This is a genomic window from Streptomyces sp. NBC_01689 (genome assembly GCF_036250675.1).
Lineage (GTDB): Bacteria > Actinomycetota > Actinomycetes > Streptomycetales > Streptomycetaceae > Streptomyces.
The window spans coordinates 8034906-8092576 of the sequence record NZ_CP109592.1 but is presented as its reverse complement, the minus strand read 5'-3'; the positions used below and the strand labels follow the sequence as shown (position 1 = coordinate 8092576).

At 72.4% G+C, this 57671-nt stretch carries 46 protein-coding genes (1 of these 46 only partly in view); 26 read left to right on the top strand and 20 right to left on the bottom strand.

Annotated features, from left to right (window positions below; translation table 11 throughout):
* Positions 1–79: 79 nt before the first annotated feature.
* Positions 80–2590, bottom strand: coding sequence for a SpoIIE family protein phosphatase (locus OG776_RS34740; protein WP_148014532.1), 2511 nt, complete (start codon positions 2588–2590; stop codon positions 80–82).
* 760 nt (positions 2591–3350) lie between these two features.
* Here OG776_RS34740 and OG776_RS34735 point away from each other — a divergent pair.
* The 10 genes from OG776_RS34735 (at position 3351) to OG776_RS34690 (ending at position 12614) form a co-directional block, all read left to right on the top strand.
* Positions 3351–4139, top strand: a complete 789-nt coding sequence (locus tag OG776_RS34735; protein WP_329323089.1) for a hypothetical protein — start codon at positions 3351–3353, stop codon at positions 4137–4139.
* A gap of 327 nt (positions 4140–4466) precedes the next feature.
* A complete protein-coding gene (locus tag OG776_RS34730; RefSeq protein ID WP_148014456.1) occupies positions 4467–4838 on the top strand; it encodes a PRC-barrel domain containing protein in 372 nt (123 codons plus the stop codon).
* A 242-nt stretch (positions 4839–5080) separates the two neighbouring features.
* Complete coding sequence (locus OG776_RS34725) at positions 5081–5491, top strand: ATP-binding protein (protein WP_187286070.1); 411 nt, start codon at positions 5081–5083, stop codon at positions 5489–5491.
* Between the two features lie 223 nt (positions 5492–5714).
* Positions 5715–6569 (top strand): STAS domain-containing protein, encoded by an 855-nt coding sequence (locus OG776_RS34720; protein ID WP_148014458.1) that lies wholly within the window; start codon positions 5715–5717, stop codon positions 6567–6569.
* Positions 6566–6997 (top strand): STAS domain-containing protein, encoded by a 432-nt coding sequence (locus OG776_RS34715; RefSeq protein WP_148014459.1) that lies wholly within the window; start codon positions 6566–6568, stop codon positions 6995–6997. Before OG776_RS34720 ends, OG776_RS34715 begins: the two co-directional genes overlap by 4 nt.
* Positions 6994–7410: an anti-sigma regulatory factor gene (locus tag OG776_RS34710; RefSeq protein ID WP_148014460.1), complete on the top strand. Its 417-nt coding sequence runs from the start codon at positions 6994–6996 to the stop codon at positions 7408–7410. The genes OG776_RS34715 and OG776_RS34710 overlap by 4 nt, the downstream gene beginning before the upstream one ends.
* A 100-nt stretch (positions 7411–7510) precedes the next feature.
* Positions 7511–8770 carry an ATP-binding protein gene (locus tag OG776_RS34705; protein ID WP_329323088.1) on the top strand — a complete coding sequence of 420 codons (1260 nt, stop codon included), beginning with the start codon at positions 7511–7513 and terminating at the stop codon, positions 8768–8770.
* Between the two features lie 5 nt (positions 8771–8775).
* Positions 8776–10134, top strand: coding sequence for a PP2C family protein-serine/threonine phosphatase (locus tag OG776_RS34700; protein WP_329323087.1), 1359 nt, complete (start codon positions 8776–8778; stop codon positions 10132–10134).
* 250 nt (positions 10135–10384) lie between these two features.
* A complete protein-coding gene (locus tag OG776_RS34695) occupies positions 10385–10894 on the top strand; it encodes an SRPBCC family protein (protein ID WP_329323086.1) in 510 nt (169 codons plus the stop codon).
* Positions 10895–11063: 169 nt separating this feature from the next.
* Positions 11064–12614 carry a metallophosphoesterase family protein gene (locus OG776_RS34690; RefSeq protein WP_148014462.1) on the top strand — a complete coding sequence of 517 codons (1551 nt, stop codon included), beginning with the start codon at positions 11064–11066 and terminating at the stop codon, positions 12612–12614.
* A gap of 137 nt (positions 12615–12751) precedes the next feature.
* On the opposite strand, the gene OG776_RS34685 is transcribed toward OG776_RS34690, so the two are convergent.
* Positions 12752–16501, bottom strand: coding sequence for a S8 family serine peptidase (locus tag OG776_RS34685; RefSeq protein WP_261995052.1), 3750 nt, complete (start codon positions 16499–16501; stop codon positions 12752–12754).
* Positions 16502–16747: 246 nt separating this feature from the next.
* Here OG776_RS34685 and OG776_RS34680 point away from each other — a divergent pair, with 246 nt between their 5' ends.
* Entirely contained in the window at positions 16748–17716 is a 969-nt protein-coding gene (locus OG776_RS34680) for a helix-turn-helix domain-containing protein (RefSeq protein ID WP_148014463.1), read from the top strand.
* 205 nt (positions 17717–17921) lie between these two features.
* Here OG776_RS34680 and OG776_RS34675 read toward each other — a convergent pair whose 3' ends face one another.
* The 4 genes from OG776_RS34675 to OG776_RS42495 form a co-directional block, all read right to left on the bottom strand.
* Positions 17922–19892, bottom strand: a complete 1971-nt coding sequence (locus tag OG776_RS34675) for a discoidin domain-containing protein (RefSeq protein ID WP_148014464.1) — start codon at positions 19890–19892, stop codon at positions 17922–17924.
* A gap of 84 nt (positions 19893–19976) precedes the next feature.
* Positions 19977–23540, bottom strand: a complete 3564-nt coding sequence (locus OG776_RS34670) for a choice-of-anchor D domain-containing protein (RefSeq protein WP_329323085.1) — start codon at positions 23538–23540, stop codon at positions 19977–19979.
* Positions 23541–23985: 445 nt separating this feature from the next.
* Entirely contained in the window at positions 23986–26955 is a 2970-nt protein-coding gene (locus OG776_RS34665; protein ID WP_329323084.1) for a discoidin domain-containing protein, read from the bottom strand.
* A gap of 337 nt (positions 26956–27292) precedes the next feature.
* Positions 27293–27505: an AMP-binding protein gene (locus tag OG776_RS42495; protein WP_443077300.1), complete on the bottom strand. Its 213-nt coding sequence runs from the start codon at positions 27503–27505 to the stop codon at positions 27293–27295.
* 379 nt (positions 27506–27884) lie between these two features.
* On the opposite strand from OG776_RS42495, the gene OG776_RS34660 reads away from it, so the two are divergent.
* From OG776_RS34660 to OG776_RS34615, 10 genes are all read left to right on the top strand, one after another.
* Entirely contained in the window at positions 27885–28601 is a 717-nt protein-coding gene (locus tag OG776_RS34660) for an FMN-binding negative transcriptional regulator (protein ID WP_148014775.1), read from the top strand.
* A 285-nt stretch (positions 28602–28886) separates the two neighbouring features.
* Positions 28887–30647: a protein kinase domain-containing protein gene (locus OG776_RS34655; RefSeq protein ID WP_329323083.1), complete on the top strand. Its 1761-nt coding sequence runs from the start codon at positions 28887–28889 to the stop codon at positions 30645–30647.
* Positions 30648–31112: 465 nt separating this feature from the next.
* Positions 31113–31301, top strand: coding sequence for a bleomycin resistance protein (locus OG776_RS34650; RefSeq protein ID WP_329323082.1), 189 nt, complete (start codon positions 31113–31115; stop codon positions 31299–31301).
* Positions 31302–31579: 278 nt separating this feature from the next.
* Complete coding sequence (locus OG776_RS34645) at positions 31580–33916, top strand: SpoIIE family protein phosphatase (RefSeq protein ID WP_329323081.1); 2337 nt, start codon at positions 31580–31582, stop codon at positions 33914–33916.
* A 154-nt stretch (positions 33917–34070) separates the two neighbouring features.
* Positions 34071–35426, top strand: a complete 1356-nt coding sequence (locus tag OG776_RS34640; protein WP_148015057.1) for a mycothione reductase — start codon at positions 34071–34073, stop codon at positions 35424–35426.
* A gap of 265 nt (positions 35427–35691) precedes the next feature.
* Positions 35692–36744: a D-cysteine desulfhydrase family protein gene (locus OG776_RS34635; protein WP_329323080.1), complete on the top strand. Its 1053-nt coding sequence runs from the start codon at positions 35692–35694 to the stop codon at positions 36742–36744.
* 237 nt (positions 36745–36981) lie between these two features.
* Positions 36982–37998, top strand: coding sequence for an alcohol dehydrogenase (locus tag OG776_RS34630; RefSeq protein ID WP_148014943.1), 1017 nt, complete (start codon positions 36982–36984; stop codon positions 37996–37998).
* Between the two features lie 411 nt (positions 37999–38409).
* Complete coding sequence (locus OG776_RS34625; RefSeq protein ID WP_148014942.1) at positions 38410–38853, top strand: VOC family protein; 444 nt, start codon at positions 38410–38412, stop codon at positions 38851–38853.
* 344 nt (positions 38854–39197) lie between these two features.
* Positions 39198–40328: an acyltransferase family protein gene (locus tag OG776_RS34620; RefSeq protein ID WP_148014941.1), complete on the top strand. Its 1131-nt coding sequence runs from the start codon at positions 39198–39200 to the stop codon at positions 40326–40328.
* A 375-nt stretch (positions 40329–40703) separates the two neighbouring features.
* A complete protein-coding gene (locus OG776_RS34615) occupies positions 40704–41735 on the top strand; it encodes a nitronate monooxygenase (protein WP_329323079.1) in 1032 nt (343 codons plus the stop codon).
* 72 nt (positions 41736–41807) lie between these two features.
* Here OG776_RS34615 and OG776_RS34610 read toward each other — a convergent pair whose 3' ends face one another.
* On the bottom strand, positions 41808–42380 hold the full coding sequence (locus tag OG776_RS34610; protein ID WP_187286138.1) for a TetR/AcrR family transcriptional regulator: 573 nt from the start codon (positions 42378–42380) through the stop codon (positions 41808–41810).
* Positions 42381–42768: 388 nt separating this feature from the next.
* Between OG776_RS34610 and OG776_RS34605 the strand changes: the two genes are divergently transcribed.
* Both OG776_RS34605 and OG776_RS34600 read left to right on the top strand, forming a co-directional pair.
* Entirely contained in the window at positions 42769–43710 is a 942-nt protein-coding gene (locus OG776_RS34605) for a Bax inhibitor-1/YccA family protein (protein WP_329323078.1), read from the top strand.
* A gap of 238 nt (positions 43711–43948) precedes the next feature.
* Entirely contained in the window at positions 43949–44512 is a 564-nt protein-coding gene (locus OG776_RS34600; RefSeq protein WP_329323077.1) for a hypothetical protein, read from the top strand.
* Positions 44513–44708: 196 nt separating this feature from the next.
* Here the strand turns inward: OG776_RS34600 and OG776_RS34595 are convergent, their stop codons facing one another.
* Positions 44709–45095: an HGxxPAAW family protein gene (locus tag OG776_RS34595; protein ID WP_329323076.1), complete on the bottom strand. Its 387-nt coding sequence runs from the start codon at positions 45093–45095 to the stop codon at positions 44709–44711.
* 104 nt (positions 45096–45199) lie between these two features.
* Between OG776_RS34595 and OG776_RS34590 the strand changes: the two genes are divergently transcribed.
* On the top strand, positions 45200–45691 hold the full coding sequence (locus OG776_RS34590) for a MarR family transcriptional regulator (RefSeq protein ID WP_148014945.1): 492 nt from the start codon (positions 45200–45202) through the stop codon (positions 45689–45691).
* A 201-nt stretch (positions 45692–45892) separates the two neighbouring features.
* Here OG776_RS34590 and OG776_RS34585 read toward each other — a convergent pair whose 3' ends face one another.
* From OG776_RS34585 to OG776_RS34570, 4 genes are all read right to left on the bottom strand, one after another.
* The gene (locus OG776_RS34585) at positions 45893–46333 is read right to left on the bottom strand and encodes an OsmC family protein (RefSeq protein ID WP_148014647.1); all 441 of its coding nucleotides are present in this window, start codon (positions 46331–46333) and stop codon (positions 45893–45895) included.
* Positions 46334–46364: 31 nt separating this feature from the next.
* Positions 46365–46805 (bottom strand): DUF7144 family membrane protein, encoded by a 441-nt coding sequence (locus OG776_RS34580; protein ID WP_148014648.1) that lies wholly within the window; start codon positions 46803–46805, stop codon positions 46365–46367.
* Between the two features lie 64 nt (positions 46806–46869).
* A complete protein-coding gene (locus tag OG776_RS34575; protein WP_148014649.1) occupies positions 46870–47307 on the bottom strand; it encodes an SHOCT domain-containing protein in 438 nt (145 codons plus the stop codon).
* 194 nt (positions 47308–47501) lie between these two features.
* Positions 47502–48164 (bottom strand): HdeD family acid-resistance protein, encoded by a 663-nt coding sequence (locus OG776_RS34570; protein WP_148014650.1) that lies wholly within the window; start codon positions 48162–48164, stop codon positions 47502–47504.
* A 318-nt stretch (positions 48165–48482) separates the two neighbouring features.
* Between OG776_RS34570 and OG776_RS34565 the strand changes: the two genes are divergently transcribed.
* Entirely contained in the window at positions 48483–49103 is a 621-nt protein-coding gene (locus OG776_RS34565) for a potassium channel family protein (RefSeq protein ID WP_329323075.1), read from the top strand.
* 14 nt (positions 49104–49117) lie between these two features.
* On the opposite strand, the gene OG776_RS34560 is transcribed toward OG776_RS34565, so the two are convergent.
* Both OG776_RS34560 and OG776_RS34555 read right to left on the bottom strand, forming a co-directional pair.
* Positions 49118–49315 (bottom strand): hypothetical protein, encoded by a 198-nt coding sequence (locus OG776_RS34560; protein ID WP_148014652.1) that lies wholly within the window; start codon positions 49313–49315, stop codon positions 49118–49120.
* Positions 49316–49436: 121 nt separating this feature from the next.
* Positions 49437–52175: a LuxR C-terminal-related transcriptional regulator gene (locus OG776_RS34555; RefSeq protein ID WP_148008051.1), complete on the bottom strand. Its 2739-nt coding sequence runs from the start codon at positions 52173–52175 to the stop codon at positions 49437–49439.
* A gap of 225 nt (positions 52176–52400) precedes the next feature.
* On the opposite strand from OG776_RS34555, the gene OG776_RS34550 reads away from it, so the two are divergent.
* Positions 52401–52754 (top strand): DUF779 domain-containing protein, encoded by a 354-nt coding sequence (locus tag OG776_RS34550; protein ID WP_148008050.1) that lies wholly within the window; start codon positions 52401–52403, stop codon positions 52752–52754.
* Positions 52755–52844: 90 nt separating this feature from the next.
* Here OG776_RS34550 and OG776_RS34545 read toward each other — a convergent pair whose 3' ends face one another.
* The 6 genes from OG776_RS34545 to OG776_RS34520 all read right to left on the bottom strand — a co-directional run.
* Positions 52845–53039 carry a hypothetical protein gene (locus OG776_RS34545; RefSeq protein ID WP_148008049.1) on the bottom strand — a complete coding sequence of 65 codons (195 nt, stop codon included), beginning with the start codon at positions 53037–53039 and terminating at the stop codon, positions 52845–52847.
* Positions 53040–53142: 103 nt separating this feature from the next.
* Positions 53143–54030 carry a phosphatidylinositol-specific phospholipase C/glycerophosphodiester phosphodiesterase family protein gene (locus tag OG776_RS34540; RefSeq protein ID WP_148008048.1) on the bottom strand — a complete coding sequence of 296 codons (888 nt, stop codon included), beginning with the start codon at positions 54028–54030 and terminating at the stop codon, positions 53143–53145.
* A gap of 175 nt (positions 54031–54205) precedes the next feature.
* Positions 54206–55309 carry an acyl-CoA dehydrogenase family protein gene (locus tag OG776_RS34535; RefSeq protein ID WP_148008047.1) on the bottom strand — a complete coding sequence of 368 codons (1104 nt, stop codon included), beginning with the start codon at positions 55307–55309 and terminating at the stop codon, positions 54206–54208.
* The gene (locus OG776_RS34530; protein WP_148008046.1) at positions 55306–56514 is read right to left on the bottom strand and encodes an acyl-CoA dehydrogenase family protein; all 1209 of its coding nucleotides are present in this window, start codon (positions 56512–56514) and stop codon (positions 55306–55308) included. The genes OG776_RS34535 and OG776_RS34530 overlap by 4 nt, the downstream gene beginning before the upstream one ends.
* The gene (locus OG776_RS34525; protein ID WP_329323074.1) at positions 56511–57488 is read right to left on the bottom strand and encodes an NADPH:quinone oxidoreductase family protein; all 978 of its coding nucleotides are present in this window, start codon (positions 57486–57488) and stop codon (positions 56511–56513) included. The genes OG776_RS34530 and OG776_RS34525 overlap by 4 nt, the downstream gene beginning before the upstream one ends.
* A 142-nt stretch (positions 57489–57630) precedes the next feature.
* Positions 57631–57671, bottom strand: the end of a protein-coding gene (locus OG776_RS34520; RefSeq protein WP_148008044.1) for a helix-turn-helix domain-containing protein. It continues 532 nt past the right edge of the window; only the last 41 of its 573 coding nucleotides appear in the window; its start codon lies beyond the right edge, outside the window; its stop codon occupies positions 57631–57633.

The window sequence follows — 57671 nt, the reverse complement described above, 5'->3', positions numbered from 1 at the left end:
TGTCAGTCACCTCGAGGGTGACGGGTCCGGCGTCGTGTCCTGGCGGCCTCCAGGCCTCGGGCTGGGTGTACAGGTCGTGTCAAGCACCGGCGGGCAGGCGCTGATCAGCCCAGATGATCTTGCCGTCAGGGATGCGCCGGGTCCCCCATCGGCGCGACAGCTGGGTGACGAGGAAGAGGCCGCGGCCGTGTTCGTCGGTGGAACGGGGGTGCCGTACCAGTGGGTGACTGTGGCCGGCGTCGGAGACCTCGCAGGTCAGCATCGAGTGCCGGAGGAGACGTAGGCCGACCGTCCGGTCGCTCCTGCAGTCGCTGTGGCACCCGCCGTTGCCGTTGCCGTTGCCGTGGATGATGGCGTTGGTGAGCAGTTCGCTGACGATCAGTTCTGTCGACTCGGCCAGGTGGTCCAGTCCCCACTGGGTCAGCTGCCGGGCGGCGAGCGTTCGGGCGCTGCTGACGACGGCGGGGTCGCTGGGGAACCGCCACGAGGCGACCTGGTCCGCGCTCAGCGAGCGGGTCCGCGCGAGAAGCAGCGTGACATCGTCGCCCGGCGGCTCGACCCGCAGCGTGTCCACCGTCGAGGAGCACAGGGCGTCCAGTGTGAGGCCGGGGCGCGCGAGGGCCGTGCCCAGGCGGTTCATGCCGGCGCTGATGTCCTGGTGGCGGCCTTCGACCAGACCGTCGGTGTAGAAGGCGAGCACGCTTCCTTCGGCCAGTTCCAGGGTGGCGGACTCGAAGGGGGCCAGTCCGAGGCCGAGCGGCGCTCCGGCGGGCAGGTCGGGGAAGGTGACGTGGCCACGCGGGTCGATGACCGCGGGCGGGGGGTGACCGGCCCGCGCCATGGTGCAGATGCGGGTGACCGGGTCATAGACGGCATACAGGCACGTGGCCGCCATCATGGTGGTGCCCGGGCGCCGGGGGTCTTCCGCCTCGGTGAAGCGGATGACCTGTTCGTCGAGGCGGGACAGTACCTCGTCGGGGGGCATGTCCGTGTCCGCGAGGGTGTGCAGGGCGGTGCGGAGCTGGCCCATCTTCGCCGCCGCGTTGATGCCGTGTCCGACCACGTCGCCGACGACCAGGGCGACGCGCGCGCCGGAGAGGGGGATCACGTCGAACCAGTCGCCCCCGATGCCGTGGTGGCTGTCGGCCGGCAGGTAGCGCCAGGCCACGTCGGCGGCGATGCCGCCCGTGGGGTGGTGAGGGTGCAGCAGGCGTTGCAGGGCGAGAGCCGCGGAGCGCTCGCGCGCGTACTGGCGCGCGTTGTCCAGGGCCAGCGCCGCCCAGCTGACGAGCTCCTCGGCCAGCAGCAGGTCGTCCTCCTCGAACGGCCTGGGGTCCTCCGTCCGCACGAAGACCGCCACGCCCAGCACCGCGCCCCGGGCGTGGATCGGGACGACCATCAACGAATGCATGGCGTGCTCGCGGATCTTCTGCGCCCGCGCCGGGTCGAGTTGGTCGAGCCGGCCGCCCGGAGAGTTGTCCAGTACCGGCTCGAAGTGGGATCTCCCGGAGCGCAGGACACCGGTGAAGGGGGAGGTGGGCGGGACGAAGACCGGTTCTCCGCGTGCGAACAGGGATTCCGGTGTTCCCGGGTGGATCGAGGCCAGGCCCGCACGGCGGAAGGCGGGGATGCGCCCGTCCCGTGGGCCGAGATGGGCCAGGGGTTCCTCGCCGAGCGGGACGGACTCCGCCAGGTCGACGGTGGTGTAGTCCGCGAGGAACGGCACGGCGAGAGCGGCCAGTTCCTGGGCGGTCCGCATGACGTCCAGAGTCGTGCCGATGCGCCTGCTGGCCTCACCGAGGACGGCCAGACGCTCTCGCGCCCGTCGGCCGTCCGTGACGTCCACGCTCACGACGCACACACCCAGCACGCGTCCCCGCGCGTCGTCGAGGCGGAAGTAGGACGCCGTGAGGGTGCGCCCGCCGCGCTCCTTCGCCGGCAGGAAGGCCTGGTAGTCCACGTTGATCGCCGGGTCGCCGCTCGCCAGCACCTGGTGCATCACCGCCTCCAGCGTCTCGGCCTCGCTCCCGGGAGCCGCCTCCGTCAGCCTGCGGCCCAGCCGCCTGCGGAGCGGGATGCCGTCCTTGGAGCCCTGGGTGTCGTTCACCTGGATGCAGCGCAGGTGGGTGTCCCGTACGACGACACCGATCGGGGGGCAGCTCCGCAGCGGCAGCGTGGCGAGGAGCGGCTCCGCCACCGTGGCCTCGGTCGGCCATGCGGGAAGCAACGTCCTGTCGGTCGCGCAGACCACCCACCAGTCCTGGCCGTCCTGTCCGGACAGGGACGACACGCACAGGCGCACATCGATGCCGCGGCCGTCGCGGTGACGCACCCGCGCGAGGTCGGACCAGGCGCACCGGCGGGTCTCCCCCAGCGCGGTCCGTGAAGCCTTCGCCCGGTCGTCGGCTGCCGCCAGCAGGACACCGGCCGGGCGCCCGACCATCTCCGCGGCCGAGTAGCCCACCAGTCGCTGAGCGGTCTGCGACCATCCGACCACGGTCCCCTGGGAGTCGAGGAGCGCTATCGCCGGGCAGACTGTGTCGAGAGCCGTCCGAGGCTCGGAGACCGCTGTCTCAGCGGAACTGCCCATGGTTCTTCCCTTCTGAATCCCCTCCCTGCGATGGGGTCCCCCACTTCTCTGCCGTCCGGTGACCCCCCTCCTGGCTCTCACCCGCGGCTCACGCGTCGACCGTCGGCCGCCGACCACGGAGTAGGTGGCGCGGCCGGGCCCGAGGGACATCTCCGGATCGCGGCGACCGGACCGGTCCGCGGACCGGTCGTCGGCCCCGTGGACGCGGTACGACCGAACAGGCGGGCGGGATTCCTCGAGCCCCCGGCGCGGGGCCCCGGGAGAGCGACCACCTGCGCGACGGGCGTCCGATACGGCACCGTGCGCCCGGAGAACGCCGCGGGCTTCCCCGTGCTTCGTTCGTATTCATGCGGGCAACGCTACGGATCAGGTGGTACCGGCGCGTGGTCCATTTCCGCGATGGATTCCCAGGCCAATTCCGCGCACGCGTCCGGGTCGGTGAGGACGCGCTCCGGACGGGCCTATGGGCTGTCCTGTGATGTCCTCGGCCCAGGCGAAGGGATTCTTCAGGAAGCATGGCTGACCCTCGCACCCCACCCGTCCGAGGCGGCCACGCTCCGACCCGGCCGTACAGGCGACAGGCGGCACACGGACCCGCACCGTTCACCCCGCCGCTCCACCAGGGGGTTAATCGTGGCATATGCCAAGTGCGTCATGCCAGGCTGTCGCTACGGAGAGTGCTTACGTGGCGTGCGCCAAGCGGGGCCGGGCTCACGCGCCCGTCCCCGCGCCTTGATCAACCACGAAAAAGGAGCAACGCGTGAACGCTCTCTCCGGCGTGAAGCGGACCTTGGCGCTCGCGGTCACGACGCTGGCCGCGATCGCGGTCTCGACCGTTCCCGGATCGGCGGCCCCCGCGCCCGGCGTAACCCAGGGCGGCCCTGACCACTGGGGCGTGATCACCCGCAATACGATCGGCTCTCCGGTCGCCGCGCTGCGGAACGGCCCGTTCGGCTCGTTCGGTGTCACGGGCCGCGCCGCGAGGCCGCCCTACGGAACGGGGAGCCTCGGTATCGAGGTGGCGGACAACTCCACCTCCCTGACCCCGCCCAGTGAGAAGGTCGACTTCGGCAACGAGGTCGACTTCTATGGCGACCCGGTCCTGGGGCTGACCAGGGTCGGGTTCCATGTTTTCCAGACCGGCGAGAACACCACGCACGGCGGTCCCGGGAACATGCCCAACATCAGGTTCGAGATCAACCCGCGCCTGACCGCGGCGCCTGGCACCACCTACTCCTCGATGGTGTGGGCTCCGCCGGCCTCCCCGGTGACCGACCGCTGGAGTCCCTACCTGGACGCCACCACCAGCGGCACATGGTTCCTCACGGGCAACGCGGGGACCGTCACCGGATGCAACCAGAGCACCCCGTGCACCTTCCCGCAGCTGAAGACCGCTCTCAACGACGGCGGCCAGGCTCCGACCATCTACACCGCGGCCGTGGGCAAGGGCCGCGACAACCTGTGGGCCGGCGCCGTCGACGGCCTGCGGATCAACCGGAACATCTACGACTTCGAGGCCGGCGGAGTCAGGACCCTGCGCGCCAACTGAGGGCTTCAGCACGGACACGGTGACTGCCCCACCCTCCGCCGAGCAAGGATGAAGCCGCTGCCCGGCACCCTCGGAACCAGGTGACGGGCGGGCTCCGTGGAGGGATACCCGGGGGGTGGCGCCGACGGTTTCCGCCGCACCACCCCCGGACCCGACGGAGCCGACCACGGCCGCTCATCAAGGAGCCGCGATCAACCGCCGCCCGGAGCAGCGCAGTTTGGAGCCCCGGCGAAGGGGCATCCGCGACAAGTGCCGTAAAGGGCGACGTGGATCGCTCCCCGACTCCCTCGACCCTTTGCGTACGTCGACGAAGGGAAAGAACTCGTCATGAGCTCAACTGTCTGGGAATACCCGGCGGATTCCGGATACACAGCCGGTACGAGCCTGGCCGGCTTCAAGGTCGAAGCGACCGACGGAAGCGTCGGCAAGGTCGAGAAGCATTTCGAAGGCGCCGAGGGCGCCGAAGGAACGGAAGCGGCGTACCTCGTCGTGAACACGAGTTCATGGCTCTTCGGGAAACTGTGCCTGCTCCCCGCCGGAGCCATCCGCCGTCTGGACATGGACGAGCAGCGGATCCACGTCGACCTCACCCTTGAACAGGTCGGGCACGCCCCCGGATTCAACGAGGACAAGCACCTCCACGACGCGGAGTACCACCGGATCGTGGGCGACTACTACGACCGCCGGCTACGGGGCTGACGCCGACCGCGCCGTAGCCGCCCCCCTTCGGGGCCGGCGTCGGTGCGGTCGAGGTCCGGGGCAGTACCTCTGTTCGGGGCGGGCAAGGAATCCGCTCTCTGTAACTCTCCCTCTTGTTCCGCCTGTTGAAGTCGTCCGCGGGGGTACCCGAGGTGCCCAGGCGATACGGTGCGTGCAGCACGCAGGGACGGATGCGGGGCGGCCGACGGTGCCGTGGCCATGCGCGCCAGGGCGGAGAACCGATGGAACTGCACCTCGACGAGGCCTACGACGGCCATCCGTCCTGCATCAGAACCGCCCGCCTCACGGTGAAGGCCTTCCTCACCCGTGTGGGGACCGAGCACGCGGCCCGGGTTCCGGCCGACACCGTCAGCCGGGCGCAACTCGTCGTCAGCGAGCTCGTCACCAACGCGGTGCGGTACGCCGACGGCTCCTGCGGACTGAACCTGGCCTACCGCGGACACGGTGTCGACATCACGGTGTGGGACAAGTCCCCCGAGAGCGTCACGGTCCAGGAATGGGATCCGGCCCGGCCGGGCGGCTTCGGGCTGGAGATCGTGCGCACGCTCTGCGGCCCCCTCACCGTCACGCCGACCCCTCAGGGCAAACAGGTCCACGTCCGCATGCCCCTGTCGCTGCCTTCGGGCGCGTAGTCCGCCGCCGGACCCTGCCGGGGCGCCAGCCCGGCACGCGTCCCGGGCGACACGACGTCGCTCCGGCCTCCACGGTCGAACGACTGTGCAGTCACCACGCTTCTCCGACCGGCTGGGGGCTTCGATCTCCACCTGGACCTGGCCGCTCCCCGGGATCGGATGACCCGGATGGCCTAGTGTCTGCGCTAAGGCCATGTGGCCTCCTAGATCGAGGAAGTGCGTCGTGGCTGGTAAGGATGTAGCAAGCCGTCTGGTGGGGCTGCTGACAGTCCGTGGCGAGGACCTCGCCGCGGACTGGGCGGACAACGTGACCGGCTCCCTCGGGGGGCGGGTGAGCCGCGCGGAGGTCGAACGGGAGCTGCAGGAGCTGTACGGCGCGCTGGTGGCCGCCCTCGGCCACGGGGAACTCGACGCCCGCGGGGAGGCGTTCGGCGAGGTCCGGGCGCTGCTCACCGAGTTGTCGCGCAACCGGGCCCGGCAGGGGTTCACCCCTTCGGAGACGGCCATCGGCGTCCTGGCCCTCAAGCAGGTACTGGAGCCGTCCCTCACCGACGAGGGCGGCGACGTGCAGGCCTATCTCGGCTTCGCCGCCCTGCTCGACGCCCTGGGCCTGTTCACCATCGAGGTCTACTCCCGTACCCGTGAGGAGCTGATCGGTGCCCAGGCCGAGCAGCTGCTCGAACTGTCCACGCCGGTGGTCAAGTTGTGGGACGGGGTGATCGGTGTCCCCCTGGTGGGGACGCTGGACTCCTCCCGCACGCTGGTGGTGATGGAGAAGATGCTGCAGGCCCTCATCGACACCGGGTCCGAGCAGGCGATCATCGACATCACCGGGGTGCCCGCGGTGGACACCGAGGTCGCCCAGCACCTCCTGAAGACCGTGGTCGCGGCCCGGCTGATGGGCGCCGAGTGCACCATCTCCGGCATCCGCCCGCAGATCGCGCAGACCATCGTCGCGCTGGGCATCGACTTCGGTGACATCGTGACGAAGGCCACCCTCGCCGACGCGCTGCGCCACGCCCTGCGCCGCTCCGGCGTCACCTTCTCGCGCCCCGCCGCGCAGGTGACGGCCCGGTGAGTGAGCGGGTACCGGTCCTGCAGATCGGGCAGGTACTGCTGGTCTCGATCCAGACCGATCTGGACGACCACGCGGTGATGAACCTTCAGGACGACCTGGCCGCCAAGGTGGTGGACTCCGGGGCGCACGGGGTGGTCATCGACATCACCGCGGTGGAGATCGTGGACTCCTTCGTGGGCCGGATGCTGTCCACGATCGCCTCGATCTCGCGGATGCTGGACGCGCAGACCGTGGTGGTGGGCATGCGCCCGGCCGTCGCGATCACCCTGGTCGAACTGGGCCTGTCGCTCGGCGGGGTCGCCACCGCGCTGACCCTGGACAAGGGCCTGCGGGTTCTGGAGCGTTCGCACGCACGGGTGCGGGGCGAGCAGGACGGCGCGGCCGACCCGGCGCCGGACGCGGCGCCCACCTTCGCGGCTGGACTGTGAACGCGCCGGCGGGCGGCGCCGCGGAGGTGCTGGCGATCACGGCGAACGACGGCGTGGTGCTGGCCCGGCAGAAGGCGCGCGCGCTCGCTCAGCAGTGCCGGCTCTCTCTGGTGGAGCAGACCAAGCTGGTCACCGCGGCCAGTGAACTGGCCCGCAACACCCTGATCTACGGCGGTGGCGGCACCATGACCGCGGCCCTCGTCGAGGAGCGGGGCCGGCGCGGCGTACGGCTGGTCTTCACCGACCAGGGGCCCGGGATCGCCGACGTGGACCTGGCCATGACCGACGGCTGGACCTCGGGCAGCGGCATGGGCCTCGGCCTGTCCGGCTCCCGACGCCTGGTCGACGACTTCGCCCTGGACACCGCGCCGGGTGCCGGCACCACCGTCACCGTCACCAAGTGGGCCCGATGAACGAGACCGTGACAACGCCGGCGAACCACGCGCACGCAGCCCTCGGCACCGCACCGGGCGCGGACGGCGCCGCCACCGAGCAGGTCCGGTGAACGGGACCATGACGCCGCTGGTGAACTGCGAGGACGTGGCCTGGTTCCGTGACGAGCCGCAGGCCGCCCGCGGCGCCGCCGCCGCGCTGGGCCGGCGTATCGGGCTGGACGAACACCGCACCGCGGAACTGGTGCTGGCGGTGACGGAACTGGCCACCAACATGGCCAAGCACTCCCAGGACGGGTCCCTCGTCCTGCGCGTGCTGCGCACCCCGCAGGTCGCGGGGGTCGAGGTGGTGGTCGTGGACCAGGGGCCCGGGATGGCCGACGTGGCCACGGCGCTGCGCGACGGTACGTCGAGCACCGGCACCCTCGGGATCGGGCTGGGCGCGGTCCAGCGCCTGGCCGACACCTTCGACATCCACTCCCGACCCGGCCTCGGGACGGTGCAGTTGGCCCGTTTCTGGCCCCGGCCTCTCCCCTTCCCTCCGGATGCCGAGCCCGCGATCGGCGGGATCACCCGGCCCATCAGTGGCGAGACCGCCTGCGGCGACGCCTGGGCCACCCGCACCGACGACGGGACGCACACCGCCCGGGCCCCGTCGCCTCCGGCGGGCGAGCGCGGCACCTCCACGGCGCCCCCCGTGCTGGACTGGTCGGCCGTGACCCGACCCCACCTCCCGGGCCGTACGGCGCCGGCCGCCGACCGGACCGCTTCCGCCGCGCGCACTCCGTCTGACCGCACCGCTTCCGCCGCGCGCACTCCGTCGGACCGCTCCGGGTCCGCCGGCCGCTCCGCGCTGGTGCGTTCGGCCGTGCCCGGGCCGGGACGGGCCGTGCTGGTGATGTCGTGCGACGGGCTGGGCCACGGCCCGATGGCCGCCCTGGCCGGACAGGCCGCCGCACAGGCGCTGCGCACCAGCACCGCACGCACCCCGGAGGAGATCATGCAGCACGTCCACCGCGCGCTGCGGGGCACCCGCGGGGCAGCGGTGGCCATCGCGCGGATCGAGGCGGACGGACGCGTGCTGTTCTGCGGCGTCGGGAACGTCACCGCCGCCGTCGTCACCGCGGGCGCCCGGGCGAACCTGCTCTCCCACCCCGGCATCGTGGGCCATCAGATGCGCCAACTGCGCACCTACGAGCAGCACATGCCCGCGCACGCCGCTCTCGTCCTGCACTCCGACGGTCTCAGTGACCGCTGGACGCCGGGTGACCTGTCCGGCCTGCTCCCGCACCGGCCCGCCGTGATCGCGGCCGGACTGCTGCGCCTGGCCGGAACCCGGCGGGACGACGCCAGTGTGGTGGTCGCCAGGGGCCCGCGGTGAAACCGGTGGCCCCCCGGGATCACGACCGGGCCCCGCTGCTGAGCATGGCGATCGCGGCCGAGCGGGACGTGTTCTCCCTGCGCCGCCACGCCAAGACCATCGCCGACGCCGTCGGCCTGGACGCGCGCGACCAGGTCCGGCTGGCCACCGCGCTGAGCGAACTGGGCCGCGACCTGCTGCGGCCGGCCCCGATGACCGCGACGTTCACGCTCGAACAGCGGCTCACCGTCCTGTACGTGACCCTGCGCTGGACCGACGGCCGCACTCCGAACGGCGAGTCCCTGGCCGCGGTCACCCGCCTGCTCCCCCAGACCCTGTTCCAGCCCCCCGGGCTGCCCGGCCAACGGCCGGCCACACCCGCCGCGGCGCGGGACGGGTGGATCCAGATCAGCTGCCCTCTCCCCGTCCACGCCGCCCCCGCCGCGGACCTGGACCGGGTACGTACGCTGCTGGCCGCCGACAGCCCCGCCACCGCGATCGACGACCTCCGGGCCCAGACCCGCGACCTCATGGCGGCACTGCAGGAAGCACACGCCCAGCGCGACGAACTGGAACGCCTCAACGAGGAGCTCACGGAGACGAACGCCGGCGTGATGGCCATGTACGCGGAGCTGACGGTCGAGCACAAGGACGTCGTGGAGCGCTTCGGCGAAGAGCACCAGCTCGCCCTCACCCTCCAGCGCACCTTCCTGCCCGCCTCCCTCCCGGACGCCCCCGGGCTGGAACTGGCCGTGCGCTACCTCCCCGCGACGTCCGAGACGGAGATCGGCGGCGACTTCTACGAAGCCGTCCACACACCGCGCGGCCTCCTCCTCGCGGTCGGTGACGTCGTAGGGCACTCGCTGCAGGCCGCCACCGTCATGGGCGAGCTGCGCCACGCCCTGCGCGCCTACGCCGCCCAGAGCCATCCCCCGCACGTCCTCCTGCGGCACCTCAACCATCTTCTGCGCCTGCACCACCGGGGCTGGACGGCCACCGTGTGCCTCGTCGTCGTCGAACCCGGCAACGGCCGCGTCCACATCGCCAACGCCGGTCATCTGCCGCCCCTGCTCGTCAGCTCCGACGGCACCAGCCGCTACCTCGACGAACACGGTCCGCTCCTGGGCCTGGAGCTGCGCCACCCCCCGGCCACCACCGTCACCATCAGGCCCGGCGACCGCCTGCTGATGATCACCGACGGGCTCATCGAAACCCGCGACCAGGATCTCTGCCAGCGACTCGAAGCCCTCCGCGCGGCAGCGACCGCCGCCTCCGCCGAGCCCGAAGCCCTCTGCGACGCGCTTCTGCGGGCCTTCGCGACCGAGCCCGAGGACGACATCATCGTCTTCGCCGCACGGCTCACCCCGGCAGACCCTTCCGCCTGAGCGGCTTCCACACCCTGCCGAGGTGGCGCCGGGTCCTCGAACTCCGGTGACGAGCAGGCGGGTGCGGTGCCGGGCAAGTGCCCCACCCACCTCGCACCGTTGTACCCAAACCGCGGCGCCCGTGACCCGCGCCCTCCGTGCGATCCCGGTTCCGGAGCGGTGCCCCGGAGCCCTGGTCTTCTGCTCGTCCCGGCCGCCTGCCATGATTGCTACTCGACAGTAGCTTGAGGTTCCGGTGAGAGGCAGTCCAGTGACCCGAGTGTTCACCGTGAGCGGCAGCATCGTCATCGGCGTCCCGCCGATGACCGTCTACGAAGCCGTGAGCCGTCCTTCCGACATGGGCCGCTGGAGCCCGGAGAACCTCGGCACGACGGCCGACTCGTCCGGCGAGGACGTCGCACCGGGGACCACCTTCGTCGGACGCAACCGGCGCGGACGGTTCCGGTGGGTCACGCGCTGCACGGTCACGGCGGCCGATCCGGGGCGTCGCTTCGCCTTCCGTGTCCACGCCATCGGGCGTACCCGTCCGCGCCTGCGTGGTCCCATCGCCACCTGGGAGTACCGCTTCGAGCCGGCCGGTGAGGGCACGCGGGTCACGGAGACCTGGACCGACGACCGGCGTGCATGGCCGGCGTGCATGGCCGGCGCCTTCGACCGGCTCGTCACGCCGGGCAGGACGTTCGCCGACTTCCAGACCGCGAACATCGACAGGACCCTGCGCAATCTCCGACGGGAGCTGGAACAGGACCGCGTCGTGTGAACGGCGCCCGCGTCAGGAGACTTGAGCGTCCCGGGGCGGGAACCACGCGCCGGGTGGCCGACGCCTCACCGGTCCCCCGGGCGGCACCGGTGAGGCGTCGGCCGGCCACGGACGCCCCGGGCACGCCCCCGCCTCCGGTGCCCGCGAAGATCGTTGTTACCGTTCGCCGATGTCCGACTCTTCACGCGACACCGCCCGGGGCGCCGGCTGGGGCAGCCCGGAACCCGGTGACTACAAAGGCCTGATGCCCGCCCGCGTCGAGAAGCTCTCGTGGCTCGACCCCAGGACGATGTGGCCCGCGCGCAACGGCGTGCTGGCCTCATGGTTCGGGGACCCCACGGGCCGTACCCGTGCCCGGTGGGTGGAGCAGCGCAGGAACGCGGGCGCGCCCGCCGACGCGGTGGTGCGGCGCGACGAGCCCGACCGTTTCTCCTTCATGGTCATCGGGGACACCGGCGAGGGCGACGAGCCCCAATACGCTGTGGTGCCGGGCTTCCTGAAAGTCAGTCAGGGTTCGAGCTTCGCGGTCCTCGCGAGTGATGTGATCTATCCGGTCGGCGATCTCGACGACTACGGGACGAAGTTCCACCGGCCGTACCGCGACTACCCGGCCCCCGTCTACGCCGTACCCGGCAACCACGACTGGTACGAGGATCTCCACGGGTTCATGCGGGTCTTCTGTGACGCGCCGGCCCTCGCGCCGGAAGACGGTACGCGGCGAACGGCACGGGAGCGGCTGCGTTCGCTGCTGTGGCACAGGCCGGACAAGGGTGACGAGCAACGGCTCGCAGAGGCACGGCAGTTGCGGTCCGACCCGGCCCAACAAGCGGTCCAGCCGGGCCCGTACTGGGCCATCGACGCCGGTCCGGTGCGGATCATAGGCATCGACACCGGCCTCCTGGGGACGATCGACGCCGAGCAGGGGCGCTGGCTGCGGGAGGTGTCCGCGGGTGACACCCCGAAGATCCTGATCACCGGATCCCCCCTGTACGTGGACGGGGAGCACCACCCGTGCGCGATCGAGGGCGGGGGCACCGTCGACGACATCGTGCGCGACCCCGCGCATCACTACGTCGCGGCGATCGGGGGCGACATCCACAACTACCAGCGCTATCCCGTCCGGGTCGGCGACCGCACCGTGCAGTACGTGGTCGCGGGCGGCGGCGGGGCGTTCATGCACGCCACGCACACGATCCCGCGCGTCTCCGTCGCCGGGGTCACCGAGGCCGACTTCCGGTGCTACCCGCTCCGCGGCGACTCGCTGGCCTTCTACAGCGGGCTCTACGGGCGCCGGCTGCGGATGCGCCGGCTGTTCACCCTCACCGAGGAGCAGTCCATGGCCGTCATGGCGGAGCGGCTCGGAATCCCGCCGATCCGATCCGCGGGGGCGCCGGTCCAGGTCACCCGGCGGCATCGGCTGGTCGCGGCGCTGCTGGGCGCGGGCCGGCGGCCCGGCCGCGCCGCGCGGCTGCGTCTGCCGGTGCGCAAGGCGTACACCCAGGTCCTCTCGCCGGGCTCGGCGACCTACAGTCCGCCGTTCTTCAAGTCGTTCCTGCGTCTGGACGTCACCCCGTCCTCGGTCCGGCTGCGCTGCTTCGCCGCCACCGGCAACCGGGAGCAGGAGATCGACCCGCCGGTCGAGGACGAGGTGGTCATCCCGCTGCCGGGCGTGTCCGTGGAGCGGCCGGACCGTGCGTCGGTGCGGGGCGCGTCGTCCTGAGGCCTTCCGTCGGGTGCCGGCGCCGATCGGGGTGCCGTCGGCTCCGGCGCCGCCCGGCGGGCCGCGGATCGCGGACGTGAAGAACGGTCCGTCCGGGGTCGCACGACCCCGGACGGACCGCTGCCGACCGCTGTGGGTCAGCGCAGGCCGAACGCCCGGATCACCGTCTGGTGCACCGCGTTGCCGGCCGAGTCCTCCGCGCTCGCCCTGAGTGACACGTAGGACGCCTTCTTCGGCGCGTCCAGGCGGTACCGCCCGTCGTGATCACGCGTGGCCCGGTGCCACGTCGTGCCGCCGTCGTAGGACGTCTCCAGGGTGACCGCGCCGATCCTGCCGGCACCGACGGCCCCCGGCAGCTGAGCCGCGGTGACGGACAGCGTGTCGTGCCGCCCCGCCCGCCCGGCCGAGTCGGTGGTGACCTCGTAGTCGAGCTGCAGCAGCGGCAGCACCGCGTCGGAGCCGTCCGCCGCCGCCTTCGAGGTGAAGTCCCACTCGGTGCGTGTGCTGGGGGAGTACGGGGTGAACGTCACGTCGCGCTTGCTGGTGACGACCAGCCGGTACGGGAGCCTGCCCGCGCCGGGCGCGTCGCCCGAGACGTTGGTGAAGGTTCCCGTGCCCAGCACGGTGGTGCCCTGATAGAGGGTCTGCCGCTGCTCGGCCACGCCGTCCATCTGACTCATGCCGACGTGGTCGTGGCTGCCCCAGGCCGGAGCGTCGATGTACAAGTGGTCGCCCTTGCGTGTGGGCATGCTGTAGACGTCGTTCAGGTAGGGCCGTTCGATCGGCTTGAACCACTCCTCGGACTGCGTGCTGCCCGCCCGGTAGGAGGTCTTGGGCCCGGCTTCGAAGACCAGTCCGTCCGCGTACGCGCTCTGGCTCCAGCTGTTGAGCGCCCCGGTGGAGACCCAGTCGGTGCGCTTGCCCCGCACGGGTTCCGGCATCATGCCGCCGATGGCCCAGTCGTTGTAGACGGGCCAGTCGTACCGGAACTCGCCGCCCGTGCTTCCCGGGGCGGGGCTGTCGAAGGTCTCGTCGACCCGGGCGAGGTTCTTGGAACTGCCCGCCACCACCAGGCGGCCGGGGATCTCGTTGTGCCAGGTCTGGTCGAGGTCGTAGACGTACGGGCTCACGGGCGCGGAGCCGACCGTGACCGACGCGCCCCGGGCCTGGGCCTGCCGGACGAGCTTCTCGCCCTCGTCGGTGCTGAGCAGGCCCACGTCGAGCCGGACGGGCGTCGAGCTGAACGGCGCGTTGTAGCCGCGGAAGCCGCGGCCGTCCGTGTTGTTCACCACCAGCATGAGCTTCGCGCCCGCGGCCACCGCGGCGTTCGCCTGGGCCATGTCGGACACGTCGTCGTTGCGGCGTACCACCACGGCCTTGCCGCGCACGTCGAGGTGGGCGTAGTCGGCGCTCGCGCCCTGACCGGCGAAGGCCAGCGGGAGCTTGACGGTGCCCTCGGGCAGGGGGGTGACGCCGTCCTGGCGCAGCACGTCGGTGAAGTCGGTGGTCTTGGTGGACACCGACAGCGCGGGCTGCTCCTTGCGCCAGCGGGCCGCCAGGTAGAAGTCGCCGTGGGTCACCTTGTGGGTGGTCGGCTGGGCCCAGAGGCTGTCGTAGTTGGTCTGGGTCTCCATGTAGTCGCGCCAGATCTGGCCGCCCATCAGGCGGGTGTAGTCCAGACGCTGGTAGGTCGTCTCGGTCTGCTGGGGGGTCGTCATGTCGACGCGGCCGATCTTGGACGCGTCGAGCGTGACGGTGGTGTCGCGGTCCATGCGGACGTCGGGGTCGCCGAGCAGCGCCATGCCCCAGGAGTGGGGTCCGTGGACGCCCTGCACCGTCTTGAAGGAGAGCACCGAGTACACGTCGTCGGGCAGGTACATCTCCCCCGTGCCGGAGCCGTCGATCTCGACGAACATCGGGGAGTCGTCACCGGACCTGAGCAGTTCGACCACGCCGGACATGGGCTTGCCCTGGGCGTCCTTGAACACCATGGTCAGCTTGTGCTGGACGTCGCCGAGGGAGACCGCGGTGTGCGCCGCGACCGCCCCGGCCGCGGTCTTCGCGACGACCTGGCCGCTGTACCGGCCGCCGGTGGTGACGCCCGAGCCGTCGATCGTCACCGTGACAGCGGCGGTACCGTGTGCCGGCACGGTCACCTGGGGGGCGGAGAGCCGGAACAGGCCGGCCGGGGCGTGCGCCGCCTCGACGCTCAGTGCGAGGGTGACGGGCTTGTCCGTGGTGTTGGTGTACGTCACCGGGCGCTTCACCCCGCCGGCGGGATTCTGCTGAACCTGCGCGGCGTACGCGGTCGCCGTGGCGAACACGCCCGCGTGCGCGGCCGCGGCGACGTCGAGGCGGCCGCTGCCCGCCTGGAAGGCGTCGTACTGCGGGGTCTGCCGGGAGCTGCTGGTCAGCAGGTCCTTCAGCTGGCCTCCGGTGAGGTCCGGATGCGCGGCGGCCAACAGGGCGGCGGCACCGGCCACATGGGGCGTGGCCATGGAGGTGCCGCTCATGGTCTGGTAGGCGCCCTCGCCATTGCCGTCGAACTGGGAGTTGGCGGCGAGGATGTCGACGCCGGGGGCGGTGATCTCCGGCTTCAGCGCGCCGTCCACGCGGGGGCCCTGGCTGGAGAAGTCGGCCACGGAGTCGCCGGAGTCGACGGCGCCCACGGTGAGCGCGTCGGTCGCCGCGCCCGGTGCGCTGATGGTGTCGGGTGCGCCCGCGTTGCCCGCGGCGACCACGAACAGTGCGCCGGTCTCGGCGCTGAGCGTGTCGACGGCCTGGCTGAGGGGGTCGGTCCCGTCGGACGCGATGCCGTCGCCGAGGCTCATGTTGACGACCTTGGCGTGCTGGTCGACGGCGGCCCATTCCATGCCGGCCAGGACCCAGGAGGTCTGCCCGGAACCGGAGTCGTCCAGCACCTTGCCGATGTCGAGGCGGGCGCCGGGCGCGACGCCCTTCTCCTTGCCGCCGGAGGCCGCTCCGGTACCGGCGATGATGGACGCGACATGCGTACCGTGACCGAAGTGGTCGTCCGTGTTCTGGTCCGGTACGAAGCTCCGCCGGTCCGCGACGCGGTCCGCGAGGTCGGGGTGCCCCGCGTCGACGCCGGTGTCGAGGACGGCCACGTCGACGCCCTGCCCGGTGTCGCCGCCCGCCCAGACCTGGGGGGCACCGATCTGCGCCGTGCTGTCGGCGAGGTCGGCGTGGACGAGGCCGTCCAGCCAGATGTGCGCGATCCCGCCGGTGAAGGCCGGTGCGGCGGCCTGCTTGCGGGCTCCGGCGGTCGCCGCCGTCCCGGCCACGGACTTCCAGAAGTCCGCGGCGTGCGCGCGGTCGGCGGTGAGGGCGGCGCCGTTGATGCCGTCGAGGGTACGGACCCGGGTCGCCCCGCCGGGCGGCGCGGCGGCCTTGCCGCGCGCCTCGGCGGAGTGCGTGTAGGAGACGATGAGCGGCAGCCGGTCACGGTGCGCGTCGTCGTACCCGTCGGCGATCATGCGCGTGACGTTGAACAGCTGCCGGTCCAGGGTGCCCTCGGCCACGAAGGGCAGCACGGACTCGGGGAACACGTAGAGGTCGTCACCCGACGTCAGGATGTGGGTCTGCGCGGGACGGCCGTCGGCACCGCGGACGCTGACGATGCCTCCGGTCCTGCCGTCCGTGCCGGGGCTCCGGCGGGTCGTGACCACGTCACCGGTGATCAGTGTGACGGAGTGGTCGCCGGCGGGCACCCGGTCGGCCGCGGCCGCGCCGGACGGGGAGGCGGCGACGTCGGAACGGGCTGCTGAGGAGGCGAAGGCCATCGTGTCGTAGGGGCCGGCCAGCGCGAGTACCAGAGCACCGGCGGCAGCCGGCACGCTCCAGCGTCTGCGGTGGTGTGCTTTCACAGGGTCTCTCCCGGCTGTGCTGTCGGGCAGAGCACTCTCGTCCTCTGCCGTCCAAGTGGCGCCGCCTGACCGGTCGTCGGCATCGACGTTGCCCGGAGCCCTTCCACAGGTGGCGTGAACGTTCAGAGTGAAAGCTTGTGAACGAGGAATGTCTAGATCAAACTCGTGGCGTACATCGCCACTTGGCGATTCGCGTCACGACCGTCCCGACTGCCGGCCGGGCGGTGACCGCTGGGAGGACGTCCGGTGCTGAGCACCCTGGGAATCAGCGAGTTCGACGAACAGGTCTACCGCGTCTGTCTGACCAGGTCCGACCGGACGGCTGCCGAGATCGCCGAGAGCCTGGGCTCCACGGTCGGCCGGGTCAGGCGCTCGGTCTCCCGGCTGCTGGAGCTGGGCATGCTGAGACGGGAAGGGCACGGCCAGTACCGGCCGGTCAGCCCGCACACCGCCCTGCGGGCACTCCTCGCCAGACGCCGTGCCGAGACCGAGGCGGCGTTCACCTCGGTGTGGGGCACCGTCGACGATCTGGCGGACGAGTACCGCGCGCGTCGGCTGCGGGAGGATCCGACCGGACTGGTGGAGGTGATCACCGGCGAGGCGGAGATCACGCAGCGCGTCGCCGAACTGATGCAGTCCGTCCGCACCCACTTCTGGGTGCTGGACCGGCCTCCCTATCTCGGGCCCTACAGCACCGAGTTGGAGGAGGAACTGACGATGGACCTGCTGGGCCGCGGCGTCGACATACGGTCGGTCTACACCCCGGAGGCACTGGCGCAGCCGGAGCGTTTCGAGCTGATCACCCACCTCGCCGGGATCGGCGAGCAGGCCCGCATCCTGCCCGCCCTGCCGTTCAGACTGCGCATCATGGACCGGCGCGTGGCACTGGTCGCGCTGGTCCCCGGCCGCTACGACAGGATCGCCGTGGTCCACCAGTCGGGCCTGCTCGACGCACTTCTGGAGTTGTTCGACTCCTACTGGCAGCGCGCGCAGTCGCTCGGTACGACCGCTCCGGCGACGCCCGACGGGCCGAGCGCGCAGGACCTCCTGCTGCTGAAGATGATGCAGGCGGGCTACAAGGACCATGCGATCGCCCGGCAGTTGGGGACGAGCGCACGCACCGTGACCCGCCGCATCGCGACGATCGCGTCCGGACTCGGCCTCGAGACCCGCTTCCAGGTGGGGGCCGAGGCGGCCAAGAGGGGCTGGATCTAAGGGCTGTCCCGTGATCCCCGGTGGATCAGCGCGCGGCGTCGGATGCGGTGCGTCGCAAGGCGGAGGGTCGTCCTCGTACCGGGGGTGTTCGGGCGATCCGACAACGAGGCGAGGTGCCGTAGCTGTCGTCGTGCGCCCGCGGGATTACGGGACAGCCCTCAGGTCGACGGCCTCCTCCGGCGCCAGGCATCCGCGACGGATCCGGTCACGCTCCGAACACCTGGAACTCCGAGACCTGGCCGGCCGGCCAGCCGGTGTTGGCGGTGAAGGTGAGGCGTACGTAGCGGGCGGTGACGGTGGAGGGGAGCGTGAGGGTGGCGGTGTTGCCGGTCGCCGGGTCGAAGGTGTGTCCGGCCGGGGCGAGCAACGTGGTGAGGGTGCCGTCGGTGCCGCCCTGCACGGAGACGGTCTGGGTCCGGGTGCCCCAGGCGGTCGACGGGGGGAGCCGGAGGACGATCCGTCTCACGCCGGTGGCGGCGCCCAGGTCGACCTGGACCCACTGGGGGAAGGCGTTGTTGGCGGACTCCCAGTAGGTGTCGGCGTCGCCGTCGGTGGTGTTGCCCGAGGCGTACACCTGGGTGTGGCTGCTCTCCGTGGTGGGGCGGTGGAGGGCCAGATCGGTGGTGCCGGACGGGGCGTCGGTGGTCACGGTGACCTGGTTGGAGGGCTGGGACACGTTTCCCGCCGCGTCGAGGGCGACGACGTCGAAGGTGTACGCGGTGCTCGCGGCGAGCCCGGTCACCGTGAACGTGGTGGCGGCGGTGGTGCCGACCTGCGTGCTGGTCTGGCCGGACGCCCGCAGGACGCGGTAGCCGGTGACGCCGACGTTGTCGGCCGCGGCGTTCCAGGTCAGCGAGACGGTGCTGCCGGTGTGCCCGCTGACGGTCAGCGCGCCCGGCGCGGCGGGCGGTGTGGTGTCGCCGCCGGTGGGGAGGACCGGCCGGGTGGGACGGGTGGCGGTCAGCGCCAGTTGGCCCTTGAGCATGCGGCCGCCGTCGCCGGTCAGGCGGAGGTAGTAGTCGGCGGAGCAGGCGGTGCCGTCCTCGTCGAGGGCGAGGAACCCGGAGTCGGTGGGTACCCAGGCCTGGGTCTCGGCGGTCTTGGCGATCTGGTTGCCCTCGTTGTACTCGTCGAACATCGAGATGTAGATGCCCTGCACTCCGGCGCGCACCACGTTGTAGAACTGCCGCCACATGAAGTCGCCGTGCACCCGCTGCCGGGCGGAGACGTCCCCGGGCAGCACGCAGGGCTGGTAGTCGACGCCGTGGGCGTCGCAGTCGGCCTGGTCGCCGAGGGTGTAGGTGGTGTACGCGTTGTCGGCCTCGGAGATGGTCCCGATGGCGCCGACCATCCACGGCGAGATCATGTGGAAGGCGTGGTACACGTCGAGGTATCCCGGCCGTGAGCCCCCGGTGCCCGTCCGCCATTCGCGCGGGACGCCGCCGATGACGTAACAGCCCTGGCTCTTGAACCAGTTGACGACGTCGAGGCAGGCGTCGGCGGTGAAGGGGTGGTTGGGGTCGTTGAAGCCGAAGCCCCAGACGCACACGACCGGCCGGCCGTTCTGCCGCGCGTAGGCCGCGCTCGCGGTGTGCGCGGACATCTTGTTCGTCCAGTCCGTCTTGATCTCCGACTGCATGTTCGTCCAGTTGGAGACGTCGTACATGAGGTAGAACTTCCGCCCGTACGCCTCGGCGGCGCTGCGTACTTTGACCGCCATGGCGTCGCGGGTGGGACCCTCGCCGCCGGTGGGGTTGAAGCGCTGCAGGGCGGCGGTGTCGATGTCGTTCTGCTGCATCCACAGGAAGTGGGTGTTCACCGTCTGCTGGTCGTACGAGGAGAACAGCCTCGCGGACTGGCCGTTGCCGAGGGCCGCGTACGAGGTCTGGTAGGTGCTGGTGTAGTCCCGGGTGTCGGGCCAGCACTTGATGGCGGTGTTGGTCCGGGACGGCGAGCGTCCCCAGTCCTGGCTCCAGTGCCACCAGCCGTTGATGGGCGCGCCGTCGCCGGCGCAGGCGAACCAGCCCTGGTAGCCGACGGTGACCTTGCCGACCACGTCGCCCGGCGCACTGGCCGCGGACGCGATGGGGGCGAGCACCGTTCCGGTGGCTCCCACGGCTCCCACCGCGGTGGATGCGACCGCGGCCCTCAAGAACACTCTGCGTGTGACGCCCATCTGGACTCCTCTGGTCCGCGTGGCCTTCGGTGGTCGGTGCCGCCGGACGCGGGTGCGTCCGGCGGCACCGTGAGGTCTGGATCGTCAGGTGTTCCAGACCTGGACCTCGGAGAGCTGGCCCGCGGGCCAGCCGTTGTTCGCCGTGATGTTCACTCGCACGTAGCGCTGGGTGGTCGCCGTGAAGGTGATGGTGACCGTGTTGTCGGTGGCGGGATCGAAGGTGTAGGCGGCGGACGACTTGATGGTCGAGAAGGAGGAGCCGTCGGTGCTGCCCGACAGGGACAGCGTCTGGTTGCGGGCGCCCCAGCCCGCCGGGAGCTGGAGGACGACGCGGCTCACGCTCTGCGCGGACCCGAGGTCGGCCTGGACCCACTGGGGGAAGGCGTTGTTGGCGCTCTCCCAGTAGGTGCCCTGGTTGCCGTCCGTCACGTTCGACGACTGGTAGACGTCGGTGTGGCTGGACTCCGTGGTGGCCGCGCCGGCCGCCAGGTTCCGGCTGGTCGTACCGGCGCCGGTGCCGGTCAGCGCGACGGTGGTCGTGCCGTTCGACGCGTTGCTGGCGATGCTGAGATCACCGGTGCGGGTGCCGGAGGCGGTGGGCCGGAAGGTGACGTTCACGGTGCAGGAGGCGTTCGCCGCGATCGACGTCCCGCAGGTGTTGGTCTGCGAGAAGTCGCCCGTGACGGTGATGCCGGAGACGGTCGCGGCCGCGGTTCCGGTGTTGGTGACCGTGACCGTCTTCGCGCTGCTGGAGGTGTTGAGCGCCTGGGTGGCGTACGTCAGTGACGTCGGGCTGGCCGACAGGGTCGCCGGTGAGGAGCCGCCGCCGCTGGGGAACACTTCGAGGTCGGACAACTGGGCCGCGTTCCAGCCCGTGTTGGCGGTGATGTTCACCCGGACGTAGCGTGCGGTGGCGGCGCCGAACGTGATGGTCGCCGTGTTGCCGTTGGCATTCGGGTCGAAGGTGTATCCGGCCGACGCCTTGATGGTGGAGAAGCTGGAGCCGTCCGTGGAGCCCTGCACCGACAGGGTCTGGGTTCGGGACGACCACGCGGTGGACGGCGGGAGCTTGAGCACGACCTTGCCGACGCTGTAGTTCTGGCCGAGGTCGACCTGGGCCCACTGCGGGAACGAACCGTTCGTGCCCTCCCAGTACGTGGAGGCGTCCGGGTCGGTCAGGTTCGAGGCGACGTAGGGGCTGCTGCTGGAACTGGCCGTCGCGGGGCGTCCGGCCGCGATGTTCGTGGTGCTGTCGATGCCGCTGCCGGTCAGGGAGACGACGGTCGGGCTGTTGTTGGCGTTGCTGGTGACGGTCAGGCTGCCGTTGCGGGTGCCGCCGGTGGTGGGCTTGAACCCGACGCTCACCGTGCAGGAGGCGCCTACCGCGAGCGTGGCGCAGTTGTTGGTCTGGCTGAAGTCGCCGGAGGCCGAGACGCCCGAGACGGTCGCCGACGTGGTGCCCGAGTTCGTGACCTTCACGGTCTGGGCGGTGGCGGACGAGCCGACCACCGTGCCCTCGAAGGAGAGGCTGGCGGGGTCGGTGTTCAGGACCGGGCCGGGCGCGGTACCGGTTCCGGAGAGGCTGACGGTGCTGGTGGTCCCGCCCGCGTCGACGGTCAGGGTTCCGGTGCGGCTGCCGGTCGCCGTCGGCGCGAACTTCACGCTGACGGTGCACGAGCCGTTGGCGGCGATCGAGGATCCGCAGGTGCTGGTCTGGGAGTAGTCGCCGGAGGCGGTGATCGAGGAGACGGCCGCGGCGCTGTTGGTCGGGTTGGAGACGGTCACGGTCTGGGCGGCGCTCGTCGAACCGGTCGCGACCGAGCCGAAGTTGAGTGCGCCGGGGGTGGCCGTGACGCCCTCGGACGGGTACGGCGGGTAGTTCGGGGCCGGCCAGCCGCCGCAGTACGGGGTGCCGCTGATGCCGGAGTTGCCGCCGCCGTCGGTGACGACGAAGTTGCCGCCGTTGCAGCTGTACACCGGGGAGGAGTAACCGACGCCGGTCGCCGTGACGTTGGTGAACTTGGCCGCGCCACCGGTCTGTTCCTGCAGGGCGAAGGTTCCGGTGCCGGCGATGGTCACGTTGTTGAGGCTGACCCCGCTGATGGTGCCCTCGACCCACTGAACGGCTTCGTACGGGCTCTGCTGGATCAGCGCGTTGGTCACGTTGACCGGACCGGTGATCGCGCCCTGGCTGCCGTCGAACCACAGCGCGCCCACGCCGAACTGCCAGTTCGGGTCGAGGCTGCCGGCCCGGATCATGGTGTTGTCGGAGATGGTGGTCAGGCCGACCGGCGTCGAGGTGAAGCGCTGCCCCACGTGGATGCCGCCGCCCTGGGCGAGGCCGGTGTCCACCACCCGGTTGCCGCTGACGGTGTTGTCGTGGCCGCCGTAGATCGCGATGGCGTTGGCGAGGATCTGCAGGGACACCGTGTTGTCCGAGATCGTGTCGTTGGCGTCGGCGCCGATACCGGAGTCCGCCCAGGTGGCGATGCCGTCGTCACCGGTGTTGCGGATGTCGCTGTTGGTCACCTTCGAGTGGGTGACGGCGCCGTGGAAGTTGATGCCGTCCGCGGTGGTGTCCCGGATGCGCATGCCGGTGAACGTCAGCCCGTCCATCGGCCCGTCCATCCAGGCGCCGACCTTCATGTGGTCGATCCACACGCTGGAGACGGTCGAGTTGCTCATCGCGCCGCCGATGCCGTTGACCTGGGCGCTGTCGTCGCGTTCCTGCACATTGCCGAAGATCGCGAAGTTCTGCAGGCGCACGCCGGTGGACGCCGAGGGCGCGGAGTTGCCGTAGAAACCGGGGGCCGTGCCGGTGACGGTCGAGTACCACATGCCGGCGCCGGCGATCGTGACGTTGTTGACGCTGATGTGACCGGGGATGTTGTACGTGCCCGGCGGGATCCACACGGTGCCGCCCGGTCCGGCGGCGCTGATCGCGGCGTTGAAGGCACTGGTCGCGTCGCTCACGCCGGTGGCGTCGGCGCCCTTGCTGGTCACCGACACCGCCCCGGACGGTGCGGTCAGGGCCGCGCCGACCTGCTCGAAGTCGGCGAAGTCGATCGTGTACGAGGAGGCGGTGTCCCCCGAGTCGACCTGCAGCTTGAAGGTCGTTCCCGCCGGATAGGTGGTGGAGAACAGGCGGTGGGCCTCGTCGTAGAAGTGGTGCGGGTTGTTGCCCGGCGAGTTGGTGAAGGGGTAGCTGCCGTAGTACCAGCTGTAGGCGTTGGTCAGGGTGAAGTCGGGCTGCTTGACGCCGTTGACGTACAGCGACAGCGCGGCGGTGTAGACCGACCCGTTCGAGGTGTCGGGGATGCTGTAGCGGAAGTTGATCGAGTTGGTGGCCACCGGCGTGGTGAACGTGACGTACTTGCCGGTGCCCTGGAGCGTCGTCGCCTTCCGGTACGACGCCTCGTCGGCGAGCTGGCCCTGGGTGTAACTCGGGCCGATGGACGTTCCGTTGGTGGCGGAGTTCTCCGCCTGCACCTCGACGTACGGCAGGCTCGCGCCGCTGCCGCCGGTGGCGGCGGCGGCCGCCGCCCAGGCGGGCTGGACGGCCAGAGCCACGACGCCGACGGCGGCCACCATCGCGGTGCTGACCATCCAGACGAGGACTCGTCTCAGATCTCGGATGGAATGGAACACGGGACCACTCCTTTGATAACGCAATGCCGGAAATGTTCCATTGGCGCCGCCGGGAGGGAGGGGCGGGAGGACGAGAAGGCGCGCGAGCGGTCGACACGGAGCGGGGCTCCCCGCCGGGCCCGCGGACGGACCGTGATCGGCGGAAGCGGCTCAAGGGGGGACGGGGGCGGGGGGAGAACAGAGAGGTCGGGACGACGCAAGGGGGACCGTAATATCGGCGACATCAACACGCAATAACTGAACAGGACTTTGCAATATAAAAAATGCATCCCGCAAGATCTAATGTGCGATCCGGAGGCTGCCGTGTGGGCCCGGCCGACCAGGGGCGGCGGGACGAGGGAACGGGGGTCCGCCGCTCCGGCTTCCGGCACCGCGGGCACGCCGAGGGTGCCGCCGGACACGCGGTCCGGCGGCACCCTCGGAGCATGGCTTCCGGGTGGAGCGGTCAGGAGCTCCAGACCTGGAACTCGGACACCTGGCCCGCGGGCCAGCCGGTGTTGGCGGTGACGGTGACGCGGAAGTAGCGCTCGGTGGTGGCGGGGAAGGTGAGCGTGACGGTGTTGCCGGTGCTCGGATCGAAGGTGTGGGCGGCCGAGGGCTTCAGGGTGGTGAAGGTGGTGCCGTCGTCACTGCCGCCGAGGCTCAGGACCTGAGTGCGGGCGCCCCAGCCGACGGGCAGCCGCAGGACCACGCGGGAGGCGCTCCGGGCCGAGCCCAGGTCGACCTGGACCCACTGCGGGAACGCGTTGTTGGCGCTCTCCCAGTAGGTGGACCCGTCGCCGTCGGTGACGTTGGCGGAGCGGTAGACGTCGGTGTGGCTGGACTCGCCGGTCGGCCTGCCCGCGGCGAGATCGGCGGGGACGGTGCCGGTGCCGACACCCGACAGGGCCACCGTGGCGGGGCCGCCCGACTGGTCCCCGGTCACGACGAGGGTGCCGGTGCGGGTGCCGGAGGCGGTGGGCCGGAAGGTGACGGAGACCGTGCAGCTCGACCCGGCCGCCAGGGAGGCGCCGCAGGTGTTGCTCTGGGCGAAGTCACCACCGGCGGTGACCCCGGTGATCGAGGCGGTGGCGGTGCCCGAGTTGGTGACCGTGACGGTCCGCGGGGCGCTGGTCGTGTCCACCGCCTGGTCGGCGAAGGACAGTGATCCGGGTGACGTGGTCAGTACGGCCGACGGCGAACCGCTGCCCGTGGCGAGGTCGAGGTGGTTGATGTTCCAGCCGCCGCTGTCCTGATGGAGGGTCAGCGTCTGCCGGCCCGCGGGCAGGACCACGTGCGTGGTCGCCGTGGCCCAGCTCTGCCAGTCACCGGTCGCGGGCAGGTCGACGGCACCGGTCAGGTCGGTGCCGGAGGCGTCCGACAGGTGCAGTGCCCCCGTCACCGCGGACGGGGCGGCGACCCGGAGGCCGAGGGTGTAGGTGCCGGCCCTGGCGACGTCCACGGTGTAGCGGAACCACTGCCCGCCGCTGGTCCAGCCGAGGTTGTACCCGCCGCCGGTGTCCGACGCGTTGTCCAGGTCCACTCCGTCGGCGCGGTAGGAGTTGGCGTTGCCGTTGACGGAGGTGACGTTGTAGGCCACGCCCTGGCCGCCGGTGTCGTAGTCCTCCGCCTGGACCGTGCCGGGCACGGGGGCCGGGGTTCCGCCGTAGGGGCCCTCGGGAGCGGGCGGCGGCCAGTGGTTGTCGCTCAACGTCGCCGCGAATCCCGTGGAGTTGTCGACGAAGGCCGAGGCGCCGGTGCCGAGCCCGGTGACCGTGTTGCCGGTGATCGTCGCGGAGCCGGTGGGCGCGGGGTAGAACGGCGGCGAGATCGCGATGCCGTTGCGACCGGGGTCGCCGACGGTGTTGTCCTTGAGCAGGGTGCGGGTCGAGGTGGAGAAACCGATCCCGTCGTAGAGGGACCCGGTGACGGTGTTGCCGGTCACCGTCACGTCGTCGACGATCCCCGTGTTCTGACCGTCACCGCCGTTGCCTATGTGCAGGGCGGGCTGGCCCTGGCCGTAGGCGTTGCCACCGGAGCGGACCACGGTGTTGCCCGTCACCGTCGCGGACAGCAGATCGCTGCCGTTGACCCCGAAGCGGCCGGCTCCCAGGCCGATGTAACGGGCCGTGTCGCTCACGTAGTTCCCGCTGACCAGGTGGCCGCTGCCCCCGTAGACCGCGACCCCCTTTCCGCCCCACGGCGCGATCGAGGTGTTGCCGGTGACGGTGACATGGCTCATCGGGTGGTAGTACGTCTTCGAGCCGTCTCCGTCGGTGTTGTAGTCCACCGAGTTGACGGCGATCGCGTCGTCGCCGGTACCGCGGACGAAGTTGCCGGTGACCGTCAGGTCGTTCCCGGTGTCCGCGCCCAGCGACACGTTGTTGACGTTGATCCCGTCCGCCCAGATCGACGTCAGCCTGCTGCCGCGCACCGTCCCGCCGGTCCCGGAGGCCCAGAACCCCGACATGGTGTGCTGGGTCCAGATGCCCTCGGCCAGCCAGTCGGTGCCGGTGGTGTCCATCGCCCCGCCGTCCCCGCCGATCGTGCTCCGGCTGACGGCGTTGGCGTCGATGTGGAAGTCGCGCACGGTGCAGGAGGTCAGGTCGAACAGGGCCGCCAGCGGAGTGCTGTTGGGGACCGGCACATCACGGTAGACCGTGCTGTACCAGAGGCCCGCGCCCGCGATGGTGATCCCCCGCGCGTTCAGCCCCGCGGTGCCCTTCACATAGAAGGTGCCCCGGGGGATCCACAGGGTCCTTCCCTGCTGCTGGGCCTGGTCGATGCAGTTCTGGATGGCCGCCCGGCTGTCCACCGACTGGCCCGCGGCCGCGCCATTGGTCGGCCGGTCGTCCGCCACCGCACCGCAGCTCGTGATCGAGAGCGAGTTCGCCGGCTGCGCCAGCGGAGCGGGCGGGTTCTCCACGTCCACGGAGTCCACGTCGTAGAAGGACGCGGTGTTGTCGGAGTCCTTCTGCAGCGAGAACGTGGCGCCCGCGGGGATCGGGGACCCGGCGACGAAGGTGTGCGCCTCGTCCCAGAAGACCCTCGGATCGCCGTCGGCCGGGTTCTGGTTGTCGCTCGTGTTGTAGTTCCCGTTGCCTTCGTACACCCAGCTCTGCCGCGAGTTGAGGTTCAGCGCCTGCCGGAACACCCCGTCGACATAGAGGTCGAGCGTGCCGGTGACACCGCCGCCGGACGCCGAATCCGGGATGCTCGCACGGACGTTGAGGAAGGAGATCGGCTGCCCGGTGGTGTTCGTCCACCGCACCGCCTGGCCCGTGCCGTCCAGATGCACATAGGAGTGGCCCGACGCCTCCAGGGCCGCGCTCGAGTACGGCGTCGTCGGCGCCGAGGTCAGCGACCGGACCGCCGCTCCCCCGCTCCGCGTTCCCGCCTCGGCCTCGTAGACCGAGAACGGCGTCGTCGCACCCACGGCCGCGCCCGCAGCCGGTGTCCGCGTCCCGGACCGGGACCGGGGGCGGGACGGGGGCTGTCGGGGAGCGTGGGCCGTCGGGGCCGCCCGGTGCGCCCCGGACGACGGCGCCGACTGCGCGGCGGCCGGTAAGACGGACACGCACAGCGCGCCGACCACGGTGGCCACGGCCACCGCGAGTCGGCGCCCGGGGCGGCGGAGGCCGCGCCGGTGTCTGGGGATCGTCGGCATTGCTGCTCCTTCGGTGGGGGGAGACCGGCGCCCCGACCGTACAGAGACCTCCTCCAGCCCGCTAGATTCCGACGAAGTAAAGAATGATTCATGCAAGCTGTCGCAACTATCTTGCCATATCACGCAAAAAGACGGCCGTACGCTGCGTCCACCCCTGACTCCCGCATCGCCCAGTCGACATGCGCGTCAGACTGCGGCGCTCGATCCGCACGCCCTTGGGCCGGCCGGTGGAGCCCGAGGCGTGGATCACGTACACCAGATCGTCCGGGGACGGCCGCCGGCACGTCGGCGGCGGCGTTCCCCCGTGGGCCCGGGCCATGGAGGCGGACCGCCCGGGGACAACACGCGGGTGCACCTGCTGGACGCGGGCCGTCGCGTCGTGGCACCGGGGGATGCGGCGGAAACACATCTGGGCGGCGCACAGTTGCCCCGTGGCCACCTGTGGCCCGTGTGATGCCCTCGGGCGGCATGGAGCCGGCACAGCCCGCCTCACCCACAGCCCCGTCGGCGACGGGAACGGCGCGGAGGCGGGCCGGACCTCGGACCGCCCGCCTCCGACGGCACCCACCGCACCACCCGTCGTCCCTTTCACCTGCGGAACCTGTTTGCTATCTTTACGCTAATTCAAAAATTCATTTGCACTAGTGCAATAGCCACCGCTGGAGGCAGGGCCCCGTCCCGCCCACGAAAGGCCGACCGTGTACGTCCCTCGACACTTCGCCCCCACCGACGAGAGCGTCCGGCAGCTGCTGGACCGGCACGGCGCCGCCGATCTGATCACCGTGACCGAGGACGGCCTCCAGGCCACCCTGCTCCCCTTCGTCCACGACCCCGACGCCGGTGAGCACGGCTCCCTGATCGGGCACATGGCCCGCAACAACGACCAGTGGCGACTGCCCACGGAGGGCCCGGCGTTGGTCATCGTGCGCGGCCCCGACGCGTACGTCACCCCGACCTGGTACCCCTCCAAGGCGGATCACCACCGGCACGTCCCGACCTGGAACTACATCACCGCGCACGTCCACGGGGAACTGCTCGTCCACGACGACCCCGGGTGGGTCGAGGACCAGGTGCGCCGGCTGACCGACAGACACGAGGCCGACGCCGTCACCCCGTGGTCCGTCGACGACGCTCCGGCCGACTACCTCCAGGGCCAGCTGCGGGCGATCGTCGGCGTCGAGCTGTCCATCACGCGCGTCGAAGCGAAGTTCAAACTGAGCCAGAACCGCGCGCAGACCGACATCACCGGCGTGGTCCAGGGGCTCCGGTCCCGTGGCCGCGGCGAGGACCACGCCATGGCCGACGCCGTCGACGCCCACCGTCCCGTCGACGGCGGCCGTCCACGCCGCCGGGGCGACATCGCGGACGACGGTCTCCCCGTACGAGGGGGCGACTCCGACCGCGGGGACGTGTAGGGCGAGACGTACTGACGACCCCAACTCCGCTGCCATAAAGCCGACTTGGAGAACATCCCGGCCCCCGGGCGGCTTTCGCGGCGGGGCGGCCGTGCGACCCGGGCGGGACCATCGCGCCGGGTGAGGCTCGGGGGGCGCCGCCCTCTACTATGTCGGTGTCCGGCCCGGACGTGGTGTCGAGGGGCTGGTACTCGCACCCCACTGGGCAACGGAGTTGGAGCCCGGCCGAGCCGACCTCACGGCGGATCCGGTGACTGTGGGTCCCACTTCAGGAGGACTGGTCCAGTGCATTCGCTCGATGGCTCCGATCCGTCGCACATAGGCCGCTACCGCCTGGTCGGGAGGCTCGGTGAGGGCGGCATGGGCCGGGTGTACCTCGCGCGTTCGCCCGGTGGCCGCCCGGTCGCCGTCAAGGTGATCAACGACCATCTGCGCCACGACGATCACGCCCTGAGCCGGTTCCGGCGCGAGGTGGAGACCCTGGGCACGGTCCGCAGCGCATACACGGCCTCGCTCATCGACGCGGAGCTGGACACCCCTCCGTACTGGCTGGCCACCGAGTACGTGCCGGGGCCCACGCTGCACGCCGCGGTCATGTCCCACGGGCCGCTTCCCGCCGACCTGGCCCGGATCATGCTGGCCGCCCTGGCCGAAGGCCTGGACGCCATCCACGTCCGCGGTGTGTGGCATCGGGACCTCAAACCGCAGAACGTCATCCTCTCCGCCACCGGCCCCCAGCTGATCGACTTCGGCATCGCCCGGAACAGCGGTCCGTCCGATCTGACTCAGGTCGGCAGCGCGATGGGCAGTCCCGGCTACATCGCGCCGGAGACGATCACGGGCAGCGAGACGGGGCCGGGAGCCGACGTGTTCGCGCTGGGCGCCACGCTGGCGTTCGCCGTCACCGGCCGACCGCCGTACGGGGACGGGTCGTTCGCGGCCGTGTCGTACCGTTCGGTGCACGGAGAGGTCGACCTGCGGGGCGTGGACCCCGGCGTCGCCGGGCTCATCTCGGCCTGTGTGCACATCGATCCGGCCCGGCGTCCCGGTCTGCAGCGGATCGTGGAACTCTGCCAGGCCGACACCGATCTGGTGCATCACCCCGCCTATCAGCGGGCACTGGCCGTGGGCCCCGCCCCGGACCGGGAGCGGGCCGCGACCGTCGCCGGTCCGGAGCACGGCGCGACGGGCGGCACCGCGAACGGCTGGGGAACCGGTGCGCCGGCCGGCGTCTCGGTGGCGACGGCGCCGCTCCCCCCGACGCCGACGGCCACCGCGGTCGGCACCCGGGAAGCCGACGCCGTCACCCTCCTGGCACCGCAGGGAAGCCCCGGCCCCCGCACGGGCCCGTACGCCTCGGACGACACCCGTGGCGCGTCCGGCCACGGCTCCTACCCGGGGGCCGGTCCGACTCCGCCACCGGACGGCGAGCGGCGCCGCGACGGCCGCCGTGTGCGGGCCGCCGCCATCGGCGCGGGTGCGCTGGCCGCCGTCGCCGCCTCGACGGTCCTCCTGGTGCACGCCTTCGACGACGGCTCCGGATCGGCGCGCGCCACGCCGCCCGCCGGCGCCCACCGCTCCGCGGACAGGTCGTCCCCTCCTTCTCCGTCCCCCTCCCCCTCCCCCTCGCCGGTGGGGGCGTCTCCCTCCGCCGCGGGCGCCGGCGTGACCCCGGGCACGGCCGGTGACGCGTCCGCGGACGGGACCCCGCTGCCGGACGCCCTGGTGATCAAGTCGCCCTTCACGTTCGGGGTCGGGAAGTTCGTGAGGACCCTGCGCTCGAAGCTGATCATGCAGACGGACGGAAACCTGGTGCTCTACGACGAGGCGGGGAAGCCCCGTTGGGCGAGTCGCACCCAAGGCCCGGGAAACACCGCCGTGTTCCAGGCGGACGGCAACCTCGTGGTCTACGACGCCCAGACCAGGCCGGTATGGGCCAGCAACACCCAGGGCGCGAACGGGGCGGCCCTCAAGGTGCTGGAGGACGGCAACATGGTCATCGCGACGGACGCCCGGATCGCCTGGCAGACCGGCACCGCCCACTGAGGGACGGCTCCCGTACGGGGACGACCACACCCGCTCCGTCCCGGACGCCAGATCCCGTTTCTGAGCGTGACGTGAGCAACACGGAAGGTGGGCGTGCCCGTCGTCGACGCCGAAGTCCCTGCCGCCGCCCACGCGATACGCGTCCGCGAGGCTCCGGCGGGAGCCGGGCGGTCCGGCGCTCCGTGACTCGATCGCGCACAGCGGCCCGGCGTGGGGCGTCAGGGGCGACGACTCGCCTCGCCGGACCTTGTCCAGTAAGCGACAATTGTCAGGTCTGCCGGTCCACGGCGGCCGATTCGTCGCCGGGGACACGAGGCCGGACTCGTTCCGGAGCGGCGCGGCCACGATGCGTGGGCGCCCGCCGCCCGGCGGCACCCGGATGTCCTCGGGACGCTGCCGCCGGAGGTGGTGGGTGCGGGTCTCCGGGACGGTGACGGGAAGCCTTACGACGGAGGAGGTTTCTTCATGGACGTCGCCGCGCTGGCCGCGCTCCTGCGGGAGACGGAGGAGCACCACGGTTTCTACGAGGCGACCGCTCCGAAGCACGACTGGTCGGACTGGTACGCCGCGTACATGACCGCCCGTGAACAGGGCCGGGAGCCCGACGAGGCGGCCTCGGACGCCGCGCTCCACATGGACACCACGCGGCGGTAGACCGGCCATGACACGGTGGCTGCGGCTTCCTCCTCGCCCGGCCCCGACCGGGGCGGTGCCGCCCGGTAGGGGCGGCCTCGTCGCTCCGGCGGGACGACGCGCCCGCCCGGGTCCGTGCCGGTGCCGGCACACGCCGTCGCCCCGGCGCGGGGACCGGCGCGGGCTGCGCCGGTCCGGCTCCCCAAGTCGCCCGTGGAACAAGACCGTTCGACCCCACGGGCGGGGCGGGTGGGACGGAACGGACGGTTCCGGACCGAGGGACGAGGAGGTGCTGTCGCGTGCCCAGCGGTGACGTGCTCGTGCTGATCGACGAGGACGGCCGGGTCGTCGAATGGCGGAGCCAGGCCGAGCAGCTCTTCGGGTGGACCGCCGAGGAGGCCGTCGGGCAGGCGGTGACCGAGCTCGTACGGGGGATCGGTACCGACGCCGCGGGACGGCGGGAGGGGGTCGCGCCCACGGCCCCGGTGCTGGTCAGACCGGTACTTCGGGGCACCTCCGTGATGTGGCAGGTCCTCGCGGCACAGGACCCGCTGCCGGGTCAGAACGCGGTGTCGGGCCAGGACGTGGCGATCCTGGAGGCCATGTTCACGCACTCACCGGCGCGACTGCACGTCCTGGACGAGCAGCTACGGGTGGCCCGTCTGCCGGGCGCCGCCCGCGACCGGCCCGGCACGCCGCTGGAGGATCTGACCGGCAAGCGGTTCGCGCAGGCCTACGACCTGGAGGACCCCGAGAAGGAGGCCGCGGTCGCCCAGCAGGTCCTGGACGGGGGTGAACCGGTCCTCTGCCGGCTCGTGCGGGCCGTCGGTGACGATCCGGGCGGGCCCGGCCGGCGGATCTACTCCGTCTCCTACGTCCGCCTGGAGAACGCCGCGGGCGACGGTCTCGGGCTGGTGGCGTCCGCGCTCGACGTCACCGAGCAGGAGAACGCGCACCACCGCCTGGCGCTGCTGGAGGCCGTGCGCAGCCGCGTGGGGCGGGGACTGAACGTGGGCGCCGTGTGCGAGGAGCTGGTGGACGCGGTGGTTCCCGCGTTCGCGGGCATCACCGTGGTCGAGGTGATCGAGGACGTGGTGCACGGCGAGGAGCCCCCGCACGTGCCGGTCCAGGAGGACCTCGTACTGCGCCGGGCCGCCTTCCGGGGCCCGGTCTCGGCCTACCCGGTCGGAGACGTCCGCCCCCTGCCGCGAGGCACCCCGTTCGCCCGTGTGCTGACCGACCTCCGGCCACGCCTCGTCTCCATCGGGGAGGACACCGCCTGGCTCAGCGCCGACCCGGCCCGTGCCGACGCGATCCAGCGCTCCGGCGCCCACTCGCTGATCGTGGCCCCGCTGGCCCTGCGCGGCCAGGTGCTCGGTGTGGTCAGTTTCTACCGCCACCGGCAGGAGGACGCCTTCCAGGAGGAGGACGTCGCGATCGCCTCCGCCGTGTGCGCGCACGCCGCGTTCTGCGTCGAGACCGCCCGTCGCTACATGCGTGAGTGGATCATCGCCGCCACCGTGCAGCGCAGACTGCTCCCCCAGCATTCGGCCACCCCGAGCACCGTGGAGGTCTGTCAGCTGTTCCTGCCCGACCCGGACGGCGGCGGAGCGTGGTCCGACACGATCGCGCTGCCCGGCGCACGGACCGCGCTGATTGTCGGTGACGTGGCGAAACAGGGCATCGCCGCGGCCGTCACCGTGGGGATCCTGCGTACGGCCGTGCACACCCTCGCCGCCCTGGACCTGGAGCCCGACGAGCTGCTGGCCCGCCTGAGCGACACCGCGAGCCGTCTCGCCCAGGCGTGCGCCGCGCTGCCGCCGGGAGATCCCATGTGCCGCGAGTCCCTCACCGCCGGCTGTGCCGTCGCGATCTACGACCCGATCGAGCTGACCTGCACGCTCGCCCGCGCCGGTCTCCCGAGGCCCGTCGCCGTCCTCCCGGACGGGACCTCCACCGAACTGCCCGTCCCACCGGGGCCGTTGCTCGCCGAGACGAGCAGTGCCCCCTTCCCCGCGACCACCGTCGGTCTCCCCGACGGCAGCACCCTGGCGATGGGCACCGCCACGTCGGCGGAGAGCGTCCTGGCACCCTCCGGTCCGCTGCGCCCGCTCCTCGACTCCGTCGGCACCCGGCCGCTGCCCGAGCTGCGCGACGAGCTCACAAACGCGCTCGCGGACGGCCGGCCCGCCGGAGACACGCTGATCCTGCTGGCCCGTACGTCCGCGCTGCCCGCGGACCGGGTGCTGGCCCTCCCCCTGCCGGACGACGCGGAGGCCGCACCCCTCGCCCGCCGGGCGGCGCGCCGCCAGTTGGAGACCTGGGGGGTCGACGAGGAGACGGCGTTCACCACCGAACTCATCGTCAGCGAGCTCGTCGGCAACGCGATCCGGCACGGCGCCCCGCCCCTGCGGCTACGGCTGATCCTCGACCGGATGCTGACGTGCGAAGTCAGTGACGGCGCGACCAGCGCCCCGCACGTCAAGCACGCTCGCACGGTCGACGAGACCGGTCGCGGACTGTTCATCGTCGCCAGCCTCGCCGACCAGTGGGGCGCGCGCCATCACGCACACGGCAAGACCGTCTGGGCGGAGCAGCCCCTGCGTCCGCCGCCCGCCCCGGGGTTCCCGGGATGACCCCCCTCACCCCGGCCGGTCGCGGAGTCCGCGCGCACGGGGAGCACGGTGGCGCGGGACGACTCCCGCACGGCCGAGTCCCGCACGGACGAGCCCCGCACGGACGGCTGCCGGACCGCCGGACGTGCGGTCCGCCGACGGAAGGTGAACGGACGTGCCTCACTACGATCTCGTGGTCCTGGGAGCGGGCAGCGGCAACATGCTGCTCGACGACGAACTCGCCCCGCTCCGCTCCGCCGTCGTCGAACCCGACCGCTTCGGCGGCACCTGCCTCAACCGGGGCTGCATCCCGAGCAAGATGTTCGTCGTCGCCGCCGACGCGGCCGAGGACGCGCGGGCCGCGGCACGCCTCGGTGTCCACGCGACGGTCGAGCACGCCGACTGGAAGGCCGTCCGCGACCGGGTGTTCCACCGCATCGATCCGCTGCACGAGAGCGCGCTGAACTACCGGCGGGAGAACGGCATCGACGTGTACACCGAGGCGGGCCGGTTCGTCGCGCCGAAGGTGGTGCGGGCGGGCGACGAACGGATCACCGCCGACACCTTCGTGGTCGCGGTCGGCTCCCGGCCCGTGGTGCCGGACATCCCCGGACTCGACACGGTCCCGTTCCACACCTCGGACTCCATCATGCGGATCGACGAGGTGCCCGCCTCGACCATTGTCATCGGGGGCGGATTCATCGCGGCCGAATTCGGCCACGTCCTCGGCGCGTTCGGCTCCGACATCACGATCGTGCAGCGCGGGCCGCGTCTGCTCATGGAGGAGGACGAGCAGGTGTCGGCACGCTTCACCGAACTGGCGTCGCGGCGCCACCGCGTGCTCCTCGACGCCGCCGTCACCTCCGTCGAGGGGGACGCCGACGGCGTCACTGTCACGGTGACCTGTCCGAGCGGCGACCAAGTGCTGCGGGCCGCCGCCCTGTTGGTGAGTGTCGGCCGCCGCCCCAACACCGACCGGCTGGACGCGGCCGCCGGCGGGCTCGACCTCGACCGACACGGCCACATCGTGACCGACGGCGCGTACCGTACGTCCGTACCGGGCGTCTGGGCCCTCGGCGACACGGCCAACCACTTCCAGCTCAAGCACATGGCGAACGCCGAGGTCCGGCTCGTACGGCACAACCTGCTCCATCCCGAGGACGTCCGCACCCTCCCCCACAAGGTCGCGCCTCACGCGGTCTTCACCAGTCCGCAGATCGCGACTGTCGGACTGACCGAGCAGGACGCCCGCCGGGGCCGCGTCGACCACGTCGTGAGCGTCCGCGCCTACGGGGACGCCGCGTACGGCTGGGCGTTGGAGGACACCACGAGTTTCGTGAAGATCCTCGCCGATCCCGTCCGGCGGACGATCCTCGGCGCGCACATCATCGGCCCCCAGGCCGCGACGCTAGTCCAGCCGCTGATCCAGGCCATGGAACTGGATCTGACCGTGGACCGGATCGCCCGGGACGTGCTGTACATCCACCCGGCGCTGACCGAAGTGGTCGAACAGGCCTTGCTGGGACTTTAGTTGGGGTGTCCAGGGGCCACCGCCCGCCCCTCGTCCCCGCCGCTGCCACCGGCCCTCCCCCACCTCCGCGACGGGCCCGTCACCACCTGGCGACCGGCCCCGTCACCACCTCCGCGATCGTGCCCTCATCGCCTCCGTGACCCCGCCCCTCACGACCTCCGCGGCCGCGTCCCGCACCGCCTCCGTCCCCGGGTCGGCAGCGTCGTACAGTTTCCCTCCGCATCCGCCGTTCGGTGGTGCCCGTACCGCCTGAGCCGGAGGTTTCATGACTGCCAAGATCGCCCTGTCGACGTGGCCCACCCCGCTGGAACGTGCTCCGCGGCTCGCGGCGGCGCTGGGGCTGGGCGAGGACGACCTCTGGATCAAGCGGGACGACCTCATCGGACTGGGAGGCGGCGGCAACAAGGTCCGGAAGCTGGAGTGGACCGTCGGTGCCGCCCTCGCGGCCGGCGCCGACACCCTGGTCACCACCGGCGCCGCTCAGAGCAACCACGCCCGGCTCACCGCCGCCGCCGGCGCCCGCCTCGGACTCGAGGTCGTGCTCGTCTTCCCCGGCACACGGGACAGCGCGGTGAACGGCTCCGGCAACCTCGTCCTCGACGGCCTCTTCGGAGCCCGGGTCTTCTGGGCCGGCGACAGCGACCCGAGCACGATGGCCGGCGTCGCCGACGAGGTCTGCGACCGGCTGCGGAGCGAAGGGGCACGCCCGTTCGTGATCCCCTTCGGCGGTTCGAGTCCCCTCGGAGCACGCGGATACGTCGACGGCGGCGAGGAGTTGCTCGCCCAGCTGCCCGACGTGGAGCACGTCGTGGTCGCCCTGGGGTCCGGCGGCACGATGGCGGGACTGATCGGCGCCCTCGGTGAACGGCGTGTCCTCGGCGTCCACTGCGGGGCGGTGGCGGAGCCGGCCGTCACCGTCGCCGGTCTCGCGAGCGCGGTGACCGGCCGCGACGTCGCCCCCGAGTCGCTGCGGATCCGTACCGACCAGGTGGGAGCGGGGTATGGGGTACTGCACGGGCCGGTCCTGGAGGCGATGCGGACCGCGGCGCTGACCGAGGGTCTGGTCCTGGACCCGGTCTACAGCGGGCGAGCCATGGCCGGCCTGGTCGCCGCGGTCCGCGACGGCGACGTCCGTCCGGGGAGCCGAACGGTTCTCCTTCACACCGGCGGACTGCCCGGCCTGTTCGGCCACACGGAGACCGTGCACCGCGCCGTCGAGGACCTGCGCGCCTACGAGCCCGGGGCAGCGGCACCCAGGAACGGAGATCTGAGCCGCACGGGGGCGCCACGGGGTGACGGCCGCCGGATGACCGCGTAGCCCATGAGTGCGTGATCCCCCGTCCGCCGGGTGGGCCTCGGATCGCGCCCCGCCGCTCGGCCCCGGACCGCGGGGCAGGCATTGACGGCTAAGACGACCGGTCATATTGTCGTCTCCAACGCCTCCGCGGATCGCCCGCGGCCCCGGCTGTGCCGCCCGCGACCGCGAGGCACGGCAGGCCGGTGACGGTCCCTCCGCGGGACCGGAAGGGGCGCCCGCTCGACCCCCAGGAGAAACGTGTCCACGTATCAGGCATTCGAAGTCACCGGATCACGGCAGTTCGCATGGACCACCCGTGAACTCGTCGCGCCCCGCCCGGGCCATGTACGGATCAAGGTGGAGAGCTGCGGGGTGTGCCACTCCGACGTACTCGCCGTCGAGGGGCTCCGGCCCGATCCCTCGCAGCCGGTCGTCCCGGGTCACGAGGTCGTCGGAACCATCGACGCCGTGGGCGAGGGAGTGCGGGCGTGGCGCGTCGGCGAGCGGGTGGGCGTCGGCTTCCTGGCCGGCCACTGCGGCGAGTGCGAACCCTGCCGGCGCGGTGACTTCGTCAACTGCACCGACCAGGAGCAGACGGGGACGTCCGTCGACGGCGGGTACGCCGAGGTGATGTACGCCCGGTCCAACGCCCTCGCACGGATCCCGGAGGGCATCTCCTCGGCCGATGCGGCGCCCCTGCTGTGCGCGGGACTGACCAGTCTCAGCGCCCTGCGGCAGCTGGGCGGCCGGCCCGGTTCGCTGGTGGCCGTCCAGGGCATCGGAGGTCTCGGACATCTCGCGGTGCAGTACGCGGCCAGGCTCGGCCACCGGGTCGTGGCGATCGCCCGCGGCACGGAGAAGGCGTCGCTCGCGGCCTCGCTCGGCGCCCACGAGTACATCGACAGCTCCGCCGAGCACCCCGGCGAGGCGCTGGCACGCCTGGGCGGTGCGGAGGGCATCGTCGCGACGGCGGCCAGCGGCGGTTCGATGACACCCCTGGTCACCGGGCTCGCCCCGCGCGGCCGCATGATCGTGGTGGGGGTCGGCACCGACCCGATAACCGTCTCCACGCCGGACCTCGTGCTCGCCACCCGGACCATCACCGGCAGCCTGACCGGAACCCCGGTCGAGAACGAGGACAACCTGGCCTTCAGCGTGCGGCACGGAATCCTTCCGATGATCGAGCGGATGCCGCTGGCCGAGGCCCCGAAGGCCTACGCGCACATGATGTCCGGCGACGCGCGGTTCCGTGTCGTGCTCGACGCCGCGGCCTGACCGCGCCCACCGGTTCGGGGCCGCCCCGCCGACTCCGGGCCGCCCCGCCGACTCCGGGCCGCCCCCGACCCTCCGGCCGCGTCGATGCCGGGCGGGCGAAGGGTGCGACGACGGGCTCCGGGGGCTCGACGGCGCCCCGCGCGGGCGGCGGCCGCGCACCGGAACACGGGTACGGCGGCCCCACGGGTTGCGAGCGGTCGGCCGCGGCCCAACGGTGGACCTGGGAGAGGACGGACGCGCTCGGAGCGACGCGCACCGGCCCCCGCGACGGGCCGGCAGCGGTCGGCGTCGGCCGGGACCCGTCGGGGTCGACGGGAGCCGGCCGAGACGGACCGGGGCCGCGGCCCGTCGGCCTCCGACGCCGTGTGCCGCCCGGCAGCGTCGAACGCCCGAGGACAGGAGCAGGCCGTCATGGACATGAAACTCGAGGTCGTGGTGGTGCCGGTCACCGACGTCGACCGGGCCAAGGCCTTCTACGAGAGGCTCGGATGGCGGCTCGACGCCGACTTCGCCGACGGGGAGGGGTTCCGGGTGGTCCAGTTCACCCCGCCCGGGTCGCCCTGTTCGGTCATCTTCGGCACCCGGGTCAGCGCGGCCGCGCCGGGTTCCACCGAGGGCCTGCACCTCGTCGTCTCCGACATCGAAGCAGCCCGCGCCGAGCTCGCCGGCCGGGGCGTCGAGGTGAGCGAGGTGTTCCACGACGCGGGCGGAGTGTTCCACCGTGCGGGAACCGAGGGCCGGGTCCCCGGCCCGGACCCGGAGCGCAAGAGCTACTCCTCGTTCCTGTCCTTCAGCGATCCGGACGGCAACGGGTGGGTGCTGCAGGAGATCACGACGCGCCTTCCGGGCCGGTGAACGGGTCCCCGACGTTCCGCGTCCGCGGCCTACGAGTCCTCGGCCTCCCAGGTCCTTGAACGTTCCGGCGGTCTTTGAACCTTCCGGCGGTCTTTGAACGTTCCGGCCCCGCGTGACGTACCAGTCACCGCGGGTGGCTCCGTGCTGCCCGGAAACACGACGCGGAGCGCCGTGGTGCCGACCACCTGCCGCGCACGGGAACCCGGGGAGAGGGCCGAACGATTTCATCGACGCCGAGCCGAACAGTCAGCGGCGAGACAGGGCTCCTCTCCCCCGCGGAGGGACACGTGCCCTCCCCCGAGGAGAGAGGCGCCGAGCCTGAGCGGTCGCCCGGAGGCGCGCATGTGCCCGGCCTCGACGGACTCCGCGGGCTGACCGCCCTGTACGTCGTCCTGTTCCACTGCTGGCTGCTGGCCTTCCCCGGGTTTCCCCGGAACTCGGGCCCTTCCTGGCTCGGCTGGCTGATGTACGGACGCCTAGCCGTCGTCCTCTTCCTGACGCTGTCCGGATTCTCCCTCGCCCTCTCGGCGGCGCGCAGGGGCTGGCGGTCGGGAAGCCTCGCCGGATTCCTGCGCCGACGCGCCTGGCGCATCGTGCCTCCCTACTGGGCCGCGCTGGTCTTCAGTCTGGCGGTCGCCCGCTGGGTGGTGCCCGCGTCGCATTTCGGGCCGCCGACCGGCGCCTCGGTGCTGGTGTACGGCCTGGTGGCGCAGGACATGGTCACGGCCCCGACGCCGAACGGGGCGTTCTGGTCGATCGGCGTGGAGGCGGAGCTCTATCTGGTCTTCCCGCTCCTCCTGCTGATCCGGCGGCGGCTCGGGGCGGTGGTCCTGCTCGCGGGCGTCACCCTGCTCGTCGTCGCGCACGGCTTGACGGCGAACGGCGGAACGCCGGTGGAGGGCCTGAACGGGCTGACCCCGAACCTCGCTCCCGTGTTCGTCGCCGGTCTGGTCGGCGCGGGCGTGGTCGTCGCGTCGGAGAGGGTCCGGCGCCTGCCCTGGCACTGGGCGGCGGCCCTGGCCGCGCTGCCCGTCCTGGCCCTGATCGTCGTCAAGGGGCCGGTCTGGACGGTCGACCACTATTTCTGGGTGGATCTCGCGGTGGTCCCGGCGATGACGCTGCTCCTCGTCGCGGTCTCCACGGGCAGACCCGACGTCCTCACGAGGCTTCTCAGCACGCGCCCCGTGCGCGCCTTGGGCGACTTCTCCTACAGCCTGTACCTCGTTCATCTCCCGATCGTCATGGTCGTCGTCCGCGAGGTCGCTCCCCATGTCGTGTCGGCGGGGCTGCCCACCTTCTGGTTCACCCTCCTGCTGGGAGTGCCCGCCTCGGTGCTCGGGGCGTGGCTCTTCTCGGAGGTCTTCGAGATGCCCTTCAAACGGAACCGGTCCTGGAAGTCCCTGCTCGCGGAGGGACGTTCACGCGCGAACGGACTGCGCCGGAACCCGCGGCGGCCCCTGACCGCGGAGGACTGACGGCGGAGGACCGACGGCGGAGGACCGACGGGTGAGGACCGAGAGCGGGGAATTCCCGGGGCCGGTGCGAGGCGGCACCTTCCAGGAGGGAGGAAGCCGGTCCTGGCCTCGGCCCCGCCGCCCGGCGCACCGTGGGGACATGGACCCCGCGCACGGGACGGCCACGAGCGGGCCGCCCGTCGGGAAGCACGACGGACAGCGCGTCGGCCACGAAGTCCCACGGCCGGGCGCGGTTCCGGAGGCGACTCCGGACGGCGTCACCCACCGCGATACGGTCGGAAGGTGTCACCGGCAGGTGGCCGTCACGAGGGGTCACCGTCGACCTGACCGTCGCAAGACGTCACCGTCCGGCGTCCGGAAGAAGGGCACAGCACCATGAACAGCCTGCTCGGCGCTCTCGGCGTCACGACGCCGGTCCTGGCCGCGCCGATGGCCGGTGGTGCCACGACCACCGCGCTGGTCGCGGCCGCCGCCCGCGGCGGTGGCCTCGGCTTCGTCCCCGCCGGGTACGCCACCGCGCGGACGCTGGCCGAGCGTGTCGCCGCGGCGCGTGCCGAGCACGTCCCGTTCGGCGTCAACGTGTTCGCGCCCAATCCGCTGCCGGTGGACCGCGCCGCCTTCGACCGCTACGCCGCGCTTCTGCAGGCGACCGCCGACCGCCACCACGTCGACCTGAGCGGGCAGGTACCGGTCGAGGACGACGACGCCTACGCGGAGAAGATCAGCCTGCTCGTCGCGGACCCCGTGCCGCTGGTCAGCTTCACCTTCGGAATCCCCGAACGGAGCGTCGTCGCCAGGCTGCGCGGGGCGGGAAGCCTGGTGGCGCAGACCGTCACGGGAGTGGACGAGGCACGCGCCGCCGCCGAGGCGGGCGTGGACGTGCTCGTCGTGCAGGCCGCGGCGGCGGGCGGCCACTCCGCCACCCTGACACCCCGACAGCCCCTGTCCGACGTACCGGTCGACGGCCTGACCGCCATGATCCGCCAGGCGGTCGGTCTGCCGCTGATCGCCGCGGGCGGCCTCGCCACGCCGGACGACGTCGCCCGCGTCATCGCGGCCGGCGCCCAGGCCGCCATGGTCGGCACGGTGCTGCTGCGCACCGAGGAGAGCGGGGCCTCGGCCGTCCACCGGGCCGCTCTCGCCGACCCCGGAGGCCGCGGCACCGTGCTGACCCGGGCCTTCACCGGCCGTCCCGCCCGTGCGCTGCGGAACCGGTTCACCGATCTGTACGACGACCACGCGCCGTACGGGTACCCGGCGTTGCACCACCTCACCGGCGGGCTCCGCAGGCAGGCGGCCGCGGCGGGAGACGCCGACGCCGTGCATCTGTGGGCGGGGACCGGTCACCGCCGGGCACGTCATGAGAAGGCGGAACAGACCTTGGCGCGTCTGGCCACGGCCCTGTGACACGGTCGGCCCGCCTGCCGTGACGCGCCCGGGGGTCGCTCCCCGTTCAGGCGGCCCCGGGGGCCACGGCCGTCAGCGCAGGACCGCCTCGAAGGCCATCAGGAAGAACGTGTCGAACGCGACGGACGACTTGGTCGCGCGGGCCTCGATCAGGGTTCCCTCCCAGGCGTTGAGAAGGAAGCGAGCCGTGGTGTCCGGGTCCAGGTCCGCGCGGACGGCGCCGTCGCGGCGGGCCTCGGTGAGGGCTGCCGTGAGCGCGCTGCTCCAGGTGCCCAGGCTCTGCGCGACGGCCGCGCGGATCTCCTCGCTGTGGTCGACCACGTCCGTGGCGAAGTTGCCGAACATGCAGCCGCGGGTGAAGTCCCGGACCACGACCTCGTCCCGCAGGAACTCGAAGTGCCGGCGGATCCTCTCCAGCGGAGGCGAGTCGGGGTCGGCCAGCATGTCCAGGCGACGCTCGTTCCCGAAGAGCCGCAGGGCCTCGATGGCGCACTCCTCCTTGCTGGAGAAGTGGTTGTAGAACGACCCCTTCGGCGCTCCGGCGGCGTCGGCGATCTCCTTGATGCCGGTGCCGTGGAACCCGCGCGTGTGGAAGGTCTCCAGCGCTGACGCCAACAGGTCTTCACGCTTGGACGGCTTCGGCACGGCGCGACCTCCCCGGTTCTGCGGGCTCTCCGGAAACGTCCGGACAGCCAATGTGACCGGACGCCTTAACTGGAGCCTACACCTCGGGCAGGGTTCCGATCCGCCGCGCCGGGGGCTCGCGGCCCGTCAGAAGACCTGCGCGAAACACCCGACCGAGATGACGACCACGGCCGCGATCGCCGTCAGCCCCTTGAGAATCCTGGATGCCTTCATGGGGTTCCCTCTCCCTCTTCACCCGCTCCGGCCGGCCCTGGTCCCTGCCGAGCGATCATCACCGGTTCACCTGGTGACGAAGCTTGCCGTTCGTCGCGTCACCTGTCAAGGTGGTGACGCGCCACGTTCAGTGGGGCCACGGAGAGGCCGCCGGGTGCGGCCGTGGAGGAACGACATGAAGAGCAGCAATCCGGTCTTCTCCCGACGGGGGTTCGCGCGCGACGGCGCCCGCACCGGACGAAGCCCGCGACAGCCGCAGGCCGTCGGAGCGCCGGTCAGTGCGCCGGCCGGAGCGCCGATCGGAGCGCCGGCCGACGCCGAGCCGTACGCGCCGTACGCGGTGAATCCGTACGCCGACAGCGCCCCCCGGACCCCGAGCCTGTCGAAGGACGCCCCGCCGCGGGACCGCTCCATGGCGGCCGACGACGCCGCCATGACGATCGACGACGTGGTGGCGCGCTCGGCCCTGACACTCGGCACGGTCGCGGTCGCCGCGGCGCTCTCCTGGATCCTGCTGCCCCTCGACGACGCGGGCCTCGGCCCGTCGTACGGCACGGCGGCGGGCGCGGGCGTGCTCGCCTTCGTGCTCTCCCTCGTCCAGTCCTTCAGGCGCGAGCCGTCCCCCGCCCTGATCCTGGCGTACGCGGCGTCCGAGGGTGTGTTCCTCGGTGTGATCTCGCACGCGACCTCGGCCTATGTCGCGCCGGGCGCGGTCGTCCAGGCGGTCCTCGGCACCCTCACGGTCTTCGCCGGCGTGCTGATCGCCTACCGGATGCGCTGGATCCGGGTCACGCACCGGTTCCACGGCTTCGTCCTGGCCTCGGCGACGGGCTTTCTGCTCCTGATGCTGGTCGACCTGGTGGCCTCCGCGTTCGGCGGCGGTGGCGGCCTGGGCTTCGGCGGCGGGGCTCTCGGTGTCCTCTTCGGCGCCGTGGGCATCGCTCTCGGCGCCTGCTTCCTTGCCCTGGACTTCAAGCAGGTCGAGGACGGCATCGCGTACGGCGCTCCCCGCAAGGAGTCGTGGCTCGCCGCGTTCGGCCTCACGGTGACCCTGGTGTGGATCTACCTGGAGGCGCTCAGGGTGCTGACGATCCTGCTCCAGCAGGGCGACGACTGACTCCACCCCGCCGGTCGGCGGTCCGGCGGGGCCGGACCCGCGAGCGGCCCGCGGACACCCGCACCCGTACGGCCCCACCCCCGGCGTACACGGCCCCGCCCGTACATCCGCGGCCTCGCACGGGTGCGCGACGCCCGTCGGTGTCCGGCCCCGGACCGGCCGAAGGCCCTGGCACGGCCGCGACCGGCGTGACAGGGTCAGCGGTGATCGTGGACCGTCCGAGGACGAAGGGAAGTTCGTGGAGACCCAGATGTGGAACGCTCTGGCCGACTCGATGAAGGGGGCCTACGCGGCGGGACTGGCCGAAGGCGCCGTGCCGCGGCCGGTCATCATGCCCCTGGTGCGGGGCCGGCTGGTCGGCCTGATCTGGGTCCGCCCGACCAAGTCCGGCGAGGACGCGCTCACCGGCATCGCCCAGCTGTCGAACATCGCGGCGGCGGCCGGTGCGGACGAGATCGTCCTCGCCTGGGAGAGCCGGGACGTCGCCACCGCGTGCGAGCTGCCCCTCAGCGGCCCGGCCCCGTGCCTGAACATGGTCCACGCCACCCGGGACGGGCATGTCCTGCACCAGTTCCCCTACGAGGAACGGGTCCTCGCCCGCGACTCCGAGGGCGTCGCGTCGATCGACCCCGACTGGCTGACCGCTCCCGAACCGCAGCCCGGCGGCGAGCTCGTCCCCCCGGTCCGCGCCGCGGTCGACTACTCCTTCGTCCCGCTGGAGCTGGACCACCCCAACCCGTTCGGCGTCACCGTCGTCCTCATGGAGGAGGACGGTTACAAGGTGCGCCTGACCGACACGTGATCCGCACCGCGCCCTTCCGTCCACGCGGGACCGGGTCCGCACGCCACCGACCCGCCGACCGGCCGGGAGGCGGCCCGCGCCGGAACGCCCCGAAGGACGTTCCGCGCCGACACCGGACCGGGGCCGGGGCCAGGTCCGGGGCCGGGGCCAGGTCCGGGGCCGGTCCACGCCATACCCGGCCGGGAACCGGTGCACATCACGGCCTGCCGGGCCCGCCGGTCACGGATACGACGGCCGGCGCGACAGGCGAATCGACAGCCGGGGTGACGCTCGGCGCGGAGGCGCCGCGGCCGGCCAGGCGGCAGCCGAGACAGCCCGGGTGACCGTGCCGGGCGGACCTGTCACGCACACGCCAGTGCTGCTGCGCGACGGGGCGCGGCCCGGTGGCCTTCCCCCAGCCCGCCAGATGGAGAAGCCAGGTGGCGGGTGCGGCGAGGACGACGACCGCGCCGCCCAGCCAGAGCCCGGCGGCCGATCCGGCCGCGAGCGCCACCGCCGCCGCCGTGCAACCGGCGACGGCTATGGTGGTCCCGGCCCAGCCGGCGACCGTGTGGCCCAGATCGTGGTCTCCGTGCATGCCCACTTCTCCTCCTCGGGAACGCGGGTCGGGTGAACGATTCGGCGGACACCCGGCGCGAACTATCTTAGCTCGCGAGGTAAGTAACTTAGACACTAAGGGGATGCGTGGTGGAGGGCAAGCAGCGCCCGGCGGCGACGGCCGACCAGGCGCTCTACGCGATGGACCGGATGATCGCGACCGCGCAGTTCGGACAGCAGGACATCGCGCGGCGGCTCGGCCTCAACGTCACCGACCTCACCTGTCTGGGTTTCGTCATCGAGGCCTCCGCCGCGGGCCGGTCGCCGGCGGCGGGCGACCTGGCCGAGCAGGCCCGGCTGACCACCGGCGCGATGACCGGCGTCCTCAACCGGCTGGAGAAGGCCGGCTACATCCGCCGCCAGGCCGACCCCCAGGACCGGCGCCGGGTCCATGTCGTGATGGAGGAGTCCGCCCAGGCGCGCATCCTCCAGGTCTACGGCCCCTTCTACGAACGCCTCGGGGCCCTGTTCGCCGACTACACCCCGGACGAGATCGCCGTCCTCACCGACTGGCTCACCCGCGCCAAGGCCCTGCTCGGCGACTCCCTGGACGAGATCGGCCGGGAGCCCTCGGACGGGTGATCCCTCCGGGCGTCACGGGGCAGTTCCCGGGACTGATCCCTCGTACGCCCCCGGCCCCTGGCCTCTCAGATCCCCGATCCCCGGCCCCGTTCGCCGAGTGCCGAACCGCACACGGCCGGAACCCCCGTGAACGCGGCGGTCGCGACGGGGGTTCCGGAAGAAACGAAGGGGCGGGTGCACGGCCCGGCGCGCCGGGCGCCGTCAGGCCTCCGTGACCGTCACGGTCACCGGGGTGCCGGTCTCGACCGTGCGGCTGACCGTGCAGAGATGCTCGTGGGAGACCGCGACCGCCCTCGGGAGAATCGCCCGCGCCCGGTCGCCGCCCGCGCCCTCGGGGAAACCGACGGTGAAGGTGACCGCGAGGTCGGTCATCCGGTTGCCGAGTCCGTCGCTGATCTTGTCGCCGGTCACGGTGACGGTGAACCCGGTGGGCTCCGCGTGGCGGGCGGTGGCGACATCGACATCCGCTGCCGTGCACCCCCCGATCGCGGCGAGCAGCAACTCGACGGGAGTGAACTCGGTACCGCCCTCGGGACCGGACCCGGTGCCGAAGCCGATCGTGCCGCCACGCGCGTTCGTGGCGGTGAAATGGCCGGTACGGGTCCGCTCGATGGTGACGGAACGCAGGCTGTTGTCGGTCATGCGCCCGACAGTACTGCCGGGCGCCGCCGGTTCACTCGTCCCGCGGCACGTCGAAGGACGACTCGGGCCGTGCCACGCACAGCGCCCAGATGATCAGCGCGGAGAACGCCATCATCACGACCGACCAGACCGGGTAGTACGGCAGGGACAGGAAGTTGGCGACGATGATGAGTCCGGCGATGACCACGCCGAGGACCCGTGCCCAGAACGCCGCCTGGAACAGCCCGAGGCTGACGACCACCGCGACCGCGCCGAGGACGAGATGGATCCAGCCCCATCCGGTGAGGTCGAACCGGAAGACGTAGCTCGGCGTCGAGACGAACACGTCGTCCTCGGCGATCGCCATGACGCCCCGGAAGAGGTCGAGCAGTCCGGCGATCATCAGCATCACCCCCGCGAAGACCGTCAGGCCGCCGGCCCATTGCTGTCTCGTCGTACGGGTGTGTCCGTGCTCGGTGGGTGCCGTGGCCATCGTGATCCCTCGTCTCCTGTCGCCGGGTCGTCGGGTGCCGTCCGCCGGACGTGCCGGCGGCGTCTCATCGGTCCGACGGGCCGTGCCCGCTCAGGACCAGTTCCTTCGCCCTGCGGAACTCCTCGTCCGTGATGTCACCGCGGGCACGGATCTCGGACAGCCTGGCGAGTTCGTCGACGCTGCCGGTCCGGGACGCACCGGCCGCCGTCTCCCGGATGTAGGAGTCGAAGGCCTCCTGCTGCGCGCGGGCCTGCTTGATCTCCCGCTTGCCCATGTTCCGGCCGCGGGCGATCACGTAGACGAGGACGCCCAGGAACGGCAGCACGATGACGAACACCAGCCAGCCGGCCTTGGCCCAGCCGCCCAGCGTGTCGTCGCGGAAGATGTCCACGACGACCCGGAAGAGCAGGACGAACCACATGACCCACAGGAAGAACCAGAGCATGGTCCAGAAGATGCTCAGCAGCGGATAGTCGTACGCGAGGTACATCGGCTCGTTCATGTCCGTCTCCCTCCCGGGCCGCGCCCGGCGGTCTTTGCCGTCCTCAGCATGCGCACGGCCCGGCCCCCGCGGCCTCACCCGGAGCGGGTGAGCACCTCACGAGCGCCACGGCGGCGCGGAGGAGCACGTCCCAGTGGCCACGACACCAGGGGGCAGGTCCCCGGGGGCACTGGGGGCACGCCACAGCGGGCACGTCACAGCGGCGCGGCGATGCCGCCCTGGTACGCGGCGGCCGCCCTGCGCAGTGCGGCCCGCCAGGCGAAGGCGACGCCGAGCTCGACCAGTCCGAGCAGCACGAGCCACAGGCCGAGCAGCCGGGTCAGGGCGCGGGCCGAGTCGGCCGGCAGCGCCAGCACCACGACGCCCGCGACGATCGCGAGCGCGGCGGCGGTGAGGACGACGCCGCGGTGGGGCAGGTCCCGGGTCGCGAGCGCGGTGTAGGCGGTCAGCATCCCGGACACCAGCCAGACGACCCCGACGATCAGGGAGAGCGCGGCGATGGTCTGCATCGGGTTCCGCAGGCACAGGACGCCGGCCAGCACGAACAGCAGGGCCAGCAGCAGCCCGGGGAGCCGCTCGCCCTGCTCGTGGCGGGAGAACGCCGCGACGAAGCGGAAGGCCCCGATCACGAGCAGATAGAGACCGATGAGAACCGCCAGGACGTGCAGGCTCTCGTTCGGCCAGACCAGCACCAGGATGCCCGGCACCAGTGTGGCGACCGCCGAACCCAGGATCCAGGTCCACGAACCGCCGAGTGCCGCCAGCAGTTCCGCGGGGTCGCCCGCCGGAGTGGGCGCCGGTCGCCCGGGCCGGTGCTCCGGTCCGGTGGGCGGCGCCGAACCACGCGGTACGGTCATGGCTCCTCCTCGTACGCACGTGCGAGTCACCGCCGGACCGCCGGCCGGCGGACGCGCGGGACCGCACCGGCCCAGCGTGCCGTGCGCCGGTGTCCGCCGGATCACCCGTGGCGGGTGATCCCTTCGGTCCGCCGGGGCGATGAGGTGGGGACGGGCCGACTGCCCGGCCCCCGGCGACCCCGAACGAAGAGACACGCGATGAGCGATCCTGCGGCAGACCGGGGCGAGCGACCCCCGCCCCGGCCCCGGAGAGGCCCGCACCGGTGGGACCCGGACCGGCGCGACCGGCCCCGCGCCGGGTGGACGACGTTCCTGGTCATGGGCCGCTCCCTGCTGATCGCGGTCGGCCTCGTCACCGCGTACTACCTGCTGCCCCTGGACCGATACGGCGCCGGCGGGACGTCGGTGATGCTGCTGGCCGGTCTGCTGGTGGTGGTCGCGGTCTTCGTGTGGGAGATACGGACCATCGTCCGCTCGCCGCACCCCCGGCTGAAGGCCGTCGAGGCGCTCGCGGCCACGCTGGTGCTGTTCCTGGTCCTGTTCGCCAGCGCCTACTACCTGCTGGACCGTGCCTCCCCGGGCTCGTTCACCGAACCGCTGTCCAGGACGGACGCGCTCTACTTCACCCTGACCACGTTCAGCACCGTCGGTTTCGGCGACATCGCGGCCCGTTCCGAGACGGGACGGGTGATGGCGATGCTGCAGATGGCGGGAGGGCTGCTCCTCGTGGGATTCGCGGCGCGCGTACTGGCGAGCGCGGTCCAGGCGGGGTTGCGGCGCAAGGGGTCCACCACGCCGGAGACCCGGGCGGACCCGGGGGACGCGGGCGGCTCAGGGGCCCCCGAGGGCACCGGACGGTGCCGGCACTGCGGGCACTGCCCGCACTGTGGACACCCAGCCGGCACCGACCACGCCGGGGACTCCTCGGGCCCCGAGTGACGGAACCAGAACCGTCACTCCGGCAGCTGGCGCATCTCCAGGACACGCAGTCCCAGTGACTGGCAGCGCGCCAGCAGGCCGTACAGATGGGCCTCGTCGAGGACGGGCCCGTACAGGACGGTCTGCCCGGACATCACCACGTGCTCCATGTCCGGGAAGGCCTGGGCCAGCGTCTCCGACAGGTGTCCGTCGACACGGATCTCGTAACGCATCAGCTGCACTCCCACGGGCGGCCCGGGGCGGACGGACGACGCCCTACCGTGATCCTCCGCCTCGGCTCGCCACCCGCCCTCACCCCCGGCAGGTGACCCGACCCCGGCCCGCCCCCACGGGTCACAGCAGTCCCCGCTCGCGTGCGCGGCGCACCGCGTCGCCGCGCCGGCTCACCGCGAGTTTCCGGTAGACGCTCTTGAGATGGGTCTTCACCGTGTTCACGGACACGTACAGATCGGCCGCGATCTCCTCCGTGGACATCAGGTCGGCCAGCCTCCGGAGCACGTCGTGCTCGCGTCCGCTCAGCTCCTCCACGACCACCGCCGGCGGCAGGGCCGACAGCCGGGAGCACTCGGCGCCCCGGGCCCGATCGCTCTGGAGCCAGCCCGCCGCCAGTGCCCGCAGCGGTGCCTCGCCCAGCGGTCGCCCGATCCAGGGGCCGGCGTCGAGGAACGGGCGCCGCAGTCGCTCGCGGCGGGCCTCGACCAGCGCCCGGGCGACGAGCTCGCGGGCGGTGACGGCGTCCCCCACCTCCTCGGCGGCCTGTGCCCGTACCAACATGGCCCGCACGGTCAGGGCCGGACCGGTCCGGCCGTCCGGCGGAAGGCGGTCGAGCAGGCCGAGCGCCTCGGCGCGGTGGCCCGCCGCGAGCTGGACGCGCGCGGCCAGCACCGCGCAGGCCGTACGGTCGCCCGGTGCCTGGCGCAGCACCCCGGCGGCCCGTTCCGTGCGGCCCCCGGCCAGGTGGACGGCGGCGGCGACGAGCGCCGCGTGACCCTCCGCCCAGGGTGAGGGCACGACGGCGGGGACGGCCGCGGACGCCGCGGCCAGCGCCGCTCCCGGCCTGTCGCGGGCCAGCAGGAGGCCGGCCGCCGCGATGGACCGGCCCGCCGCCGTCACCGGGTCCCGCGGCCCGTGCCCGGCCTCGGACGTCTCGTCGAGCAGGGCCTGGGCCCGGTCCAGCTCGTCGCGGTCCACGGCCACGGCCGCCAGCACCGACCGCGCGAGCTCGGCGCCGGGGCCGGACGGCCCGCCCGGAGCGGGGTTCTCCGCCCCGGCCGTCGCCTCCAGTGCCCGGTCCTCGGCGCGGACGAGCCAGCCGTCCAGGTATTCGAGCAGAGCCAGGTGCGCCAGGGAGTCCTCCCGGGGCGGACCGGCCGGGGCCCCGGCGCACGAGTCGGCCACCGCGGACAGGGCGGCGCGGGCCTCCTCGAAGCGTCCTGCCCACAGAAGTGCCGACCCCAGATGGGTCAGGACCAGGGCGGACACCTCCGGGTGCCGCTCCAGGAGCTCGGCGGGGACCGTCAGCCGGAGCTCCTCGGCGGCCCGCGCCGCCGCCTCCGCCTCCGCGGGGGAACCGGCCAGCCGGGCCGCCAGGACCTCCAGCAGGGCGCAGCTGAGCCGGGCCGGACGGAGGTCGGGCCCTCCGTTCCCGCCCGGCCCCTCCCGGGTCGCGTCCTCCTGCGCCAGGGCCTGCCGGTCCAGTGCCTCCCGGGCCGCGCGCAGACGGACCAGGCCTCGTTCGAGGTCGTGACGGGAGAGGTCGCGGGCCGCGCGGACGAGGTCCGCCGCGGGGGTCGTGGCCCCGGGTTCCATCCGGGAGAAGAGCCCGGCCAGGTGCTGGGAGCGCAGTCCGGTGAAGAGCTGCCCGATGGCCAGGTCGTCGACCAGTGCCCCCGCGGTGAATTCCCAGTCGCCCGCCGCGGCACCGTGCGCGAGTGCCTCCGGGAGTGATCCGGAGCGGCACAGCCAGCGTGCGGCGCGCCGGTGGAGTTCGGGTTCGAGTCCGGGAGAGCGGACCCTGAGGTGGGCGCGGAGGATCTCCCCGAACAGCGGGTGGAGCCGGTACCAGGAGTGTCCGAGGCTCTCGACGAACGCGTTCTCCCGGTGGAGCCCGGCGAGGAGGGGTTCGGCGTCGTCGCGTCCGGTGAGCGCGTTCGCCAGTTCCGGGCGGAAGCGCTCCAGCACGCTGACCCGCAGCAGGAGGTCCTGGGTCTCGGCGGTCCGCTGTTTCAGCACCTCGGCCAGCAGATAGTCGGCGACCGTGCTCTGCCCCGCCTCGAACTCCTTCAGATACGTCTCCGGGTCCGGGGCCTCGCGCGCGGCCAGGGCGCACAGCCGCAGGCCGGCCGCCCAGCCCCGGGTGCGGTCGACGAGCGCGCGTACACCGGGGTCGGGCAGGCGCAGACCGTGTGCGGCCAGGAGGGCGGACGCCTCCTCGGGGGTGAAGGCGAGTTCCGCGTCCCGTAGCTCCGTGAGCTCCCCGGCCGCGCGGTGGCGGTGCAGCGGCAGCAGCGGTTCCGTACGGGTGACCAGGACCAGGCGCAGGCCCGCTCCGGCGTGGTGGAGCACGAACTCCAGTTGTTCGGCGATCTCGGGCGCGCTCACCCGGTCGTACTCGTCGAGGACTAGGATCGCGGGACGGTCCCGCCCGCTCAGTTCGGCGGCGAGCAGGGCCGGGAGCTCACGGTCCGCCCAGCTCGCGTCCGTGGGGCGGCGGATCCCGCCGGGCACCGGCACCCCGGAGGCGTCCAGGGCCTCGAGGAGGTAGGCCCAGAACATCCCGGGGCTCCGGCCGACCATGTCGGTGGTGAGCCAGGTGACCGGTTCACGCAGGCCGGCGGCCCAGTCGGCGACCAGCAGGGTCTTGCCGGCCCCGGCGGCTCCGTTGACCATCGTCAGGGGTGTCAGCAGGGCCTGGTCGAGGTGCTGGGTCAGCCGGTCCCGGCGCAGGAAGGTGGCGGGTCTGGAGGGCAGGGCGAACCGGGTCCGCAGAAAGGGGTCGCCCAGCGGGTCGACACCCGCGGACGGCGGTCCCGTACCGTTCTCGTCGAGGGCAGCCACGGCGCTCACCACCACTTCCGTCAGGTCACGGTCGGCGTTCCCTCCCTCACGATCCCAGCTGTCGCCCGGGTCCGCGGGTCGAGCCGGACCCCGCGGCCCCTCCGCGTGCGCCCCGCCCGGGATCCGTGCAACCCTCTCGCAACCTGCCGTGTGGTCCAGTGCACGGTGGACCGGCGCGGCCCCCGCCGCGGCCGGCTCCGGTACCGCCCCCGCTCGTCACCGACCCGACGGAGAACCCCGATGGACGTCGTCCCGCGCGTAGCGCTCACTCCGGCGGCCGCCGACCTGGTGCGGCGGTTGCGGGAGGCCCACGGACCGCTGATGTTCCACCAGTCCGGCGGCTGCTGCGACGGCAGCGCGCCCATGTGCTACCCGGCGGGTGAGTTCCGTACCGGCGGCTCCGACGTGCTGCTCGCGGAGCTGGAGGTGGAGGGCGTCGACGAACCGGTGACCTTCTGGATGTCGAAGAGCCAGTACGAGCTGTGGAGCCACACCCGGCTGACGGTGGACGTCGTCCCGGGCCGGGGCAGCGGCTTCTCGCTGGAGGCACCCGAGGGGGTGCGTTTCCTGATCCGGTCCAGTCTCGTCGGCTGACGGTCGCCGCACCGGGACCCGGTCACCGCAGGACGCCCCCTGGCGGACGCCGAACTGACGCGTCGCCAGGGGACGTTCGGGCTCGTGCACTCATGGATGCAGACTGCTCACGATGTCCGCCGTGGCCGTGAGCCCGTTCTGGATCGTCGGCGCCATGCTGCTGCCCGACAGGAAGAAGCCGAGCAGGACGCACACCACCGCGTGCGAGGGCTTCAGCGCGCCGTTGCGCAGGAACACCACCGCGAGGATCAGCAGCAGTACCACCACAGAGATGGAAATGGCCATCGTCAACCTCCTCCGCCACGTCGACACCGCGGCTTTCGGCGGCAAGTGTCGCGTAGCGGAGGGTTCGTCCGGGCGGCTGACGTGTCCTCCGAACGTGTGGTGTCTATGCCCGCTCGGGAACCTGTTCGCGTGTCCGTTCGTGCGTGTCGAGGAAGGTCTCGAGTCCCGCGAGGTCGTCGGTGTTGAAGTAGTCGACGCCCGCGGCCAGCAGTTCGCCCCACAGCGCGTCCCTGGCCGGGCCCGGGGCGTCGGGCGTGGCCCAGAACCGCACCTTCTGGTGGCGTGCGTGGGCCTCGGTGATGATCTCGCGCAGTCGGGCGCGCTCCGCCGCGGGGAACGGACCGTCCCCCAGCCAGCCGAAGTTGAGTGTCCAGTTGTCACTGACGAGCGGGACGAAGGACGCGCCCGCCGCGCCGCCGAGGTCGGTGAGCCGGCCGTCGTAGAAGGCGCGGCGCACGGTCTGCGCCTCCATGGGGGCGCGGGCGGCGCGGTCGCCGGAGATGACCGCCGTGACCGGCCCGGGGTGCACCCGGCCGTGCGCGTAGGTGGTGAACAGGTGCGGGTAGCGGCGCAGATGACGGTCGAGTTCGAGGTAGGTCGAGGAACCCTCGGTCTTGATGTCGATCAGGAGTTGGAGCGGCTTTCGGTGACCCCGGTACACCGCGCCCGCGCCCGCCCTCACCCGGGAGACGAGCGGGTCGAGGTAGAGCGCTTCGAGGGTACGGGTGGGGTCGAGGTCGACGGGGTCGTGGGCGACGAGGAGCTGGCTGGCGACGAGGTAGATGTCGGCCTCGACGCTCCCGAACCGGTGGGCGAGGGCGTCGAACAGGGGGTGCGGGTGGTCGTAGTCGTTGTGGGCGTGGGCGCGCCACAGCGGGCGCCCGCGGTGCCCCTGTTCGTCGGCTCGCGCGTGCACGGCGGGCAGTGCGACGGCGCCCGCGAGGGCGGCGCCGAGGGTGGTGAGGGCTCTGCGACGGGTGGGGTGGTCCATGCTCTGCCTCCCTGGAAGTGCCGTACCGGACACCGGCGAGTATGAGGCGCGCGAAAGCCTGGACACGGCGGGGTGTGGGGAGTTGGCCGGACCGCCGTCACGGGTTCACTTCGTCGCGACGGCACACACCACGAAGCCCGCCCCGGGTGGGACGGGCTTCGAGAGGGCGGGACGGTCAGGGTGCCTGGAGGTCGACCAGTCGTGCCAGCGCCTCACGGTGCGCGCCCGCCGTGCCGTACGCGATCGAGTCGGCCTTCGCGCGCTTCAGGTACAGGTGGACCGGGTGTTCCCAGGTCATGCCGATGCCGCCGTGCAGTTGGACCGCCTCCTCGGCGGCGTGCACGGCGACCGGGGCGGCGTACGCCTGGGCGACGGCGACGGCCACGCCGGTGTCCGCGCTGCCGGCCGCGAGGGCGTCGGCGGCGTGGCGGGCGGCGGCACGGGTGTGGACGACCTCCAGCCACAGCTGCGCCAGCCGGTGCTTGAGCGCCTGGAATCCGCCGACCGGCCGGTTGAACTGTCTGCGTTCCTTGAGGTGGCGGACCGTCTCCGTCAGGCACCAGTCGGCGAGGCCCAGTTGCTCGGAGGCGAGCAGTCCGGCGCCGGCCGTGAGGGCCCGTCGTACGGCGGGTCCGGCGTCGCCCAGCCGGCGGCCCCGTACCCCGTCGACGGTGACCGTGGCGAGCGGCCGGGTGAGGTCGAGGGAGACCCGGGGGGTGACCGTGACGGCGTTCGCGTCGACCGCGTACAGACCGCCGTCCGCCGCGGGGACCAGCAGGACGTCGGCCGCCGCCACGTCCGCGATGCCCGTCAACTCGCCGTGCAGCAGGCCGTCTTCGTGGCGCACGGTCCGGTGGGCACCGTCCGGTGCCGTGGAGAGGGCGACGGCGAGCGCGCCGACGGTCCGTCCGGACGCCAGCTCGGTCAGCAGCGCGGCCGCGTCCTCGCCCGGGCAGGCCAGCAGCGCCTCGGTCGCGACGACGGCGCTCGTGAGGTAGGGCACGGGAGCGACGGCCCGGCCCAACTCCTCCAGAACCACGGCGGCTTCGCGGTGGGTCGCGCCCTGGCCGCCCCGCTCCTCGGGCACCAGCAGACCCGCCAGGCCCATCCCTTCGGAGAGCGCCTTCCACAGTGCGGGGTCGTGGGGCGTGTCCGACTCCGTGCGGGCGATGACACGGCCGGGGTCGCAGTGGTCGGTGAGGAGGTCGCGCACGGCGGCGCGCAGCGCCTCTTCCTCCTCCGAGTAGAGCAGGTCGGGTTGTGTGCCCTGTGCGGTCATCGGGCGAGGTCCTTCCACGCGACGTCCTTGTCGGTGCGCGGCTCGGACGGCAGTCCCAGCACGCGTTCGGCGACGATGTTCAGCAGGACCTCGCTGGTCCCGCCCTCGATGCTGTTGCCCTTGGAGCGGAGGTAGCGGTAGCCCGCGTCGCGGCCGGTGAAGTCGACCAGCTCGGGGCGGCGCATCGTCCAGTCGTCGTACAACAGGCCTTCCTCGCCGCGGAGTTCGACCTCCAGGCCGCTGATCTCCTGGTTGAGCCGGGCGAAGCCGAGCTTCAGGCCGGAGCCCTCGGGGCCGGGCTGTCCCGCGACGAGCTGCTGGCGCAGCCGCTCACCGGTGAGCCGGCCGACCTCGGCCTCCACCCAGAGCTTCAGCAGTCGCTGGTGCAGGTCGTGGGTGCGCAGTTCGGGCCGCTCGCGCCAGGTCTTCGCGACCGGGCCGATCATGCCGCCCTCACGGGGGATGCGCATGCCGCCGATGGACACCCGCTCGTTCATGAGCGTGGTCTGCGCGACCCGCCAGCCGTCGCCGACCTCGCCGAGGCGGTGGCTGTCGGGGATGCGGACGCCGGTCAGGAAGACCTCGTTGAACTCGGCCTCGCCGGTGATCTGGCGCAGCGGCCGTACCTCGACGCCCGGGTCGGTCATGTCGCAGACGAAGTAGGTGATGCCGCGGTGCTTGGGGACGCTCGGGTCGGTGCGGGCGATGAGGATGGCCCAGCGGGCCAGATGGGCACTGGAGGTCCAGACCTTCTGGCCGTCGATCACCCAGTCGTCGCCCTCCCTGACGGCACGGGTCCCGAGCGCGGCCAGGTCCGATCCGGCGCCGGGCTCACTGAAGAGCTGGCACCAGACCTCCTCGCCGACCCACAGGGGCCGCAGGAAGCGTTCCCTCTGTTCCCGCGTGCCGAAGCCGAGGATCGTCGGCGCGGCCATGCCGAGGCCGATCCCGATGCGCCGCGGGTCGTTGTCGGGGGCGCCCGCGGCCTCCAGCTCGGCGTCGACGACGGCCTGGAGGGTGCGCGGGGCGCCGAGGCCGCCGAGACCCTCGGGGTAGTGCACCCAGGCGAGCCCGGCGTCGAACCGGGCCTCGAGGAAGGCCGTCCGGTCGGTCTCCAGGGGTGGATGCGCGGCCAGCAACTCCGCGGTGAGGCGGCGCAGTTCGGTGGCGTCGGGTGCGGTACTGCGGGGTGCGGCGTCGGTCATGCGGAGGCTCCGTCCGCGAGGGAGGGCAGTACGGCGATCCGGCCCGTGGTGACCCCGTCGGCGACCCGCTGCACGGCCGCGGCGGCGCCGGCCAGTGGTACGCGTTCGCTGACGAGGGGCTTGACCGCGCCCCGCGCGGCGAGTTCGGTGAGCTGCTCGTGGCAGTGCTGGATCAGCTTGGGGTTCTTGGTGTTGTACAGGCCCCAGTGCAGGCCGAGGATCGAGTAGTTCTTCACCAGGGCGTGGTTCAGCGCCGGGGCGGGGATGGTTCCGCCCGCGAAGCCGACGACGACGATGCGGCCCTCGAACGCGACGACCTTGGTCGACTGCGTGTAGGCCTCGCCGCCGACGGGGTCGTAGATCACGTCCGCGCCCCGGCCGCCGGTGGCCTCCTTGACGGCGGCGATGACGTCCTCGGCACGCCGGTCGACGACCACGTCGCAGCCGAGCTCGCGTGCGACGGCGGCCTTGCCCGCTCCGCCGACGACGCCGATGACGGTGGCTCCGGCCGCCTTGCCGAGCTGTACGGCGGCGCTGCCGACGCCGCCGGCGGCCGCGTGCACGAGGAGTGTCTCGCCCGCCTCCAGACCGGCCCGCCGGTGCAGTCCGAACCACCCCGTCTGGTACCCGATGTGCAGGGCGGCCGCCTCGGCGTCGTCCAGCGCGTCGGGGGCCGGCAGCAGGGCGGCGGCGTCCGCGACGGCGTACTCGGCGAAACCGCCGTACGGCAGCGCGGGGTTCGCGAGCACGCGGCGCCCGTCCTCGGTCTCGCCGCAGATCTCCACACCGGGCGTGAACGGCAGCGGCGGCCTGACCTGGTAGTGCCCGCGGCACATCAGCGCGTCCGGGAAGTTGATGTTCGCCGCGCGCACCTTGAGCAGGACCTGCCCGTCACCGGGGACCGGCCGCTCCACGTCCTGGACCCGCATCACCTCGCTCGGTTCGCCGAGCTGGTGCACTTGCCATGCCTGCATGCGGGGCCTCCACGGGACTGCTTCGTCTGACCGGGGTCGTTCGCATACTAAGCGGTCGCTTGCCGATCAGGGAACAGTCACGTCCGTCACGCGCGGGAAGACCCGGCCGGTGCGGGTCGGCCACGCGTGCGACGGGCCCCGCTCAGGGGCTGGTCGGCCGGGCCCGGACGTGCATCCGCTCCC

Coding starts and splice junctions, on each gene's coding strand:
- OG776_RS34550 (WP_148008050.1), top strand. CDS start 52,401: ATGGACGTCGTCCCGCGCGTAGCGCTCACTCCGGCGGCCGCCGACCTG.
- OG776_RS34615 (WP_329323079.1), top strand. CDS start 40,704: ATGAACAGCCTGCTCGGCGCTCTCGGCGTCACGACGCCGGTCCTGGCC.
- OG776_RS34625 (WP_148014942.1), top strand. CDS start 38,410: ATGGACATGAAACTCGAGGTCGTGGTGGTGCCGGTCACCGACGTCGAC.
- OG776_RS34585 (WP_148014647.1), bottom strand. CDS start 46,333: ATGACCGACAACAGCCTGCGTTCCGTCACCATCGAGCGGACCCGTACC.
- OG776_RS34705 (WP_329323088.1), top strand. CDS start 7,511: ATGACGCCGCTGGTGAACTGCGAGGACGTGGCCTGGTTCCGTGACGAG.
- OG776_RS34525 (WP_329323074.1), bottom strand. CDS start 57,488: ATGCAGGCATGGCAAGTGCACCAGCTCGGCGAACCGAGCGAGGTGATG.
- OG776_RS34540 (WP_148008048.1), bottom strand. CDS start 54,030: ATGGACCACCCCACCCGTCGCAGAGCCCTCACCACCCTCGGCGCCGCC.
- OG776_RS34580 (WP_148014648.1), bottom strand. CDS start 46,805: ATGGCCACGGCACCCACCGAGCACGGACACACCCGTACGACGAGACAG.
- OG776_RS42495 (WP_443077300.1), bottom strand. CDS start 27,505: ATGGCCCGGGCCCACGGGGGAACGCCGCCGCCGACGTGCCGGCGGCCG.
- OG776_RS34535 (WP_148008047.1), bottom strand. CDS start 55,309: ATGACCGCACAGGGCACACAACCCGACCTGCTCTACTCGGAGGAGGAA.
- OG776_RS34575 (WP_148014649.1), bottom strand. CDS start 47,307: ATGAACGAGCCGATGTACCTCGCGTACGACTATCCGCTGCTGAGCATC.
- OG776_RS34730 (WP_148014456.1), top strand. CDS start 4,467: ATGAGCTCAACTGTCTGGGAATACCCGGCGGATTCCGGATACACAGCC.
- OG776_RS34635 (WP_329323080.1), top strand. CDS start 35,692: ATGACTGCCAAGATCGCCCTGTCGACGTGGCCCACCCCGCTGGAACGT.
- OG776_RS34560 (WP_148014652.1), bottom strand. CDS start 49,315: ATGCGTTACGAGATCCGTGTCGACGGACACCTGTCGGAGACGCTGGCC.
- OG776_RS34675 (WP_148014464.1), bottom strand. CDS start 19,892: ATGGGCGTCACACGCAGAGTGTTCTTGAGGGCCGCGGTCGCATCCACC.
- OG776_RS34725 (WP_187286070.1), top strand. CDS start 5,081: ATGGAACTGCACCTCGACGAGGCCTACGACGGCCATCCGTCCTGCATC.
- OG776_RS34570 (WP_148014650.1), bottom strand. CDS start 48,164: ATGACCGTACCGCGTGGTTCGGCGCCGCCCACCGGACCGGAGCACCGG.
- OG776_RS34530 (WP_148008046.1), bottom strand. CDS start 56,514: ATGACCGACGCCGCACCCCGCAGTACCGCACCCGACGCCACCGAACTG.
- OG776_RS34690 (WP_148014462.1), top strand. CDS start 11,064: ATGTCCGACTCTTCACGCGACACCGCCCGGGGCGCCGGCTGGGGCAGC.
- OG776_RS34650 (WP_329323082.1), top strand. CDS start 31,113: ATGGACGTCGCCGCGCTGGCCGCGCTCCTGCGGGAGACGGAGGAGCAC.
- OG776_RS34565 (WP_329323075.1), top strand. CDS start 48,483: ATGGGCCGCTCCCTGCTGATCGCGGTCGGCCTCGTCACCGCGTACTAC.
- OG776_RS34605 (WP_329323078.1), top strand. CDS start 42,769: ATGAAGAGCAGCAATCCGGTCTTCTCCCGACGGGGGTTCGCGCGCGAC.
- OG776_RS34545 (WP_148008049.1), bottom strand. CDS start 53,039: ATGGCCATTTCCATCTCTGTGGTGGTACTGCTGCTGATCCTCGCGGTG.
- OG776_RS34740 (WP_148014532.1), bottom strand. CDS start 2,590: ATGGGCAGTTCCGCTGAGACAGCGGTCTCCGAGCCTCGGACGGCTCTC.